At 35.0% G+C, this 57,671-nt stretch carries 58 protein-coding genes, 2 tRNA genes and 1 pseudogene (2 of these 61 cut by a window edge); 20 read left to right on the top strand and 41 right to left on the bottom strand.

The features are described 5' to 3' along the window. A protein-coding gene (terL, locus tag GM552_RS02045) for a phage terminase large subunit (protein WP_155565055.1) crosses the window boundary here: on the bottom strand, positions 1-762 show its 5' portion. It extends 672 nt beyond the left edge of the window; 762 of the gene's 1,434 nt are visible here — the first part of the coding sequence; it begins with the start codon at positions 760-762; the stop codon falls past the left edge of the window. A 146-nt stretch (positions 763-908) separates the two neighbouring features. On the opposite strand from terL, the gene GM552_RS02040 reads away from it, so the two are divergent. Further along, the gene (locus GM552_RS02040) at positions 909-1,178 is read left to right on the top strand and encodes a hypothetical protein (protein WP_155565054.1); all 270 of its coding nucleotides are present in this window, start codon (positions 909-911) and stop codon (positions 1,176-1,178) included. A 77-nt stretch (positions 1,179-1,255) separates the two neighbouring features. Here the strand turns inward: GM552_RS02040 and GM552_RS02035 are convergent, their stop codons facing one another. After that, the gene (locus GM552_RS02035) at positions 1,256-1,510 is read right to left on the bottom strand and encodes a hypothetical protein (protein WP_196424835.1); all 255 of its coding nucleotides are present in this window, start codon (positions 1,508-1,510) and stop codon (positions 1,256-1,258) included. 470 nt (positions 1,511-1,980) lie between these two features. Then, positions 1,981-2,952 (bottom strand): GlxA family transcriptional regulator, encoded by a 972-nt coding sequence (locus tag GM552_RS02030; RefSeq protein ID WP_155565052.1) that lies wholly within the window; start codon positions 2,950-2,952, stop codon positions 1,981-1,983. Positions 2,953-3,399: 447 nt separating this feature from the next. Here GM552_RS02030 and GM552_RS02025 point away from each other — a divergent pair, with 447 nt between their 5' ends. From GM552_RS02025 to GM552_RS02010, 4 genes are all read left to right on the top strand, one after another. After that, on the top strand, positions 3,400-4,188 hold the full coding sequence (locus tag GM552_RS02025) for a phosphatase PAP2 family protein (RefSeq protein ID WP_155565051.1): 789 nt from the start codon (positions 3,400-3,402) through the stop codon (positions 4,186-4,188). Between the two features lie 152 nt (positions 4,189-4,340). Then, a complete protein-coding gene (locus GM552_RS02020) occupies positions 4,341-4,700 on the top strand; it encodes a hypothetical protein (RefSeq protein WP_155565050.1) in 360 nt (119 codons plus the stop codon). Between the two features lie 210 nt (positions 4,701-4,910). Continuing rightward, on the top strand, positions 4,911-6,221 hold the full coding sequence (locus GM552_RS02015; RefSeq protein WP_155565049.1) for an HlyD family efflux transporter periplasmic adaptor subunit: 1,311 nt from the start codon (positions 4,911-4,913) through the stop codon (positions 6,219-6,221). Further along, on the top strand, positions 6,218-8,413 hold the full coding sequence (locus tag GM552_RS02010; RefSeq protein ID WP_155565048.1) for a peptidase domain-containing ABC transporter: 2,196 nt from the start codon (positions 6,218-6,220) through the stop codon (positions 8,411-8,413). The genes GM552_RS02015 and GM552_RS02010 overlap by 4 nt, the downstream gene beginning before the upstream one ends. 241 nt (positions 8,414-8,654) lie before the next feature. On the opposite strand, the gene GM552_RS02005 is transcribed toward GM552_RS02010, so the two are convergent. Further along, positions 8,655-9,176, bottom strand: a complete 522-nt coding sequence (locus GM552_RS02005) for a hypothetical protein (protein WP_196424834.1) — start codon at positions 9,174-9,176, stop codon at positions 8,655-8,657. A 99-nt stretch (positions 9,177-9,275) separates the two neighbouring features. Beyond that, the gene (locus GM552_RS02000) at positions 9,276-10,598 is read right to left on the bottom strand and encodes an ammonium transporter (protein WP_155565073.1); all 1,323 of its coding nucleotides are present in this window, start codon (positions 10,596-10,598) and stop codon (positions 9,276-9,278) included. 387 nt (positions 10,599-10,985) lie between these two features. On the opposite strand from GM552_RS02000, the gene cysE reads away from it, so the two are divergent. Continuing rightward, positions 10,986-11,822 (top strand): serine O-acetyltransferase, encoded by an 837-nt coding sequence (cysE, locus tag GM552_RS01995; protein WP_110439502.1) that lies wholly within the window; start codon positions 10,986-10,988, stop codon positions 11,820-11,822. On the opposite strand, the gene GM552_RS01990 is transcribed toward cysE, so the two are convergent. Together GM552_RS01990 and rlmB are read right to left on the bottom strand one after the other, a co-directional pair. Beyond that, a complete protein-coding gene (locus GM552_RS01990) occupies positions 11,815-12,960 on the bottom strand; it encodes a DUF563 domain-containing protein (RefSeq protein ID WP_155565047.1) in 1,146 nt (381 codons plus the stop codon). The genes cysE and GM552_RS01990 overlap by 8 nt on opposite strands. Positions 12,961-13,022: 62 nt before the next feature. Continuing rightward, the gene (rlmB, locus tag GM552_RS01985) at positions 13,023-13,775 is read right to left on the bottom strand and encodes a 23S rRNA (guanosine(2251)-2'-O)-methyltransferase RlmB (protein WP_155565046.1); all 753 of its coding nucleotides are present in this window, start codon (positions 13,773-13,775) and stop codon (positions 13,023-13,025) included. 133 nt (positions 13,776-13,908) lie between these two features. Here rlmB and GM552_RS01980 point away from each other — a divergent pair. Next, positions 13,909-13,994: transfer RNA gene (locus GM552_RS01980), tRNA-Tyr, on the top strand. Between the two features lie 218 nt (positions 13,995-14,212). Then, positions 14,213-14,599, top strand: coding sequence for a VOC family protein (locus GM552_RS01975; protein ID WP_155565045.1), 387 nt, complete (start codon positions 14,213-14,215; stop codon positions 14,597-14,599). A 58-nt stretch (positions 14,600-14,657) separates the two neighbouring features. Here the strand turns inward: GM552_RS01975 and GM552_RS01970 are convergent, their stop codons facing one another. Then, on the bottom strand, positions 14,658-15,932 hold the full coding sequence (locus tag GM552_RS01970) for an O-acetylhomoserine aminocarboxypropyltransferase (protein WP_155565044.1): 1,275 nt from the start codon (positions 15,930-15,932) through the stop codon (positions 14,658-14,660). Between the two features lie 483 nt (positions 15,933-16,415). Between GM552_RS01970 and GM552_RS01965 the strand changes: the two genes are divergently transcribed. Further along, positions 16,416-17,960: a phosphoenolpyruvate carboxykinase gene (locus GM552_RS01965; RefSeq protein ID WP_122123136.1), complete on the top strand. Its 1,545-nt coding sequence runs from the start codon at positions 16,416-16,418 to the stop codon at positions 17,958-17,960. Positions 17,961-18,049: 89 nt separating this feature from the next. Here GM552_RS01965 and GM552_RS01960 read toward each other — a convergent pair whose 3' ends face one another. The 4 genes from GM552_RS01960 to ssb form a co-directional block, all read right to left on the bottom strand. Further along, positions 18,050-19,489 carry a glycoside hydrolase family 32 protein gene (locus GM552_RS01960; RefSeq protein WP_155565043.1) on the bottom strand — a complete coding sequence of 480 codons (1,440 nt, stop codon included), beginning with the start codon at positions 19,487-19,489 and terminating at the stop codon, positions 18,050-18,052. 288 nt (positions 19,490-19,777) lie between these two features. Further along, positions 19,778-19,939: a hypothetical protein gene (locus GM552_RS01955; RefSeq protein ID WP_155565042.1), complete on the bottom strand. Its 162-nt coding sequence runs from the start codon at positions 19,937-19,939 to the stop codon at positions 19,778-19,780. Positions 19,940-20,388: 449 nt separating this feature from the next. Next, the gene (locus GM552_RS01950; protein WP_155565041.1) at positions 20,389-20,925 is read right to left on the bottom strand and encodes a hypothetical protein; all 537 of its coding nucleotides are present in this window, start codon (positions 20,923-20,925) and stop codon (positions 20,389-20,391) included. Between the two features lie 16 nt (positions 20,926-20,941). Continuing rightward, a complete protein-coding gene (ssb, locus tag GM552_RS01945) occupies positions 20,942-21,337 on the bottom strand; it encodes a single-stranded DNA-binding protein (protein WP_155565040.1) in 396 nt (131 codons plus the stop codon). Positions 21,338-21,847: 510 nt separating this feature from the next. Here ssb and GM552_RS01940 point away from each other — a divergent pair. The 3 genes from GM552_RS01940 to GM552_RS01930 all read left to right on the top strand — a co-directional run bounded on the left by GM552_RS01940 (position 21,848) and on the right by GM552_RS01930 (position 23,843). Continuing rightward, complete coding sequence (locus GM552_RS01940; RefSeq protein ID WP_155565039.1) at positions 21,848-22,366, top strand: flavin reductase; 519 nt, start codon at positions 21,848-21,850, stop codon at positions 22,364-22,366. Positions 22,367-22,616: 250 nt separating this feature from the next. Beyond that, a complete protein-coding gene (locus GM552_RS01935) occupies positions 22,617-23,357 on the top strand; it encodes a LexA family transcriptional regulator (RefSeq protein ID WP_155565038.1) in 741 nt (246 codons plus the stop codon). A 174-nt stretch (positions 23,358-23,531) separates the two neighbouring features. After that, entirely contained in the window at positions 23,532-23,843 is a 312-nt protein-coding gene (locus GM552_RS01930; RefSeq protein WP_110439455.1) for a MarR family winged helix-turn-helix transcriptional regulator, read from the top strand. A 351-nt stretch (positions 23,844-24,194) separates the two neighbouring features. Here GM552_RS01930 and GM552_RS01925 read toward each other — a convergent pair whose 3' ends face one another. Genes GM552_RS01925 through GM552_RS01905 form a run of 5 tightly spaced genes read right to left on the bottom strand, consistent with a single transcriptional unit; the run spans position 24,195 to position 27,649 of the window. Beyond that, complete coding sequence (locus GM552_RS01925) at positions 24,195-25,160, bottom strand: HesA/MoeB/ThiF family protein (RefSeq protein ID WP_155565037.1); 966 nt, start codon at positions 25,158-25,160, stop codon at positions 24,195-24,197. Continuing rightward, positions 25,160-25,762: a thiamine phosphate synthase gene (locus GM552_RS01920; RefSeq protein ID WP_155565036.1), complete on the bottom strand. Its 603-nt coding sequence runs from the start codon at positions 25,760-25,762 to the stop codon at positions 25,160-25,162. The genes GM552_RS01925 and GM552_RS01920 overlap by 1 nt, the downstream gene beginning before the upstream one ends. Further along, positions 25,762-26,526 (bottom strand): thiazole synthase, encoded by a 765-nt coding sequence (locus tag GM552_RS01915; RefSeq protein ID WP_198195128.1) that lies wholly within the window; start codon positions 26,524-26,526, stop codon positions 25,762-25,764. The genes GM552_RS01920 and GM552_RS01915 overlap by 1 nt, the downstream gene beginning before the upstream one ends. A 2-nt stretch (positions 26,527-26,528) precedes the next feature. Beyond that, complete coding sequence (gene thiS, locus GM552_RS01910; RefSeq protein WP_155565035.1) at positions 26,529-26,726, bottom strand: sulfur carrier protein ThiS; 198 nt, start codon at positions 26,724-26,726, stop codon at positions 26,529-26,531. Between the two features lie 5 nt (positions 26,727-26,731). After that, positions 26,732-27,649 carry an FAD-dependent oxidoreductase gene (locus GM552_RS01905; RefSeq protein WP_155565034.1) on the bottom strand — a complete coding sequence of 306 codons (918 nt, stop codon included), beginning with the start codon at positions 27,647-27,649 and terminating at the stop codon, positions 26,732-26,734. A gap of 328 nt (positions 27,650-27,977) precedes the next feature. Here GM552_RS01905 and cynS point away from each other — a divergent pair, with 328 nt between their 5' ends. Beyond that, entirely contained in the window at positions 27,978-28,421 is a 444-nt protein-coding gene (cynS, locus tag GM552_RS01900; protein WP_110439450.1) for a cyanase, read from the top strand. A gap of 77 nt (positions 28,422-28,498) precedes the next feature. Here the strand turns inward: cynS and nrdG are convergent, their stop codons facing one another. The 3 genes and pseudogenes from nrdG to GM552_RS01885 all read right to left on the bottom strand — a co-directional run. Next, the gene (nrdG, locus tag GM552_RS01895) at positions 28,499-29,005 is read right to left on the bottom strand and encodes an anaerobic ribonucleoside-triphosphate reductase activating protein (protein WP_155565033.1); all 507 of its coding nucleotides are present in this window, start codon (positions 29,003-29,005) and stop codon (positions 28,499-28,501) included. Continuing rightward, positions 28,992-29,159 carry an anaerobic ribonucleoside-triphosphate reductase gene (gene nrdD, locus GM552_RS01890; protein WP_122124240.1) on the bottom strand — a complete coding sequence of 56 codons (168 nt, stop codon included), beginning with the start codon at positions 29,157-29,159 and terminating at the stop codon, positions 28,992-28,994. Before nrdD ends, nrdG begins: the two co-directional genes overlap by 14 nt. 27 nt (positions 29,160-29,186) lie before the next feature. Further along, positions 29,187-31,241 (bottom strand): annotated as a pseudogene (locus GM552_RS01885) (anaerobic ribonucleoside triphosphate reductase); the annotation flags it as partial. A 446-nt stretch (positions 31,242-31,687) separates the two neighbouring features. On the opposite strand from GM552_RS01885, the gene GM552_RS01880 reads away from it, so the two are divergent. The 4 genes from GM552_RS01880 (at position 31,688) to GM552_RS01865 (ending at position 33,969) form a co-directional block, all read left to right on the top strand. Next, entirely contained in the window at positions 31,688-32,305 is a 618-nt protein-coding gene (locus GM552_RS01880) for a LysE/ArgO family amino acid transporter (RefSeq protein ID WP_155565031.1), read from the top strand. Between the two features lie 125 nt (positions 32,306-32,430). Then, positions 32,431-32,580, top strand: coding sequence for a hypothetical protein (locus GM552_RS01875; RefSeq protein ID WP_155565030.1), 150 nt, complete (start codon positions 32,431-32,433; stop codon positions 32,578-32,580). A gap of 37 nt (positions 32,581-32,617) precedes the next feature. Further along, positions 32,618-32,755 (top strand): hypothetical protein, encoded by a 138-nt coding sequence (locus GM552_RS01870; RefSeq protein ID WP_155565029.1) that lies wholly within the window; start codon positions 32,618-32,620, stop codon positions 32,753-32,755. 194 nt (positions 32,756-32,949) lie between these two features. Continuing rightward, positions 32,950-33,969, top strand: coding sequence for a hypothetical protein (locus GM552_RS01865; protein WP_155565028.1), 1,020 nt, complete (start codon positions 32,950-32,952; stop codon positions 33,967-33,969). A 15-nt stretch (positions 33,970-33,984) separates the two neighbouring features. On the opposite strand, the gene GM552_RS08855 is transcribed toward GM552_RS01865, so the two are convergent. The 16 genes from GM552_RS08855 to GM552_RS01790 all read right to left on the bottom strand — a co-directional run bounded on the left by GM552_RS08855 (position 33,985) and on the right by GM552_RS01790 (position 47,587). Next, positions 33,985-34,134, bottom strand: a complete 150-nt coding sequence (locus GM552_RS08855) for a hypothetical protein (protein WP_196424832.1) — start codon at positions 34,132-34,134, stop codon at positions 33,985-33,987. Further along, positions 34,131-34,484 (bottom strand): hypothetical protein, encoded by a 354-nt coding sequence (locus tag GM552_RS01860; RefSeq protein WP_155565027.1) that lies wholly within the window; start codon positions 34,482-34,484, stop codon positions 34,131-34,133. Before GM552_RS01860 ends, GM552_RS08855 begins: the two co-directional genes overlap by 4 nt. 18 nt (positions 34,485-34,502) lie before the next feature. After that, entirely contained in the window at positions 34,503-34,775 is a 273-nt protein-coding gene (locus GM552_RS01855; RefSeq protein WP_196424831.1) for a hypothetical protein, read from the bottom strand. A gap of 37 nt (positions 34,776-34,812) precedes the next feature. Next, positions 34,813-35,055 (bottom strand): hypothetical protein, encoded by a 243-nt coding sequence (locus GM552_RS01850; protein ID WP_155565026.1) that lies wholly within the window; start codon positions 35,053-35,055, stop codon positions 34,813-34,815. Further along, the gene (locus GM552_RS01845; protein ID WP_155565025.1) at positions 35,055-35,309 is read right to left on the bottom strand and encodes a hypothetical protein; all 255 of its coding nucleotides are present in this window, start codon (positions 35,307-35,309) and stop codon (positions 35,055-35,057) included. Before GM552_RS01845 ends, GM552_RS01850 begins: the two co-directional genes overlap by 1 nt. 61 nt (positions 35,310-35,370) lie before the next feature. After that, the gene (locus GM552_RS01840) at positions 35,371-36,567 is read right to left on the bottom strand and encodes a CotH kinase family protein (protein ID WP_196424829.1); all 1,197 of its coding nucleotides are present in this window, start codon (positions 36,565-36,567) and stop codon (positions 35,371-35,373) included. 166 nt (positions 36,568-36,733) lie between these two features. Beyond that, positions 36,734-36,949 carry a hypothetical protein gene (locus GM552_RS01835; RefSeq protein ID WP_155565023.1) on the bottom strand — a complete coding sequence of 72 codons (216 nt, stop codon included), beginning with the start codon at positions 36,947-36,949 and terminating at the stop codon, positions 36,734-36,736. A 101-nt stretch (positions 36,950-37,050) separates the two neighbouring features. Continuing rightward, on the bottom strand, positions 37,051-38,067 hold the full coding sequence (locus GM552_RS01830) for a tail fiber domain-containing protein (protein ID WP_155565022.1): 1,017 nt from the start codon (positions 38,065-38,067) through the stop codon (positions 37,051-37,053). Between the two features lie 1,050 nt (positions 38,068-39,117). Then, positions 39,118-39,209: transfer RNA gene (locus GM552_RS01825), tRNA-Ser, on the bottom strand. Positions 39,210-39,298: 89 nt separating this feature from the next. Further along, positions 39,299-40,750, bottom strand: coding sequence for an Asp-tRNA(Asn)/Glu-tRNA(Gln) amidotransferase subunit GatB (gene gatB, locus GM552_RS01820; protein WP_110439438.1), 1,452 nt, complete (start codon positions 40,748-40,750; stop codon positions 39,299-39,301). Continuing rightward, positions 40,747-42,228, bottom strand: a complete 1,482-nt coding sequence (gatA, locus tag GM552_RS01815) for an Asp-tRNA(Asn)/Glu-tRNA(Gln) amidotransferase subunit GatA (RefSeq protein WP_155565021.1) — start codon at positions 42,226-42,228, stop codon at positions 40,747-40,749. Before gatA ends, gatB begins: the two co-directional genes overlap by 4 nt. Further along, a complete protein-coding gene (gatC, locus tag GM552_RS01810) occupies positions 42,228-42,503 on the bottom strand; it encodes an Asp-tRNA(Asn)/Glu-tRNA(Gln) amidotransferase subunit GatC (protein ID WP_155565071.1) in 276 nt (91 codons plus the stop codon). Before gatC ends, gatA begins: the two co-directional genes overlap by 1 nt. Positions 42,504-43,248: 745 nt before the next feature. After that, complete coding sequence (locus GM552_RS01805) at positions 43,249-43,560, bottom strand: DUF3892 domain-containing protein (protein WP_162988538.1); 312 nt, start codon at positions 43,558-43,560, stop codon at positions 43,249-43,251. Between the two features lie 1,386 nt (positions 43,561-44,946). Next, positions 44,947-45,270, bottom strand: a complete 324-nt coding sequence (locus tag GM552_RS01800; protein ID WP_155565020.1) for a YnfA family protein — start codon at positions 45,268-45,270, stop codon at positions 44,947-44,949. Positions 45,271-45,279: 9 nt separating this feature from the next. Then, complete coding sequence (locus GM552_RS01795) at positions 45,280-45,792, bottom strand: GNAT family N-acetyltransferase (protein ID WP_155565019.1); 513 nt, start codon at positions 45,790-45,792, stop codon at positions 45,280-45,282. Positions 45,793-45,961: 169 nt separating this feature from the next. Then, the gene (locus tag GM552_RS01790; protein ID WP_155565018.1) at positions 45,962-47,587 is read right to left on the bottom strand and encodes an NAD(P)/FAD-dependent oxidoreductase; all 1,626 of its coding nucleotides are present in this window, start codon (positions 47,585-47,587) and stop codon (positions 45,962-45,964) included. Positions 47,588-49,945: 2,358 nt separating this feature from the next. Here GM552_RS01790 and GM552_RS01785 point away from each other — a divergent pair. The 3 genes from GM552_RS01785 (at position 49,946) to GM552_RS01775 (ending at position 52,202) form a co-directional block, all read left to right on the top strand. Then, entirely contained in the window at positions 49,946-50,131 is a 186-nt protein-coding gene (locus GM552_RS01785) for a hypothetical protein (RefSeq protein WP_155565017.1), read from the top strand. Positions 50,132-50,327: 196 nt separating this feature from the next. Then, positions 50,328-51,308: a cation diffusion facilitator family transporter gene (locus tag GM552_RS01780; protein WP_230882724.1), complete on the top strand. Its 981-nt coding sequence runs from the start codon at positions 50,328-50,330 to the stop codon at positions 51,306-51,308. Between the two features lie 21 nt (positions 51,309-51,329). Beyond that, positions 51,330-52,202 carry a cation diffusion facilitator family transporter gene (locus tag GM552_RS01775; RefSeq protein WP_155565016.1) on the top strand — a complete coding sequence of 291 codons (873 nt, stop codon included), beginning with the start codon at positions 51,330-51,332 and terminating at the stop codon, positions 52,200-52,202. Between the two features lie 102 nt (positions 52,203-52,304). Here the strand turns inward: GM552_RS01775 and GM552_RS01770 are convergent, their stop codons facing one another. The 5 genes from GM552_RS01770 to mnmA all read right to left on the bottom strand — a co-directional run. Next, positions 52,305-53,369, bottom strand: a complete 1,065-nt coding sequence (locus tag GM552_RS01770; RefSeq protein ID WP_155565015.1) for a WD40 repeat domain-containing protein — start codon at positions 53,367-53,369, stop codon at positions 52,305-52,307. Positions 53,370-53,394: 25 nt separating this feature from the next. Further along, on the bottom strand, positions 53,395-54,501 hold the full coding sequence (locus GM552_RS01765) for a GTP-binding protein (protein WP_155565014.1): 1,107 nt from the start codon (positions 54,499-54,501) through the stop codon (positions 53,395-53,397). Further along, positions 54,485-55,810, bottom strand: a complete 1,326-nt coding sequence (locus GM552_RS01760; RefSeq protein ID WP_155565013.1) for an O-antigen ligase — start codon at positions 55,808-55,810, stop codon at positions 54,485-54,487. Before GM552_RS01760 ends, GM552_RS01765 begins: the two co-directional genes overlap by 17 nt. 316 nt (positions 55,811-56,126) lie before the next feature. Next, a complete protein-coding gene (locus tag GM552_RS01755; protein ID WP_155565012.1) occupies positions 56,127-57,143 on the bottom strand; it encodes an ABC transporter substrate-binding protein in 1,017 nt (338 codons plus the stop codon). A gap of 118 nt (positions 57,144-57,261) precedes the next feature. Continuing rightward, positions 57,262-57,671, bottom strand: the final stretch of a protein-coding gene (gene mnmA / locus GM552_RS01750) for a tRNA 2-thiouridine(34) synthase MnmA (protein ID WP_155565069.1). Its footprint extends 652 nt past the window's final position; 410 of the gene's 1,062 nt are visible here — the last part of the coding sequence; its start codon lies beyond the right edge, outside the window; its stop codon occupies positions 57,262-57,264.

The following is a 57,671-nucleotide window of genomic DNA, read 5'->3' as shown; positions in this document are numbered from 1 at the left end:
TTCAGGCCATAAAGGCTCACCTTTTTTCCGTCCTAAAACATCATTTTCATTTGCAATAGCTGGTAAATTAATAACCTCCCATTTTTCACCTGCATCATTTTTCATCTGTGATAATAACCTTCCCGCCAAATCATCAACATGCCAACGAGTCTGAACAATAATAATGGCCCCACCGGGCATAATTCGTGTTCTCAATACAGACTTATACCAATCCCAGACATTATCACGCATTATTTGACTTTCAGCTTCATGTCTATCTTTTACAGGATCATCAATAATAGCAAGATGTCCTCCATAACCTGTCATGCTTCCACCAATACCGGCTGTTAAAAACACACCCCCATGATTGGTTTCCCATAAATCCTTTGCTTTGCTATCAATTGAAAGAGCAACATCAGAAAAAATATTTCGATAATATTTTGATGTCACTAAATTACGAACATCACGACCAAATTTATCTGCTAGTTTAGCTGAATAGCTGGCTGTAATGACTTGTTTTGTAGGATTGCGTCCTAAAAACCAGGCAGGAAAACGTTTTGAAATTAATTCACTTTTTCCATGGCGCGGTGGCATAAAAACCATCAGTCTTTTAACTTCACCACGTTCAACTGCTTCAAGTTTTTTACATAATAAATTCAGATGAAGACCGACACGATAATCCGGTTTTGTATAAATTGTAAATGCCGAAAGATAATGACGCGCATCATGACGTTTTTTTAGTTCTTCAATGACTAATTTTTTTGCTTTTTGTAGCAAAATCATAAATTATATTTTTACACCTAACAAAAATTTTATCATATAATCGTAATTATTATCTAACCGAAATTTGATTCATCAAGAAAAAAGTATTATATTAAAAAATACCTTAAGGTTTTGAAGTTATTAATTTTTTATAAAGGTATAGACAAATGAAAATTTTACAAACAAACGAATTGTCAAAAGTTGCTGGCGGTCATGGTCACAATAATAACCATCAACATCATAACAATAATCAACAGCATAATAATCACCATGATAGAGTTATTAACCCTCCTCATAATGATAAAGCTGATGGCTTGGCAAAACTCAATATCATTAAAACCGGACTAGAAAAAGGTGATAATTGGGCCACAATCGGAAAAAATATTCACAACTATTTTGCTGAGAAATATAGTTTTGTTGATCATTTTGGCAGATAAAAGCCTTTATGCAACCTTGATAGAATTGCTTCATCAAGGTTGCATCATTTATTAATTTTAATAATTTTATAATAAAACTATTTTAACGCAACCTTGCCAATAAATTTTTTTAGTTCCTCTTCAGACATATCTTCTAATGTTTTGATTTGTGTCATTTCTACTTTTGCATCATTCAATTTTGGATGACAATACGGTGCTGTCTTATAGGCAATTTCCAAAGCTGTTTCATATTTTTTTTCCTCCAAAGCTTTGTTCATTATTAAAATCATTATTTCTAATGGTAACTTATGTTTTTTTAAAAATTTAATTTTTCTAGCTCGAGGATTTTCCATAATTATTTGTTTAAAATATTATCTAATAATATCAATTAAATTTTTATAGAATAAAAAAATCATTATTTTAAAATAATGATTAATAATACTAAATCATGTAATAGAATTACAATATTACAAAATTATGAAATAGTTTTTCCAAATTAACCATTAAATTAATATTAATTTAATATTATTAATTCTTTTTTATATTCCCTTAATTATGAGTTCACATAATTAAGGGAAAACCAGTAATTAAAAGTATTATTAAAAATTATTGTAAAAATATATTAACTAAAAAAAGAATGTGCTTATTAATTTTCTAATAAAATATATTTATAATTTTTTTTAAGTTATTTCAATGATTATTTCATCACCTCATTAAAATGTTACCTATTGTTATACATCTACTTGACTTTTATTTATATTTAATAAAATTAATTGTTGTTGTACTTAAAACAATTTTACTTTCAACATAATATTAAAAATTTTTAAATGGTAAAATTCCGACGATAAAGACTGGGAGATAATCCTACTATTTTTGTAAATATCTTCCGAAACGCATTTAAATCTTTATAGCCACATTCAATTCCTATCTCATCAATCAATTTTTTTGAAAATTGTAATAAAAATTGAGCACGGCAAATTCGATGATGTTGAATATATTCTGTAACAGTCATTCCCGTAGCTTTAATAAAACGCCTCTGCAATGTCCGTATTTCCAATCCTGTTACTTTCGATAACTGTTTCAATGTAATATTCATATTCTTTTGATTAGATATCCATTTTTGTCCCTTAATTATTGGAATATCTCCATGCGTTAAATTAGGTGAAAAAATATTAAAATAACTTTGTGCACGTCTTGCCGGTTGGACCAAAAAAAATCGTGCAACTTCAGCCATAACTATGGAACCGAAAAATTTTTTCACCAATTCCAACCCAAGATCTATCCAAGATAATGAACCTGCCGTCGTAATAATATTTCTTTCCTCAATGACCATAGAATCAAAATCAGTATAGATATTTGGAAACTGGTTTTTAAATCGATGTTTTAACTGCCAATGAGTCGTTACTGTATAACCATCCAATAGTCCAGTCTCTGCCAATAAAAAAATGCCATTGCCAATAGAGGCAATTGTACAAGGTTGTTTCAAGGAATGTTTTAAAAAATTAATATGCGTATTATATTTACTTCCAGATGGAAATTCATCTGTACAAGGAGGGACAATAATAACAGAAAAATTCAAGTCATTTTTTTTAACAATAAATGAAGGCAGGTCAAAATTCACTGTTGGCTTATCAATTTTTACAATTTTAATTTGAGGTATGGGAAGATTAGTATTCCATTTCTCCTTGACCAACTGATTTGCTACAGAAAAAAAATCAATTAAACCGAAAATGGCTCCTTGTTGAACATTAGGGTACATTAAAAGACCAATATTAATAAGATCTATTTTTTTCATATATCATTATCCATACTGTTTTTATTACATAAGCAAGCGATAAAAACTGTTTAAAATTTTTTACGTAAAATGTATTTAAAGTCTTAAATTTATTAATTTAAATTAAACATCATAAACTAATTGATTATGGTGAGCTTTGAAAATTTTTTATATTAACTATTCCTTAAAAAATATACTGACTAAAATAAAAATATATTATTTATAAAAATAAGTAACGATATTCAACTCTACGAATATTTATTTTAAAAAAACGTTTCCCTTATAATCATTTCAAAACAAAAATATTAATAATATTTAATTTTTATAACAAAGCAATCCATAATTTTAAATACCATACATATTCATCAAAACTATCATGAATAATAAATATAATAAAAACATAAAACATGTGATAAATTTACTTAATCTATTACCTTTAATTTTTTTATAACAAATAAATAGAGACCAATGAATTATAAAAAAAGAATTATTCTTACATTATTAATAAATATCCTAATATCCCCCTTAACTGGACAATCCAGCAATTTACAAAAAGATGAAATTAAAAGACTATTTACTAAATCAAAAAAATTACCCTTGCATACTGATCAATTCGCAAATAGTTTGAAACTTTTACCGCCTCCACCAGATAGAAATAGTCAACTATTCACAATTGATAAAGAAATATATCTCAATACACGCAAACTTATAAACACATCTCGATGGAACCAAGCCATTGAAGAAGCCGCTATTTTTAACGGAACAATCGGAAAGAACTTTTCTAAAACCATCGGTATTGAAATATCCAAGAAAAATACCCCTATCACTCAAGATTTTTTAGAAGATCTGTTAATCATGAGCGGTAATTTTGGAACTGATAAAGCGAAAAAACACTATCAAAGAATTCGTCCCTTTATGTATTATCATACGCACAGCTGCACTCCAGAGGATGAGAAGCTACTTAGCAAAGATGGTTCATACCCCTCAGGTCACGCAGCTTTTGGATGGTCCGCCGCCTTATTTCTATCCGAAATTTTTCCAGATAAACAAGACCAGATATTGAAAGAAGGTTATGAATTCGGACAAAGTCGCGTTATTTGTGGTGCGCACTGGCAAAGCGATGTAGACGCAGGCCGATTGATCGGAGCTGAAGTCGTCGCCCGTTTACATGCAAATCAAGAATTCAGAGAAAAACTTAAACAAGTTAAACAGGAACTCCTCAAAAAGTCACGGGAAATCCATTTTAATAAAAATTAACAAACTTCTAATAAGAATGCAATTATAGTTTAACTTTTTCAAAGATTAAGTATTATTAATAAAATACAATTGTATATTTGATTTGATATGTTAATAATTTGATGATAGGTTATTGAAATAAATTATAACCCCTTCTATTCAGGAATATTAAAATGCGAGAAATTACATCACATGAAATCAATAGCGTATCAGGTGGATCTTTTTTGGATGATATTATCGGGGGCAATATTACACTTCCCGTTTCTTCCGCTTTAATAGGCTCTTTCATAGGCGCTTCAATTGGAGGAATTGTCGATAATCTTTATGGTAGCTTAACAGGAATTAAAACCAACAATGAAGCAAATGCCGGAAGTAAACTTGGAAGTGGTATTGGATCTATTGTTGACGCAGCCAAATCAAAAAATGCCGCCGATATAAGTAGCAATGTTAACAATGCAATTTCTGGGATAGGATTAGGTACAGTTGGAATTATTAATGGAATATCGCAGGGAATTGCTAATCTCTTCCATTAGTTTCAAGATACATAATGAAATTTTCCTGCAACTATTCATTATATTATTTAAAATAAGTTGTTTTTATCGTGTAAATTGATTCACCCAAATTAATATAAATATAAAAAATCTTTAGAGAATATATAATACTTCAATCATAAACATTTATGATTGAAGTAATGTTTCTCAATATTCTTACAAAATTTATTTAATCTATCAAGATTATTATCCATGAATTCTCTTTTCAGGCATGAAGTTTTAGAAGCAAAACGAGATACATGGTTAGGTCGCGTACAGGATGTACAACCTATTCCCATAAAAATCATCGCGATTATCTCATTCATTTGTGTCATTATTATCATATTATACACTATTTTTGGTGGTTATACGCGTCGTATACATGCTTCCGGCAGCATTATGCCTACAGAAGGGTTAATCACTATAGGATCAAGAACAAATGGCATTGTTATTGAAAAAAACGTTATAGAGGGCCAATTTGTTCATAAAGGCGATAAATTATTCACGATAAGTCTCGAAAACACCTCTATCAATGGACCCACACAACAATTAACTAATAACTTGTTGAAAAAACAAAAAAATATTCTTGAAAAACAGCTTGCACTCAAAGAAAAGGCCGCTCCCATTGAAAAAAACAATATTAAAGAAACACTCTCTAATCTTTACAAACAGCATGACAAAGTTACCCAGCAAATCGAAAATGACAATCAAATAATCCCCTTGGTTCAACAATCGTTACTGATGATTGAAAAAGCCAAGAAAATATCTCTGGCAACAAATCAGGAATATCAGAATCAATTATATACATATGCCCAAATTCTAGGTACTCATGCACAGTTCTTACAAAATCAAACATCGATTGAAGGCCAAATATTAGAAAATGCATCAAAATATCAACTGTACGATACCAATTACCAACATGATCTCAATGAAATTAAAAAAAACATAAATGATATTGATCAGAAAATCATACTGGGAGAACGTAATCAAACTATTTTCGTTACAGCCCCCATAAATGGAACCATAACAGCGCTTCGAGGATATATCGGTCAGCAAGTTTCACAAGATTCCGCCTTAACTAGTATAGTTCCAGAAGGTCAAGCAATCGAAGCCGAACTTTATGTTCCTAGTTCAGCCGTGGGACTTTTAAAGAAAAATAGCAATGTTATCTTACGTTATGCAGCATTTCCATATCAAAAATTTGGTCTATACAACGGGACTGTTACCGAAATTACTTATACACCAGTTACATCGGATATAATGGGTAAAGACAGCAATCCCAATTTAAAAAATGAAATAATTGGTCCAAACAGTAAGATTGATCGTAACTTTTATAGAATTCGAGTAAAACCTGAAAAAAACTTCATTGCAGCTTATCCCAATAAAAAATATTTTTTGCAGCCCGGAATGCAAGTTGAAGCTGATATTGCCGTTGATTATCGTCGCCTTTATCAATGGATGTTCCAACCCATTATTGAGGTTAACGATACTATTAAAACAAGATTAACGAAACCGAACTCATGATTAATACCTTGAAAAGACTAAATTTTGCTTTTCGCCAAACTGTTCCCGTAATTTTGCAAGTGGAAGCTTCCGAATGTGGCCTAGCATGCCTTGCCATGATTATGAGTTATTATGGAAATTATATTGATCTAACAACATTTAGACAAAGAGAATCTATTTCTATCAAAGGAATTACCCTACAGAATATTATTAATATTGCGCAACGGAATAACTTGACAACACGTCCTTTGCGTTTGGAAATGGAAGAACTAAACAAATTACGCTTACCTTGCATTCTTCATTGGAGTTTAAACCATTTTGTCGTGTTAACAGATGTAAAAACCAATGGAATTATGATTAATGATCCCGCCCGTGGAAAACGTAAGGTACTTTGGGGTGAAATCAATAATGAATTTACAGGAGTGGCGCTTGAGATTGCTCCCGACCAAAATTTTACCCGAAAAGATGAGCGCAACAATCTTCATTTACGTGATCTTTTCAGAAAAACAGACGGTCTTAAAACAACCCTGTTTTATCTTTTATTAACATCCCTTGGGTTGGAAGCTATTTCAATTGTCATGCCTATGGCCTCGCAAGTCATTATTGATGAAGTCATTGTGACTTTGGATAACGGCTTGCTAACAACAATCACAGTTGGAATTGCCATTCTTATTTTGCTGCAAATGCTTATTTCCACAGCCCGAACATGGATGGTCATGCTTTTCAGCACCCGTGTATCTGTTCAATGGAATGCCAGCCTTTTTGAACATTTATCCAAATTACCGCTGGATTATTTCTTGAAAAGACATGTTGGAGATATATTATCCCGTTTCGGTTCATTAGGTATTATTCAACAAACCATTACAACTGATATGGTACAAGCAGTCATGGATGGTTTAATGGCAATTGGTATGTTTGTAATGCTAATCATCTATGGTAAATGGCTGGCACTTGTAACATTAATTGCTGTAATCCTTGACGGTATAAGCCGTCTTGTGGCTTATCGCCCTTACAAGCAAGCCTCTGAAGAGGGTATTGTCTATAATGCTAAAAAGGATTCACATCTTATTGAAACTTTGAGAGGTATGGCAAGTATCAAGTTACTTGGATTGCGGGAGCGAAGACGTGCACGCTGGTTAAATTTATTGGTTGATGCAATCAATGTCGGATTAAAAACACAACGTTATGACCTTATTTTTGGACGTATAAATGATTCCATCTTCGCTATTGACAGGTTAATAATGTTGGTAATCGGGGCACATTACGTCATGGATAATAAAATGACAGTTGGAATGCTGGTTGCCTTTCTATCTTACAAAGACCAATTCACCGGACGCATAGGCAATCTTATAGGTGCCGCCTTCAAACTAAAAATGCTTTCTATCCAGAGTGATCGTATTTCAGATATAGTCTTAACACCTACAGAAAGTGAAGAAAATGCTGTAATATCTATATCGAATAATAACAGATTGACGGAACAACTTCATATTAATGATCAAAACCATCTTGTGTGTAAAAATTTGGGTTTTAGATACTCTCCTGCTGAACCTTGGATATTTCGTAATATAAACCTGAAAATTCCAAAGGGTAAAAGTATTGCTATTGTAGGCGCATCAGGATGTGGAAAGTCAACAATTTTAAAAACAATGATGGGTTTAACCCATCCAGAGGAAGGTGATATCTACTTTAACGGTCGAAATATATTAAAAGAATCTCTAGACAACTACCGACAAGAAATTGCTGGTGTTTTACAGGATGATGGACTGTTTTCTGGTTCAATTGCAGATAATATTTGCGGGTTTGATGATAAACCTGATCAGGAAAAAATTATTGAATGTGCCCAGAAAGCTGCAATTTTACAAGATATAATGGCAATGCCCATGAAATTTGAAACATTTGTTGGTGATATGGGAAGTTCCTTGTCAGGAGGACAAAAACAAAGGGTTATTTTAGCCAGAGCTTTATATCGCCAACCAGCAATCCTATTTTTAGATGAAGCAACCAGCAGTCTGGATGAACCAACAGAAGCCCATATTGCGACAATACTAGATGAAATGAATATAACACGCATTATTGTGGCACACCGGCCTGCAACAGTTGCGCATTGTGATTATGTTATTGTAATGGATGTTGAAAATGCACAATCTGGAAAAATTGAAATTGTTGAAAGACAAGAGCTTATTCACAGACACCAACAGCATAAAACATCATAAACCTTCAATTCAAAAGATAATTCCGGATACGGTTTTTTAAAAGAACATAATTTTATATATTAATCAGTTTGGTTATAATACAATCAGAAAATCAGGAAATTAACCCTGTTACAATTTATTTCAATAATTTAAATATTACCAGATAACCCAAAGTTTCAATTTATCAGTAGGAATATTTTTTATTTAAATATAAAAAGCCTGTTCTAATTAAAAAAACAGGCTTTTATAAACTGTGGAAAAATTATTGTGCTGAACCAGATTTAAAATGTTTCATACAATCACTATAATAACCGCCGCCTTTTTGAATCCATTTCAAATTGCCATTCTTATTATCGGCTTTGTTCGCTTTATATTGATCCAAACAGGTATGCATCCGAGCAGTACCTTCTTTCTCATTTGAATATTTACTATCAACCGCGTTTGGAAAAACTGCATCACCTGCTGCTATACTTGATGCTGTAGCATCTTGTTTAGCTGGAGATTTAGAAAAAGCATTATTCTGGGATGTATCAGATTTTTTCGCATCTTGCTGATGCATTTCATCTTTGACAGATCTTTCATCTTTACAATTAGCTGCCTTGAAATCTCTAAACGTTTTTTCTTTGACGGTTCCAGCTTTTTTAGCTGCCGTAAACTGCTGATGACATTCTTTGGATGTAACAGCATGGACAGCATTGTTTACCAGCAAAGAGGTTCCGACAAAAGAGGTAATAGCTAAACCGGCACCTATAACAGGAAAGCGCGCAACTATGGATTTTATCATTTATAATACCCTTACATAAATAAAAGGTTTAATATTCTTAAACCAATTGTATTAAAGCGCTTTTTGTTAAAAATTGTAAACAAAAATAATTGCTAATATTCAATTTATCTGTTCATTATGTAAAACCATATCCAACCCTTGCCTTTCTGAATCTGTATCTACACGCAATCCAATCAAAAAATCAATTATTTTCAATAAAACAAATGAAACAAGACTGCTCCAGATTATTGTGACAACAACTGCCTCAATCTGAGCAATAACAAGATGCAAAGATGCACTAATACCCACTGGATCTGTCTCTGTAGCGGACAATGGACCAAAGGCAAAAACACCGGTTAAAATTGCCCCGATAATTCCCCCCATTCCATGAATACCAAAAGCATCAAGAGAATCATCATATCCCAATTTTCGTTTTAAATAAGAACAACTCCAAAAACAAATCAACCCGCCTAGAAATCCCATCAATAAGGCCGGGCCAGGCATTACAAAACCAGCTGCTGGGGTAATGACTACCAAGCCAGCCACTGCTCCAGAAACAATACCAAGTACTGTTGGTTTTTTTCGAATAGTCCATTCGATCGACATCCAGCCAATACCACCAGCAGCGGCAGCAATCTGTGTTACAAGTACCGCCATGGCTGCTCGACCATTTGCACCCAAGGCAGATCCTCCATTAAAACCAAACCACCCAACCCATAATAGGGAAGCGCCCATAACAGCATAACCTACATTATGCGGTGCCAAATCACTTCGACCATACCCTAACCGTTTTCCTGCAACCAGAGCACATATTAAACCAGCAATACCGGCATTAATATGAACAACTGTTCCACCTGCAAAATCAATTGCTCCTAGATTGGCCAACCAGCCCGTCGGATTCCAAACCCAATATGCAACAGGAACATAGGAAAATAATGCCCATAATATGCAAAATATACATAGGGCAGAAAATTTTATACGTTCTGCAACCGATCCAACCAAAATTGCCACAGAAATAATGATAAATGTCATTTGAAACATAACATAAACACTTTGTGGGATAGTCATAATGACAGGATTGTTTCCATTGGCTCCTAATATGAACCCCTTATCAACACCCATGTGATAGTTGCCAAGAATTCCATTCAACATAAATTGTGATAAATTACCAATAAAAGAATTCCCTGTCGTAAATACAAGACTGTATCCCACTGTTATCCATATTAAAGTAACAAGACAACATATAGCAAAGGATTGCATCATTGTTGCAAGAACATTTTTCTTGCGAACCATCCCTGCATAAAATAAGGCCAATCCTGGAATTGTCATTAATAAAACCAATGCACTGCTGATTAACATCCATGCCGTATCACCACTATCCAAAACAGGCATCACTGGCAAAGCCCCTAATGCAGAGTCTGGAATTAATCCAACTATACACATCAGATACAGAAAAATTTTTTGAATATTCAGAAAATTTTTATTTTTACATTTCATTGGAAACTGTTCCCGTACAATCCAAGTAAAACCCACTTTATTCTATCAAATCAATAGTTTATGCTTATGATACATAGAATGAAATCTTATTGTTTTAGTCCTTATTCAACTATTAAACATTGTTAGACAAAGCACAATCCTTTGCAGAAAAAATTATATGTTTTTTTTTACATGTAAAAAAATCTGGTCATTTGAATAAAAATATAGTTTCCTTATATGTCTTGTTAACCAAAGTCACATTTCTCCCTAAGGATACTGATAAATTTGCATGAGGGCATGATGAAAAAAAAATTTGGTCAATCTCTTCATCCAATTGCACCTACTCAAAACGCAATGAATGATCCGAATAACCTATTAGCGAGCGGCCCCGACAGCCACGAAATAAACCTTCAAGCCTTGTGGGAAAAAATGGTTCAAGAAAGCAATGGATGTTGTGATCCTTTATTATCCAGTTTTTTTGATACATGCATTCACAGCCATCATGATTTCAAAACCGCCCTGACTTGTATGATAGGACGCAAATTAGAAGATGCCTCCATCCCCTATCAGGCATTAACTGATTTAATCAAACAGGTGTACAGAACCAATCCGCCTCTCATTTCCATAGCTGCAGCCGATTTGATCGCAGTTATGATGAGAGACGCAGCATGCTCCGATTTAATTACACCATTTCTATTTTTCAAGGGATTCCACTCCATTCAGGCCCACCGCATTTCCCATTGGCTATGGCATAATCAAAGACGCTATCTTGCACTTCATTTACAAAGCCGTATTTCGGAAGTGTTTGGGGTTGATATACATCCTGCCGCCCGTCTGGGACAGCGAATCATGATAGATCACGCCACTTCTGTTATTATTGGGGAAACCGCTGTTGTAGAAGATGACGTTTCAATTTTACAAGAAGTTACCCTTGGGGGAACGGGCAAAGATGAAAAAGACCGTCATCCCAAAATCCGTCGGGGAGTCTTAATTGGTGCAGGTGCAAAAGTATTGGGAAATGTGGAAATTGGAGAGGGAGCCAAGATTGGTGCAGGGTCAATTGTTTTAGAAGCAGTCAAACCTTACACAACCGTAGTTGGTAATCCTGCCCGACAAATCGGGGTACGTCATAAAGATTTACCTGGAGTATCAATGGATTTAAGTCTTCCCCCTATTGATTACGTTATTTAACAACTGCATTATCAACAGAACGCATATAAGGTTCAAGTTCATCAAGCCTTTTCATGACAAATGCTACATCAATTGGTTTTTCCCAGGCACTAAGATGATCTGGCGCCCCATGATCAACACCACTGTCAAATTGATCGGCCCAATAACGCAATCCGCTTTGTAAAGACAAGACCAGAAAACATGGATTGATATGATGACTTGGAATCAATTCATAAATCAATGTGTCTTTTTGACAGAAAACGATATTTGATAAACCTGCACCCAACAAACCAACCACAATTTTTGCATAATGAAAAAGCATGATTTGTTCATCTAGACTGTATAATTCAGGATTTAAAATAAAATATCCTCTTTTCTCCAATGCTTCAACAAGCTTTTCCTCATTAGGTAAATGCCGATTATTCTTATTTACGCGACTAATATATATCTTGTCATATTTCGCTATTGACTGAATAGATACAACAGCATTCTGTTTCATTTTGACATATGCCTGCTCAGAAAGCTTTGAACAGGAATAGCCAAATTTTTGTGAGAGATAATCAAAATAATAAAATTCTGAAAATCTATATTGTTTTTCCTTTTCAATGGGATAACACATGGATAAGTCAAGTCCCAGCAATTCCAAACTGCGTTTACGCCATAACATCAATGGGTAAGGCAAAAGAAATTTGGCTTTTATTCCTGATTGCATTGCCGCATAATAAGCTGGAATGGCATGCATCATCCAATGAAAATAATTGTTTTCCCAATGATCAGAACAACAGAATACAGCTCCCTGATCTCGCGCATCAATCAGTTTATCCGATTGAATGTGGATGGAATTGAGCAAATTTTCCGATAAGTAATAATTGCTGTTGGTAATTACCCGGTTTTGTTTGAAATATACCATATGATAAACATCGAGGGTTATATCTTTCAGATGATAACGGTAAATTGTCTCGGCTGGATGTTTCCAGTGCAAAAAAGGATATGATTGATTGTTTGTAAATTCCTGAATATTCTTCCATCGCGGGCTGCCATAACATCCAATCGTTTTTTCAATCTTAACAGTTTCAATAGAATGGTGATTTATACGATTTTGCTGATGAAAAACTAAGTCTTTTATTTTTTCACGCGTTGATACAGACAATCTAAACAAGCTGATCTTTACCTTTAATATTGCATAAAAAGAACGATTTTAAATAAACTAACATAAAATTTCTAGATTAAATTAGAATGGATTATTTCGTACAAGGCAATGGCACCCGCAACTGATACGTTTAAACTGTCAATATCCCCGGCCATATATAATGAAACAATTTCATCACAATTTTGACGGACAAGCTGTCGCAGTCCCTTACCTTCGGCACCCAACACCAATGCCACTTTTCTTTGCTTATAATTTTGACCATTTAGAACCTCACCCTGCGCATCCATTCCAAGAACCCAAAAACCTTTTTCCTTTAACTGCTTCATGATACGTGAAAGATTAACCACTTTCATTACCAATACAGAATCAAGAGCACCCGACGACGCCTTGGCCAAAACCCCGCTTTCTTCTGGGGAATGACGATCCTGCATAATAATTCCAGCTGCCCCAAATGCCATTGCCGAACGTAAAATAGCACCAACATTGCGAGGATCTGTAACTTGGTCAAGGATGAGCACGGGTCCATGCCGTTTCACTATATCCTCTAAATCTGGGTCGGGAAGTGGCGTAACCTGTAATGCAACGCCCTGATGTACAGCATCCCGACCACAAAATCTATCCAACATCATACGATCAACAATTTCATAAGATATATTTAAAGGCCGTTCCAATTTGGTCATTAAAGTGTCAAATATCTCTTGTGTAGCCAACAAACGATTTTTTTGACGTAATGGATTTTTCAAAGCCGCTTGCACAGAATGCAAACCATATAACCAATATCCACCCTCTTTTTGATGAGAATTAGAAACAGGTTTTTTACTCATATATGATTCAATCTTTTCTATATATTTAAAAATCAAATGATTATAGAGAAAATCAAAAAAATCTACAAAGAAAAGTTAAAAACTCTGTTGACATCTATCAAAAGAACCTGTTATTTGTTTTTCATCTTCCGAGGGAGGGGTGCCCGAGTGGCTAAAGGGGGCGGACTGTAAATCCGCTGACGTGCGTCTACGTTGGTTCGAATCCAACCCCCTCCACCATATTAAATAATTGAATTCTCATTTTTTATTTATTTCAAAAAAATCAATTCATCGTTAAATTTATTTTGTAGTTTTTATAAAGTTAATCCACCAAAAAACAAAAAATAATAATAAGCGTCTGCAAAACCATAACGAAAAACAATTTTTACTTGCAAAACAATCCATATCCAAATAATCTTTGTTTCGTTTTCATTATATTTTGAAAGAAATATAAATTAATGATTAATTCCATTGATCATATTGTGCTGACAACATACAGACTTGATGCGTGTATCCATTTTTACACTCAGGTTTTACAATTTTCCCTGCAACATTTTGGACAAGATCGAATAGCTTTTAAATTCGGCAATCAAAAAATCAATGTTCATGAATATGGTAAGGAAATTGAACCAAAGGCACATTTACCCGTACCAGGTTCTTTAGATATCTGTTTTGTTACTCAAGAAAAACCAGCAACAATTCTTGCTCATTTACAGAAACATGGAATTAAATCGCTTGAAGGTCCTATCAACCGAACAGGGGCACAGGGGTCCATTGAATCCATTTACCTACGTGACCCTGATCTGAATTTAATCGAGATTGCACGATATATTGAAAACCCCTGAATCAAACAAGGGGTATTTTTAAAAATCAATAACTCTTATTCTATATTTTATCTTAACTTTATGCCAAGGCCTGTTCAAGATCCTGAATAATATCATTTACATTTTCGATACCAATCGATAGACGAATCACATCGGGTCCCGCTCCTGCAGCAATTTTTTGTTCATAACTTAATTGACGATGTGTAGTCGATGCAGGATGAATGACTAAGGAACGCGTGTCTCCAATATTAGCCAATAAAGAAAACATTTTTAACGAGGAGACAAACCGGACAGCTGAATCATATCCTCCTTTTATTCCAAAGGTAAATACTGATCCAGCCCCTTTAGGCGCATATTTCTTCTGCAAATCATTATATTTATTATCAGGCAATCCAGCATACGAAACCCACGCAACCTTTTCATGATTAGCCAGATAATGAGCTACCACATTTGCATTGTCACAATGACGCTGCATACGCAAAGGTAAGGTTTCAATTCCCGTTAAGATCAAAAATGCATTAAAAGGAGAAATTGTTGGACCAAAATCACGCATACCCAATACACGCGCAGCAATTGCAAAAGCCGATGAACCTGCCGCATCCGCAATAACCAACTCTGCATAATCATGTCGTGGCTCTGTAATTTTTTTATATTTGTTATCTTTTTTCCAATCAAATTTACCACCATCAACAATAATGCCGCCCATCGAATTTCCATGTCCCCCCATAAATTTAGTCAGGGAATGAATCACGATATCGGCACCATGTGCAAAAGGGCGAACCAGATAAGGCGTCGCCATGGTGTTATCCACAATCAAAGGGATATGATTGGCATAAGCAATTTTTGCAATGGCCTCTATATCAACAATTATACCACCAGGGTTTGCAAAGCTTTCAATAAAAATCGCCTTTGTCCGACCATCAATTGCTTTTTCAAAAGTGGATAAATCGTCAATATCAGCAAAACGAACATGCCAGTCAAATGATTTGAAAGACTGGGCAAACTGGTTAATTGAACCACCATATAATTGACGGGCGGCGATGAAATTATCCCCTGCCTCCATCAGGGTATGAAAGGTTAAAAACTCTGCAGCATGTCCAGAAGCAGTTGCCAATGCTGCACTTCCTCCCTCCAGTGCTGTCACCCGTTCTTCCAATACAGCCTGGGTTGGGTTCGTAATCCGACCATAAATATTTCCCGCATCTGTCAAGGCAAAGCGATTGGCTGCCTGATCAACATCTTTAAAAACATAAGCTGTAGTCTGATAAATCGGTGTTATTCTTGCCCCTGTTACTGGATCAGGTGTTGCCCCCGCATGAATAGCCAAGGTTTCAAAATTTGTATTTTTACTCATTATTTATGATCCGATATAAAAATGAAAAATGATGCCAAATCATCATTTATGATGATTTGTTTTTCGTTAAATTATCTGTTTATCGAAAATTATGAAATAAATGTAATACAATTCAAAAATATCGACAATCATTATTAAAAATCGAATCGAATAATCGAAATTTTTTTGAAAAAAAATCGATATAATTTCGTAATTATATTCAAATTTAAGTGATAATAAAATCAGAATAATATTTTTTTAAATAAATATTGATTTAACCAGATAAAAGGATCTATTAGTATCGTTCTTCAATAACCCTTGAATACATTCATATGCTTTTTCCAAAAATAACGATCCTGATCAAGAATTTTAACAATTATAATCATGACAAACCCTTTTTGATAATTTAAATAGATAAATAATAGCATATATGTGATTAAACAACCGACTGCATATAATTCATAATTTTATCTTTAAACCTGATAATGCCGTTGGAAATATTGAATGAATCACGTTAAACATTATACAGATATTAGCATCGCAGAACTTGTTGAGTTAGCCATTCAACGCAATGAGGGAAAATTGGCCGCTAATGGTGCGTTAACAGTAAAAACGGGCAAACGAACCGGACGGTCCCCGGCTGATCGTTTTATCGTTAAAGAAGCCATAACAGAAAATGCGATTAATTGGGGTAAAATTAACCAACCTTATTCCGAAAATAAATTTGACACCTTATGGAAACATGTCGAGGATTATATCAATCGACAAGCATGTTTCATTTCTCATGTTCATGTCGGGTCTGATCAAAATTATTATCTACCCGTCAAAATGATTACCGAAACCGCCTGGCATAACGTGTTTGGAAGATGCCTTTTCATCAATCCTGATATTTATAATCCAAAACAACTTTCTGAATGGCAAATTATCAACGCTCCCGGTTTCAAGTGCAATCCTGAACGAGACGGTACCAATTCTGAGGGAACTGTCATCATTAACATTTCTCAAAAAAAAGTTTTACTTGCAGGAATGCCTTATGCCGGGGAAATGAAAAAAGCCATGTTCTCTGTGCAAAATTTTCTTTTGCCTGAACAAGACGTTTTACCCATGCATTGTGCAGCAAATGTTGGCGAAAAAGATGATGTAACTTTGTTTTTTGGATTGTCAGGAACAGGTAAAACAACACTTTCAGCCGATGAACACCGTTACCTGATTGGAGATGATGAACATGGTTGGGGTGCAGGAACAGTTTTTAATATTGAAGGAGGATGCTATGCAAAATGTATTCATCTTAGTGAAAAAAATGAGCCCGTTATCTGGCGAGCCATCCGTTTTGGAAGTGTTCTTGAAAATGTCGTATTAGATAAAGCGACACGTGAGCCTGATTACAATGATGAACAATTCACTCAGAATACAAGAGCTTGCTACCCTCGTGATTTCATTGTGAAACGGGCAAAAAATAACAAAGGGGGCGAACCTAATGCAATTATCTTTTTGACTTGTGATTTAACCGGCGTCTTGCCACCTGTTGCCATTCTAAATCATGAACAAGCTGCATACCATTTTCTTTCTGGATACACCGCATTGGTTGGATCAACGGAAATAGGATCCGGTTCAGGAATCAAATCCACATTCTCAACATGTTTTGGTGCACCTTTTTTTCCACGTCCACCACAAGTCTATGCAGAACTTTTAATCAAACGAATTAAGAATTTTCATTCGCATGTTTATTTGGTTAATACAGGATGGACAGGAGGTGGTTATGGTGTAGGTAAAAGGTTCAAAATTCCAACAACGAGAGCAATTATCCATGCGATACAAAATGGCCTTATTAACGAAACAAAAACAGAGCATCTTGAAATTATGAATCTGGATATTCCCACTGCAATACCTAATGTTGAAAATAAAATTCTAAATCCACGCAACTGTTGGAAAGATCCACAAGCTTATGATCAAGCCGCACAAAATTTAGCGCAACAATTTATTGATAATTTCAAAAAATTTAACGTCTCTGAAACTATCTATCAAGCAGGACCCAAATTAAAATATTAGATAATAGTTTTTTAACAAATTTTATTTAACATGATGATGAGAAGATAGTTTGAAAAATTATTCTCATCATCAAAATTATAACTTTCAGATTATTTAAAAATTGAATCCAATTTCCATTGTTTTATATTTTTAAAAATTGCGGTCCCTTTCTCAGCAAATAACGTTAACTTTTTTTGGTCAGAAATCGGATAAATCTTGCTAGTTAAACTATATTCACCTTCATTAACAAAAATTTCTATAGAAGAGGCATCAATAAAAATATGTAAGTCTATTCGTAACATTCCCTTTAAAGAAATACTTCGACAGGATTGTAATTCATAATCAGAACTATGTCGCTCAAATATTAACCGCTTCAAAGCTGAATCAACAATAATTCTTCCAGCACTTTCAATATTTAAACCATAACACCTACCTGAACTAGCAATCAAATCAATCGATAGCTTCAGCTCTTGATATGTTTCATCCAATGAATAAACCTCATTATTTAAAACAATCAATTCAAAATTTTTATAATCTGTTCTAAGTAATTCCAATTCTACAATTGGTTTACAATATAATTTACCAATCTCATTACATGAAACTTCTCTAGGCAAGGTTAACGCGCCGCTCCAACCCTCGGATTGATTAGGAAGAGGCGCATCCCACATCTCCATCCATCCGACCATAATTCTACGCCCATCAGCAGCTTCAAATGTCTGGGGGGCATAAAAATCATGACCATGATCAATTTCTCTAAATGAAGTTTCAATAGAAAAAGTTCCATTCTTTTCCCATTGACCTATACAATAACCACTTTGATGTAAATTACGGTAATCATATTCCTGAGCAGGCATACCTTGAGGTGAAGTAATTAACACATCTTTATTATTAACACTAAAAAAATCAGGACATTCCCACATATAACCATCTACGCTATCTTTTGCCTGATGTAGGATACATCTAAATTGCCATTCTTTTAAATTATCCGATTGATATAACCTCACTTGACCCAAATCATTTACTTTTGCCCCCACAACCATCCACCATTTTTCACGAGCCCGCCATACTTTGGGATCCCGAAAATCAACTATTCCTTCTGGAGGATATAAAACAGCTCCATGTTTGGTAAAATGAATTCCATCTATACTGGTCGCCATGCATTGAACTTGACAAATTCGTGAATCTTCACCGGTTTTCTCAAAAAATCTATGACCTGTATAAAATAAGGTTAGTATACCATTATTATTTACAGCTGAACCTGAATAACAACCATCCCGATCATATTCCTGATCAGGATATAGAGCAATTGGCATATGCTCCCAATGAACCATATCATCACTGACAACGTGCCCCCAATGCATGGGCCCCCATATAGGTTTATAAGGATAATGTTGAAAGAAAAAATGATATTTCCCGTTAATATAAATTAAACCATTTGGATCATTAATCCAACCATATTGAGCGGCAATATGAAATTTTGGGTAATAATTATCACCCCTTTTCTTCATCGCTTCTTTAACAAAATTATCAGCTGAACTTAAAGATCTCATAATGATTTCCATTCAAAATATAAATGCCAATATTATTTAATTAAATAGACGATCTAACAAGATCCATCCATAAATCGATAATTCCGTAACAGAAATTTTAAGATTATTTGTATGATATCATAATTTCATTCAAAATTTCTTTACAAAATAAATAAAATGAAATTTTTACGAATTAAATTGAAAAACTTTATTTTGAACAACCTGCGATCAATTGATCATGTGAATTATAATAAAATTCTGTATTGCCTACTTCTGTATCTTGCACCATATTTACAATCGAAATATCTATTATATTATAATACTATTGAAATATTGCACATCAGCCAAATCATTATCCTTATAAAAAAATACTTGAATAGATAAAGCTTCAGGATTGGGAATTTTCTCCTCAACTCTAGGGAATGTTTTAATGATAACCTTACCATCATAAAAAGCTCTTGAATTTTGCATTTTACGAATAGTTTTTTTAAATTTTCATTAAAAGCATCTTCCGTATTAATATCCTAACTTAAACAAGAATTTCTTCCATCCGGATACAAACTATCATTACTAACTATCAGATCCAATTGATGTCCAACCATCAATTTGAAAAAAACATTTTATTTCTGTCCATCCTTTACATAAAGGTTACATTCATCTTGGACAATATATAAACACCAGATGTTTTTCCTACATAGTCAAGATGAGCTCAATATCATTTCGAAAATATATAAAAATATACTTTGACAAGAAATTGAATTAGAGCTTATCCCACGTATGATAATTATATAAATACTTGTAACACGTATCATTATACCTGGGCATAAAAAAGCAGCCTAAAGACTGCCCAATAAAAAATTATTAAAACTTTTCCATCTGATTAAATTACTCATTATATACGTTATAATTTTATCGTAAAATTATTTTTTTTCCAAAGCTTCTTCTAATAAAATAAAAGCTGATAGAACCTGACCCATAGTATAATTCAAATTCAATTTAAGTAATTGGGATATTTCTTTACATTTCATATTTCCCAAAATAATCATATTCAAAATATCAAGATGATAACGCCCAATTTCTTGCCATATAGATAATAATTTACTGTATGCATCATGTTGTGAAGGTATTGGTTCCCAATTTCTGCCACTTATTTTTCCCTCTTTCAACCAATGACTTATACGTGCGTAAATTGAACTGCTCTGTCCGAAAGCTTTTTCACACAAAATGGCATATCGTTCAGCACAATTACGTTGGGTAACACTTATACTACCACGATTCATCATCTCATCATAAACACATTTACGTCGTAATCGTGTAACTTTTTCATTTATATTTTGAGGATCAATACCAACATCAATTATTAGTTTTCCTGAATTATATTGTGCTTCCAGATGATGTTTACGTACAATAAAGGGTAATTTTTTTTTATTAATCCGTTTTTTTATACTTTTTTTCATAAAAGGCCTTCTTTAATTATGATGAAGCCTCTTGATTAATTAATAATTCCTTTTTTATATTATTATCATTCAACAATACTAATATTCCGTTGTGAGAGAAAAGAACAATTTCTGCGCTATAATGATTATTTTTCTGTTCATCGTACCATTTCCGAACTCTTAATTGTCCTTCAATGTATAGCTGATCCCCTTTTTTAATGACAGTTTCAATTTGTTTAATCAAATTTTTACTAAAAACGACAACTTTAAAATACTCAACTTTGTTGATTTGTTGAGCTGTACGTCGATTTTCCCAGCTATCATTTACCATTAGGACTAAAGTCGCTATATTATCACCAGATTGGATCATTTTTATTTCTGGATCTTTGGCTAAAATACCAATCAAAACAACTTTATTTATAAAGCCACTCATTTCAGTTCCTATTCATATTAATTCTGCCATTAATGACATATTCTCATAAATTTTATTTAAATTGATGAATGGCTATATATTGTAATTAAACCTTTTATTAATTCTACTACTGTTCCTTTATTCTAATAATAACTAATTCAAATAAAATGTTAATTGTTATTATATATTAAAATTATTTTAGATATATAATACTAAACCATCTTTTAAGAAATAACTGCTTTTCCATATTCATAAATTTTTATTAATATTCATTATTTAAAACAGCACCTTCCTTATCTTTTCAATCAATTAACACTGTTAAAAAAAAAATCAAGCAAAAATAATATTTTGATAAATTATTAATTTTTTAATCTATTAACAATCTATTTTTTAAAATTTTTTATGCAATTATATTCATTACACTAACTAAAATTTTAAATGCATATATAATTTAATTTGCCTTTAAATAGATATTTTATTAATTTTTTATAAATGAAATAATTAATTATTATTTTATATAAAGGATATTAAATGAACTTATCTATTTTAAATCAAGAGCAGAAAAATTTCCGTGATGCTATGTCGCAATTAGCTGCAGGTGTTTGCATTATAACTACTAATGGAAATACTGGTCCACACGGGATTACCGCAACATCAGTTTGTTCCATAACCGACACCCCTCCAACAATATTAGTCTGTATCAATAAAAAAAGTAAAATAAATCAAATATTTAAAGATAATCAAAATATTTGTATCAATTTTCTTTCTTCCAAACATCTGGATGCAGCAAAACATTTTGCTGGAATTACAAAAGTTAGTATGCAAGATAGATTTTTACAAGATGAATGGCAAAAAACTGACAAAAACCCACCATATCTTAAAGATGCATTGGTTTATTTGAAAGGTCAAATAAATGAAATTAAAGAATACGGTACACATTCACTTTTTTTCACAAATATTAATATAATTAATATCAACAATAAAAACGATAATCTTGTTTATTATGATAGAAATTTTTGCTCAACTTCAAAAATATTAGATATAAAATAAATTATAATAATATCATGAAAGATCATAATTTAGCTTCTACTTGATTCATTCATTAAATATATTTAATATCAATAAGTTATGTAGATCATATCCTATAATTTGAATAATTAAATTCTCTCTATAAAAAATTGCTATCCTTCATCAATTTAAATTGCAATAATGAATAAACGTACGGTATTTTAACCTTTATAATTTATATTCCGGTTAAAATACCACATATAATTAATTAGTATGGTATTATTCTTTAAAAATGAACATAAAAAAACTGTTATTTAACATTGAAAACATAATAAAAGAAAAAAATATTAGTGAACGCAAGGCATGTATTAATGCTGGTATAAGTCCCGATTTTATTAGAGATATACGGAGAAATGGTAATTTTCCCAAAGTTGACAAGTTAATCAAGTTAGCAAATTCATTAAATGTCAGTATTGACTATTTTTTGAACGCCCTGAATCCACAATCTTCCCCTCCCTCTTTGACTTTAAAAAACCCTTTTATTTCTTTGAAAATAATCTATATCAAAGGAAACATAGAAGCCTGTCAATGGGTTCAAAAAGTAGAATGGCCACGATCCGAATGGATTATTTTTCCCGTTCCTGAGAATCCTGAATTTAAAAATACAAATAGCTTTGCCTTGAATATCAGAGATGAATCAATGAATTTGTTATATCCTAAAGGCTCTATCATCATTGCTGTCAATTTTTCTGATTTAGAAAGAGCCCCTAAAGATGGTGAATGTGTTGTTATAATTCGTTATGATAAATTAACAAATTGTTATGAGCAAACCCTTAAGATAGTTGAAATAAAAGAAAATGGTAAAATTTTTCTCTGGCCTTATAGTAACAATCCTAATTTTACACACCCTATAATTTTACCACGCTCAAATTCTTTTCATTCAAAAAATAATGTTACACCATCTGTAACAATTCAAAGTCTTGTCATTGGTTGTTATCATAATACTATACAAAGAATAAAATTACAGAATTAAAAGATTTATTTTTGTTAACGATTCGTTTCATTGCATTTGCGGGATTTTTACCAAAAATTGTTGACGACGGTTTTTTTCCCTATAAAATAAAAGCATAACACAAAAAATCATTGTTATATCAATACTTAATTGAAAAACCTTATTTATTTGTTTTCAAAAAGGATATTAATTAAAATGAATCTTTCTTTTCAAATTATTAAAAATTCTGCCAGTAGTCATTTTGCACTTACCGTTCGTCAACTTGCAATCTTATCCTTGGTTTATAACGAAGCGATTGAAGCGAGTGTCGATTATTATTCTAAAACATTAAATCTTTCTAAACCTGCTGTAACCAAGGCAATTAATCGTTTAGAAGAGTTAAAACTCGTTAAACGTAAACCAGATACACAAGATGGACGTAAAGTAATCGTTTCTTCAACATTAATTGGTCAGAATTATATTCAACAAATTCAAACTATACCCTATTCTATGTATCATGCCTGTTAATCCTTAAACATTTAACTATATAATTTTAAACGCATCTTCTTTATCTTTTATAAAAAAAATACATTACCGTAAAATATTTCTCCCTTTATACTTAAATAAAATATTTTAAAAACGCATATTTAAATCTTAATATTTAATTAATTAAATCTTATATTTAACTGAAAATGATATATTATTATTTATTATTATTAAAAACATTAGATATATTCAAGAATATCATTACAATTATATTTACAAACAATAATCGTTAAATTTGCTGAAAATTTTTGTTGATTGAATTAAAATATAACGTTTTTTGTATTATTAAATTACAATTTATTAGAATTTAATATAAATAATATTTTAAAAAAGTTAATCCGCTATGATGCCTAAATTTGTATAACCCTTAAATTGTAACTGATATGCTGCTTTAATAGCTCTTATCCCAGTCTTACAAATAAATACTATTCGTCGATCAGTCGGAAAATTACTATTTTCTATATTTTCGGGTTTCACCCGAACAACATGGGAATTAACACTGATTGGAGCTTCAATTTCATCCCGTAATTCAACCAAATAATCATCAACTTTGAGACTGTCCCTATCCAATAATGAAATAATTGTTTTTAGTTCAGGTTCTTCCGCATCATCAAAACAAATCTGACCAACTCTCCAGTTAATGCAATCTATATGGAACAAGTTTCCTAATGTCGGTTTGGAAAGCTTTAATATTATATTTATAGCCATTTCTGCCTGAATAGATCCCATAATCGCAACAACAGGTCCCATTACTCCAATATTATTACAATTATTGTTCGAAAACGAAGGTTTTGGAAAAACCGAGCGATAGCTTGGCCCACCACCACAAAAAGCCCCTACATATCCCTGAAATTCCAGAACAGAAGCACTTATAAAGGGAATATCCATTTCATAACATTTGTCAGAAAGAAGATACGTCACCATAAAATTATCAGCCGCATCTATAACCAGATCAATTTCACGCATTGCATCAGAAATATATGAAAAACTTAATTTTTGAGCATAAGCCTCGATATGACACTCTGGATTTTGACGATATAAAATATTCTGCATTACCAAAGCTTTATGTTTGCCAAGATCAGATTTAGAGTACATATATTGTCGATGTAAATTAGATTCCTCTACAATATCATGGTCATAAACCCTTATAAAACCTATCCCCGCTGCACTAAGTAATGGTAAAACCGTATTACCCAATCCACCACATCCTACAACTAATAGACGGGCCTTTCTTAATCTCTCCTGACCTTCGATACCAACCTCAGATAACATTATCTGTTTTTTAAACCGTTTTTCCATTAATTGATGACCTTTTTAATCTGTCTTTGCCAAGCATTATAACGATTGATTGGATCTGACGCAGTCTTAATATCTGTTACTACTGCCAAACTATCTGCACCCGCTTTCAGAATATAAGGAATCCGTTCAACTGTTAATCCCCCGATAGCAACCAAAGGAATATTTCTTATTCTCTGTTTCCATCTGTTCAGTTTTGATAACCCTTGCGGGTGCCATTTCATTTTCTTCAATACAGTCGGATAAATTGGTCCCAATGCAATATAGTCAGGGTAAAGCTTCAACGCAATTTCCAACTCAGATCTATCATGTGTGGAAATCCCATATTGAATTCCTGCATTTCGTATTCTGTTAAAATCTGTTTTTAATAAATCTTCTTGTCCTAAATGAACAAAATTTATACCCAATTCTAAAGCCAATTCCCAGTAATCGTTCAAAATCAATTGCGCACCATAACGTTCACAACAGATTTTTGCTTCCATAATATTTTGCCTCAAATCCGGCTGAGACATGTTTTTAATTCGTAATTGAATCAATTTAACCCCAACAGGCAATAATTTTTTAATTAATGAAACAGACTCTGTAACTAAATAAAATTTTTCCATTATAATGATAAATCCGCCAATCCATATGCTGGTGTTGAGGCATAGGCCATATTACGCTTTTCCATTAATCCCGCTTTATATGCTATCCGTCCCGCTAAAATAGCTTTGTTAAAAGCATCCGCCATTAGAATAGGATCTTTTGATTTCGCAATTGCCGTATTTAGTAAAATTGCATCAAAACCTATTTCCATCGCTTGGATTGCTTGACTTGGCGCTCCAATCCCCGCATCAATAATAAGGGGAATATTTTTAAAATATTGACGCATTGTTTTTAATCCTTCAATATTACGCAAACCTTGTCCAGATCCAATCGGTGCCCCCCATGGCATCAAAAGTTGACAACCTGCCTCTAATAACTTTTCACCAACAATTAAATCCTCGGTCGTATAAGGAAAAACCTCAAACCCTTCCTTTGACAAAATCCTGGCAGCTTCAACTGTTGCAAAAGGATCTGGTTGTAAAGTATCCGCATGACCGATAATTTCCAGCTTAATCCAGTTTGTTTCAAAAACTTCACGTGCCATCTGCGCTGTTGTCACGGCCTCTTTCACGGTATGGCATCCTGCCGTGTTTGGCAGAAACCTTTTTTTTGTTTTTGCTATTAACTGACGAAATTCAGAACCTCCCACCCCTTCCCTACGTAAACTGACAGTTATAATTTCTGCCTCTGAAGCATGAATGGCTTGTATCAAGATATCTGGCGAAGGGTAACCGGCAGTACCCAATAACAATCTTGAATGAAGATTTTGATTATAAAATTGCACAACTAACCTCCCTGCATTGGTGATACAACTTCGATTTTCATATTTTCCTGCAGCTGGGTCTCCTCATAACGTGCCCGAGGAATAAAATTTCCGTCGATCGCACTGGCAACACAAGATACATCCATATTTTTTTCCTTCAGCAAATCTGCCAAAGTCTTTACCTGTGTTGTAATGAATTCGCCATTTAAATATAACTTCATTTTCATTATCCCAAAATTTTCTTCACAAAATCTAATGCCAGAACCGGAGCAAGTAAAAAGCCATGTCGATACATGCCATTAATATAAAATTTACCATCCTGTTCAATAATCTGTGGAATATTATCAGGAAAGGAGGGTCTGCATCCTGTTCCTGTTTCTATAATCCTTGCTTCAGCAAAGGCTGGATGAATTGCATATACTGAACTCAGCATTTCTATCAGGGCCCTAGCACTTATGGGACTATCATCATTGCTTTCCACCATTGTTGCCCCTACCATAAATCGGCCATTTGCCCGAGGTACAAGATAACAGGGAAACCGCGGATGCAATAAACGAATTGGACGTAAAAAATTAACTTCGTGGCATTCAAAAATCAGCATTTCACCACGAACAGCCCGTAAATTTTTTAATGAACTGGTTGCCGCCATACCAGTGCAGTCAATGATCTTTCCTTTGGGCGAACCCGTATGAAAACTAACACCCTTATTTTTTAAATTTTCTTTTAGTTCCTGCAAGGCCAAGCGAGGATCGATAAAGGCCTCAGAAGGAAAAAACAGTCCCTCAGAAAAACGACCCTTCAAATCTTTTTCTATCTTACCTGGATCAACCCATTCATGACAAATGGTCATATTGGCAAACCGTCTTAATTCAGACATATCTCGAGGCGGCGCAATGACAATGGTTCCGGTTTTTTTTACATTGCTGACATGATTATCCCACCACTCAACAGATAATTGTCCATTTTTTACGACAATATCTGGAGCACTTTCCCCTTCACAAAATGGTGCCAACATACCGCCAGCAAAATATGATGCGGCCTGAATATTTGGATTTTCAACAACCTCTAGTTTTTCACCCTTTTCACATAAAGCTGTTGCAATACACAATCCTGTAACACCACTACCAAGAATAGACCAAGCCATTTATCCTACCTTATATAAATTGATCTCATAATCAATATTCAACTGATTATCATATGAAATGGATAAATAGAAAAGGAACAAGAAAGTGAATATGAACAATAATTAAAAAAATTTTATTATTATTAAATATTATTAAATTTTTATAAAATAATAATATTAATTATATAATTATAGATTGAAAATTATAACACATAATTATAACAAAAAACAAAATATATACTTTAAAACTATTGATAGTAAAAATAAAATATCCAAATATCACATGTCATTAGATTATCAAATTTAAGAATATTCAACTCAATGTAACATTTTTTATTTGGAAATTATCATGAACCGTCTACAAATCACAGAAAAAATAATTCAAACCAAAATTAGTAAAGACATTAAATGGTCTTTTGTTGCCGAAACCTTAGGATTAAGTAAGGAATATGTTACAGCCGCTTGTCTCGGGCAAATGCCTTTAAATAAAGAACAGGCCGTTCTGATCGCTTCTATTTTTGATCTGACAGAGGAGGAAACCAATTGGTTGACCGTTCCACCCAATAGAGGAAGTCTTCCAACTGCCATTCCTTCTGATCCAACAATATATCGTTTTTATGAACTAATTAATGTATATGGATCAGCCATCAAGGAACTTATTCACGAAGAATTTGGAGATGGTATAATGAGCGCCATTGATTTTTCAATGAATATAACCAGAGAACCTAATCCCAATGGGGATCGTGTTAATATTCAACTTAGCGGTAAATTCTTACCTTATAAAAAATACTAGATTTTTCAAAAATATCAGTATCATACTATAAATGATCCTTTATCCATCTATCGAGGATCATTTTTCATTAATTTAAATCAATATTTTAATTGATCTTTTATTCGTTGCCGATCCATTCTATATAAAATTCTTTGATTGGCACTGCCTCGAAAAGACAATTGCAAATCCCGTTGACTGATCTGAAATGGACCGTCAATCAAAATATCAGTCAATTCCAATAGATGGATAATTAAAGGATTGCATTTTCCCAGTTCCAATAATCGTTCATATGTATAACCCGTATAGGTAACCAGCGTTTTTCCTGTTTTCTTTACAATATTGGCAAGTAAAACAAGACTTTCCGCCTGCAAAAACGGTTCCCCACCCGAAAACGTCATGCCTGATAAAAGTGGATTATTCAAAAAGTCATTGATAATTTCTTGAATAGAAATTTCATAACCACTGTTTAGTGCATGTGTTTCAGGATTATGGCATCCGAAACATTGATGAGGACAACCCTGGGTAAAAACAACATACCTCAACCCAGGCCCATCCACGATAGATTCTGTTTCTATACCACTGATACGCAGTTTAGCTACAGCCATGCTTGACACGATCTTTTTCTTCGGCACGTTTGGCATTATTAAAACGGTCCAATGTACCAACCAAATATCCCGTTATACGGCGTGTCCTGGCAAAACTTATATCTTTTCCCACCATTTTGAATTTTTTTTGAACATGTTCTATAGGTTTAACCATATTGCATTTGCCCATTATTAACCCTCTCTAATTATAATCTGGAACATTCGAATAAATCTGTCTTAATTCGTTCAGTTTCGCGATACTGACCGCCTCACCATCTTTACGCCCGCAACGTGGGCATTCATTATCAATAACACCAACATACCCACAGACAGGATCTCTATCTAAAGGATGATTAATCGCCCCATAACCAATTCCAGATTGTTTCATGTAACGGATAATTATTTCAAACGCATCCAAATTTTTACATATATCACCATCAAGTTCTATATAGGTTATGTGACCACCATTGGTTAATTCATGATAGGGTGCTTCAAGTCCAATTTTTTCATGCGCTTTTACTGGATAATAAACAGGAACATGAAAAGAATTCGTATAATAATCCCGATCTGTCACTCCAGATATGACACCATATTTTTCACGATCCATAAGGACAAAACGGCCACTTAGACCCTCGGCAGGCGTGGCAATCAATGAAAAATTAAGTTTTGTTCTTTTTGCCGCCTCATCTGTTTTTTTACGCATATGACTGACAATTTTTAGCCCCAACTCCTGCGCAACCTCGCTTTCCCCGTGATGAAAACCCACCAAAGCTTTCAGGGTTTCAGCCAAACCAATAAAACCAACCGTTAAAGTGCCATGCTTTAGAACTTCAGCAACTTCATCATTTTCTGATAAATTTTCTGAATCGATCCATATCCCTTGTCCCATTAAAAAAGGGTAATTTTTCACTTTCTTACGACACTGAATTTGAAAACGATGTAAAAGTTGACGAAAAGATAGATGAATCATTTCATCGAGCAACTGAAAAAATAAATCTGTATTACCTTTTGCCTTCAGGGCTAGCCGGGGCAAATTGATTGACGTAAAGCTTAAATTTCCGCGGCCACATATTGTTTGTCTGTCCGGATCATAAACATTTCCCAAAACACGTGTACGACATCCCATATATGCAACTTCCGTTTTATAATCACCCTGTTTATAAAACACTTTATTAAAGGGAGCATCGATAAAACTGAAATTTGGAAAAAGACGTAAAGCGGACGTTTCCATCGCCAATTTGAATAGATCATAGTTTTTATCTATCGGATTAAAATTGATTCCTTCCTTTACTTTAAAAATCTGGACAGGGAAAATAGGCGTCTCACCATTACCGAGCCCCGCTTTTGTTGCCAGCAGAAGATTTCGAATAGCCATGCGACCTTCTTCAGAAGTATCCGTTCCATAATTAATTGAACTAAAGGGAACCTGTGCCCCAGCACGTGAATTCATTGTGTTCAGATTATGTATAAACGCTTCCATCGCCTGATAAGTGCGTCTCTCTGTTGTACCGAGCGCTTTTTTACATGCAAAGTTATAAGCTTTCTTTATTGTTTCTAAATCAACACCCAAATTCCCAAGTTGATATAATTTTTCTCCATAAGATTCTAAAAATTGAAGGCCAATAACACCTATCCGATGCTCAACCTGATCTTGAAAAACATCAATTTCCACACTTCCCAATTGTGTTTCAATTTGCAAAAAAATTGAAAAAACCTTCCAAAATTCTTGTCTGAATGTTTTTTTAACTCCATCCGCCATTGCATAATCAAAGTTGGGAACACTTTGCCCTCCATGCATTTCATTTTGATTGGCCTGAATGGCAATACAGGCAAGCGCTGAATAACTCTCGATTGAATTAGGTTCTCTTAAATAACCATGCCCCGTTGAAAAACCTTTTTTGAACAATTTAATCAAATCAATCTGACAACATGTTTCGGTCAACATGTAAAAATCCTTGTCATGAATATGAATGTCACCATTCTGATGGGCATGTGCAATTTCTTCAGGCAATATGTATTGATCTATAAAGAATTTTGATCCTTCGGAACCGTATTTCAACATTGTGCCCATAGCGGTATCCCCATCAATATTCGCATTTTCCCGCTTAATATCTTCATCCTGGGCCGCTGTAAAAGTCAATTTCTTGTAAATATCCATCAATCCAGTTTCATTTGAGAACACCGGATCAGGTTTCTGAATGCTTAGAACAGGCTTCATCGCAATTTTGACACCTTCATCACGTGTTAACATATTCCAAACAACTCCCTGGTATTTATTTTACTCTACAGTTAATCAATTCCTATTTTGTGGGATCGAAACTAAAAATTCAAACAGGCTTATTTTGCATATTCAAGTCTATCGAATTCACTTGAAAAATAACTCAAAAAACAATTGAACCCTTTTATATAAATATTTTCGAAACCTTTCTTTAATACTATATATTGTATGTAAAAATTTTTAAAGAACTATTTATAGATATTTTTTATTAAATTATCTATTTTTGCTTGACTGTTGAATTTCATTTTATCCTATCCATCTGATCTATTTGAAACCTCTGCCAAAGCGACTAAATATTGAAAATTTATTCATTCATTTGACCTAGACACATGGATAAAATTTTCCAAATATATATAATCCTGGCCAGATCCAACCTCATTTTATATATCTTATATCTATTGATTATTATCCTTAAGAGACCGTTCATGAATTTATCAGCTGTCATATCTGGTTTCCTTACAACCGCCAGTCTGATTATGGCAATTGGTGCGCAAAATGCCTTTATACTGCGACAGGGATTACAACAGAATTTTATTGGCTTAATCATCATTATCTGTTCCCTGTCCGATATTTTACTGATTTCATCAGGCATTGCAGGAATAGGCAAGATTGTTCAAACCTGTCCTCAACTGCTTCAATTCTTCCGTTATGGAGGGGCATTGTTTTTGGCTGCCTATGGTTTAATGGCGGCCAAAAGAGCTCTGTCAACCGTTGAAACCCTAAATCCGACAAAAGAAAAAACAGCAAGCAGAAATAAAATAATATTGACCTGTTTGGCGTTTACCTTTTTAAATCCGCATGTTTATTTAGATACAATGATTCTGATCGGCAGCATTTCAACACGTTTTGCAGGTATTGGCAAATGGTTCTTTGGCATGGGGGCCTGTATGGCAAGTGTCACCTGGTTTACATTGCTAGGATATGGCGCAAAGTTTTTACAACCCTTTTTTCAAAATCCCCTAACCTGGAAATTGCTTGAGGGATTTATTGCATTGCTTATGTTTTTCTTGAGCTATATGTTAATTTTTCATTCAACAAACTGATAAATCCAGAAATCTGATTGGTCACATTAAAAACCGTAATTCATTTGATATAAATGATAAAACACTTATTAATTTAACGAAATAGCATTATAATGTAACTGTATCATAATATAAGGAATTCAATTATGCTAAGAAAACTGGAAAAACTGATTTTATTTACTTTATTTGTTCTATTGATTTACCGACTGGGCAAGGCCACAATTACATTGTCACAAAAGGAGAATGGCTGGTCCTTTGATATTGATTTTAAAACACATCCATTAGTTCAGAAATAAACTCTTGATCTATTCATTCGTTGGGAAAGTTCAAATCATGACCAAAAATAAAACCTCTAAAGTAGATAAAATTGTCCCCTCAAAAAAAACCGACAACATGCCCAACAATAATAAAAATGATAAGCTGATTCCTGACAAACCTTTGGTTGACAAAATCAACAAAACAAATAAATAGATTTGATTAAATACAAATAAAGTTCTCTTGTTTTATTTCCTTTATTTGTATTTAAAATTGATCATTATCAATATGTTTATTAATACCTATTATATTAATATTAATTAATTTTATCTGTTTTTCATTATTTTTTAATAACAAAAATTTTATTTGAATCCATTTGTTACAAATAATATAAATTAGCTTTCAACCTCATGATTACATCTAACTCAATAATGCACAAAAAAATTGTATTTTGCGACCAAAATATATTAAGTTTTTTTACAAATTATTCAAAGCTAGAAGAGACAACAACTAATTCAAATAATGATGTATTAAATGAAATAAAAAAAAGAGACAAGAGAAATGTCATTTTTAATTTTGTATTTACTTTAACAGAATGTAATAAAAAAACTTTTCCTACCATTAAAGATAGGAATCTGTATATTTTAGATAACTTTAAAAAAATTTATTTGGCTTCTAAAAAATTACTAAATTATGCTGAAACAGATATTCGTAAACTTGAAAATGCTTTTAAAGAAAGTTCTAAAAATTACAACGAAAATGCGTATGTAAATTTACTTGAAGCCTTAGATAAAATAGAATTATATCAAGAATTCTTAAAAAATGTTGTACCTCAACTAGTTAATGAGGTAAAAGATGAGCTAACTTATGAAAAAAGTAAAAATATTGTAAAGAAAGCCGTACAATTTAATATTCGTCCTGCTCACCCTATTGTAATTATTTGTATCTTAATATTATGTAAATATGATAAAAATCTAACCAAGCATGATGCTAAAATTAGAAATATTATTAAACCTAAAAAAAATTATAATAATAGTGATGCTTACAACGCTATAAATGATATTTATTTTGCATTTTTTCCTATGATTTTTTGTAATTATATTCAACTGTGGGATAAAGTAAACACTTATGAATATGAATGTTTAACCCAAGATAAAAGTTTACAAAAATTCTGTAACGTAATTAAAGATCTATATGAAATTGTGTATACAAGGCTAACTTTAAGTGGTATAAAACTATATCTTGATAAAAAATTTTTCCCATCTTTATCAGAGGATCAATACAATGATTTGATTAAATTGATTAATTCACTTTTCAATTTTCAAAAAAATTACCTTAATATACCAATTAGAAATCTTTTAAATCTTACTTCAAGAAAAGAATTTCTTCTTTTTACAACTAATTTAAATCAACACTTTATAATTTATTAAATCTACTGTCTCTCACTAAATCCTGACAATAGCACAGATGGAGTGAATGACCATGCTTGACGGTATGCAGATCGCTATGATCGGAATGACCCATGGATCATGAATCTTGATCCATTCACAATTGTTCAGCCACCACCATTTGCAAAACTCATAGACTGTATTCATAATCCCTTATGACCCCCGCCAGTATCCTTGCCAGGGTGTAAAGGTTCACCAGCGCGAATGTTCCCCAGGCCACAATGCCAAAATGCCAGTGCCTCTCGTAGACAAGCATGTTCAGCACCCCCCACAAAAAAAGGGATGCCGCCAGAAAAGAGGCCACACCCCTCCACCTGAAACTTCCGCACATCAATGAAACAAGCTGCAGTGTCCCTGTAAGTATGAATGATCCTTCCCAAATACAGGCCGGAAGGATAGCCCTGAACCCATTGACGAATGAATAGTGAAAGATGCTGCCGGCCATGAAATATGCAAGCGCATACATTCCCGTCATGACCAGCAGTATCGAGCTCCACCACTCACCCGGGCAATGGTTACGATGTTTTTGGTGCCGCCTGTTTTCCATTGGTGTCATCCCCGTTCTTTCCATCTTTTCCGATCTGCCTGTCTGGCAGCCTGAAAGAGGCCAGCAGATGAATGATAGACCACAGCCTATGCAATCCACTTTTTGGATCAGGCTCTTTCCAGAACCGTATGACAAGGGTGCACAGGGTCACGATGAAAGTGACAACCGCGACAACATCACCCGCCACATTACTGGGCAGGACATTGATGATATATTGTAGAAGCTCGGTAAAAAAATCCATCTGTTCTCTCCTTTTCTATGGACATAAAAAAACCACCCTAGCGGTGGCTGGTATCTCTGGTGTTCTGGCAGGCCATGATCATGTCACGCTGTCTTTTGTAATCCAGCAGGTAACGGCCGATCTCGCTGTCAGGTTTTAACGCCTTGATCTCGCTGGAAAGCTTTTCCTGTGACTGGGGCGTGTAATCCCTCAACGGCGGGCATTCAATCTGGTAGACAACACGTGGCGATGACGAGCATGCCGCAAGAAAAACCGCCGCAAGTAAAATAATAGGTTTCATCAGAATTTCCCTTTCTCCAGCACATCTTCCAATTCATCCATGTTTTCAGGTGAATGATTGGCTGCCTGCTGCATTGCCTGAACAGTCCGAAGGGTCTGCCGGTCATTCCTGATGACTTCATCCTGTGTCCTGATCAGGTTGTTTCTATTCGCTGTCCTTCGTCCTGTCAGGTAAAGAAGTCCCGCCATGATCCACCCTTTCCCTTTCCATAAAAAAGAGCATACAGACTTGATAATGAGTATGATATTTGCCATCTGTCTTTCCTTTTCCAGACGAAAAAAACCACCCGTTAAGGTGGCTTCTCAATAAGAATAATCAATTATAGTACTTGAATTGCTGATCCAGCCATTGGATACGGCGTTTGGCAAAATTCATGATGAAACTGACCGACCATTTCTTTCCATCATCTGAAATAACCTTGCCATTTCCTATTCCGACATCTGCATCCATTGCCCATAATTCAAGGTCTTTCCTCATCATGTCAGGATTGATGAGATCGGTTGTATCCTTTATGATCCTGTTGAAGGTTTCAGCCGATATCTTTCCCGTGTCTCTCAGATAACGCCATCTCGCCCGTATTTCCGGTGTGAAACTGTTATGGATGGTTTCAAAGAATATCGGATCCTGCCGGTCAAACATCCTGTCCCATTTCGTCACCCAGCCCATCTTGAAAGGATCAGTATCCCTGGCACTCAGATATCGATCGACAATACCGAATGTCTGATCCTCATCGTAGGGATATATATACATGACACCCGATACCGGCGTGGCATTCCAGCTGCATAGCATGAAATTGTTCACCAGACTGTCAGGGGAAAAACAGACCTCGCAGAGCAGGATATAGTCAATGAAACATTCAAGATCGATATATTCCCGATATGTCTCCTTCATGCTCACCCTGCCCGCGATACAGTCCGAAGACCATCGCAGGAATCTTTTCAGGAAACTGACACTGTCATCCGTATTTGGATCGGGCGAGTATATCTCCCATTCTTGAGGATTGTAGTTGCCGTCTGTCCAGAACGTGCTGGCATGATCGGGCTGGGCAAGGAAATGTCTTGGGTTTGATGAATCAATCAGGTACTGGTCATTGTCATTGTCAGACCTTATTATATACATCCCAAAGAATTCCCCGTCATGATACAGTTCACAGGGAAAACCGGCCGTTGAAAACAGCACTGATGTTCTCATTCCAAGATTGTCCCTGTCATAATAGGAATAGGCGGATTCAGGGGCAAGGCAGCCTTTTTCATCCCTATGAAGATTTCTCCATATTTCCGTGGTGATTGTGTCTCTCAACAGGGTTCTGTCTGCCGCATAACCCTTCAGAACCAGACCATTCAAGGGTGTCCAGTCCCCTATTTTCACCTTTAGTTTTTTACCTGTCTCCGCATTCCTGAACTTTATCTTGAAGTTTTTCTTGGTGGCGTTCAGGCTTGTCTGTCCCTGCAGTTTCCATGTTCCTGTCGAGGAAAACAGGGGTATTGTTCCCTCGAAAACGGAAACACTCATGTCCACACCGTCCTTGCTTGTTGGAATATCCCCCCTGATAGAGACCCTCCATGGCCTGTTCGGTTTCGATATCACGATATAGTCCCAGTCACCCGCCTTGTTGTCATTTCCATACTGGACAAGGCTTCCGTTATTGACAAATCCTGTTGTGGGTTGTTTAGCTAGATCAGCCATAAATCAGTCTTCCATAAAATTGAGATGTAGCATCGAACATAATTTCCATGATGGTCATTATTAATGCCCTTGTGTCGATAAAAAATTGCCTGTCCTGCCAGTAAATGGGTGTATCAAATTCAACAACACAATTTCCGTCACCGAATTGTAGCAACACGATAGTCATACGCTGCATCTGGCTTGTTTGCTGACTTGCAAAAGAAATCACGTATATGTTCTACACCTGGACATGATAGGCAATATCATCCTAATCGGGATAATCCAGACTGATGTCTGGTTCCCTACCGAAAATATTGTAGATGGTTGTTATTATTTACCGTTCTTTACCTGTAATGATGCGACCTGTTTTTCCAGTCTGTCGATCTTCTGTTTCATGGATTGTATCAATACGCAAAGTACTTCTTCATATCGCAGGGATTGACGATATGCCTGTTTCCCATTCTCATCCAGAACAGGTTGGTACTCGCTTCTGGTTACAGCTTTCCCGCTGGCATCCTTTTTTCCGATATCGACCTCAATGTTCCTGAAAACCCTGTCCTGAATCCACATACCGTAATCAGATGGGTTCAGCCCCGCATCTGTCAGAACCCTTTCGACATCCTGGGCAATAAAACCGTTATGCAGACGCGCCTTGTCCTCACCTTTCTCATTGATGGAATCATTCAGTTTATAGGTATGGATATTCAGATTATAGATTGCATCCAGCAATTTTTGATTGTCTGCATCCCTGTCATCGCCAAGGTTGGCAAGAACCTTCTTTTCACTCGCATCAGATGTGACACTTACCGCGGTTTTTGAATAAATGTTGTTCCAGGCATGGTCATTCATGCCAAGATCACTACTTCCATCACTATCCGCATGAAATGCGTGCCCCATAAAGGCTTTATAAAATTTATCTTCAGTGGTCCATATGGCTTCTCTCCCAATAATCGTATTATTCAGAACATAATTAAAATAAATTGATTTGACTGGTGCAACAAATGTATTGCCGTTCTCGTCAATTTTATGACTAAAAAACAGATTAACGATACCATCATCCTGAATACCGAATATATTTGATTTATTTTTATCCAATATTGTAGGATTACCCGCCGTAAACGCATCTTTTTTATTAAAATAAACTTCTGTATCAATATCTTTTATTTTTTCAGCAACCTTTTCAACTGAATGCTTGGTATCAACAGATGTTTTGGAAATTCCAACAATCTGGCTAGTTATTTCATCAAGAGATTTAGCCAAAGTTGATAACTTTTGTGATGTGTTCTTTCCATCAGTACAAACAGTACATGCGGAGAGATCCAGATCCTTTGGAGAATAATTAACCATTCAAATATCCTATTAAATTAAATTTTGATCAATAAATTACAGATTCACAACAAGCTGCTGTTTTTAAATTAATTCTTACCGTCAGCGCTTCTCAAATAACTGTCTTCTGTCGTAATCTTGACGTCATATCCACCATCATTACCCACAGGATGACTACAGTTCATATCAAGTATCTTAAAATACAACTATATAAAATGAGATCAGGTTCTTTATTTAAACTTTTTCTTTAGATAAAAACACAAGTGATTGAGCAACTTAATAAGGTGTTGTTATTGTATTTGACACTATTTTTTATTTAACGGTCAAGATTTCTAAAATAATCTTATAGAAAAACCTCTAAAGAAATTTTTGCTACTTTCTTCTTAACGCCAAAACACATAAGTGTTTTTAATGATTTATCTCAAATATAGGCTTTTCTCAATATCTAGCTATATTTTTAACTTTATCCATTAAAATGGATATACCCCAAGATAGAAAAAATATACCTTAATATTAAATGCATTTAAATGTTTAATTATTATAGGTAATGAATAAATCCTATTTTATTTCTCATTACTCCGATGAATAAAAGATTTTCACATCTTCAAACAAAAGAGTTTATCTTTTTTATTAAATTATATTTTAAACACCATATTTAAGAATTGGTTTTTGTGATAACCAGATATAAACCACGTTCATAAAGTTTGTTTCTACCCTTTTCCTGATATTTGGCTGTTTTTAGGCTTTGTCCGTTAACATCGATATACCCCAGAATATACCCCAATATTAAATGCATTCAAATGTTTTATAATGTGGGATAATGTTTGGAAATTTACTTAAAAATGCTAGTTTTCTGCGGAAAATATGAGGTACTATGGGATAATGTTTTTTAACTGTCAGAATTAACCTTTGAATCTGTCAACACGATTTGTATACCCACTTTCCTTGAATTTGTACCCACTTTCTATCGCATAATCTGTCATGAACTGGCAAGAATATGATAGATAAATATGGGTTTTTTAGGAAAAACAAGGTATTTGTCAGGAATTGGCAATATTCAACATATGTAACTGGCGGAGGGGATGGGATTCGAACCCACGGTACGGCTTACACCGTACAACGGTTTAGCAAACCGTCGCCTTCAGCCACTCGGCCACCCCTCCGCAAGAAGAGCCTGCCTATAACACGACGTTTGCTTTTACCGTTTCTAATCATTTATTCGAGGACTGTCAATTTCCTTTTTTAATTTTTATCAAGATAAATGCTTTTTTAAAAGCTCATTGACTATTGCGGGATTGGCTTTACCCTTCATTTCCTTCATAACCTGTCCGACAAAGAAACCAAAAAGCTTGTCTTTACCTGATTTATATTGTTCAACCTTATCTGCATTGACTGACAGAATATCGGCAATCACTTTGTCAATTGCCGTAGTATCCGTTACCTGTCTCAAACCTTTGCGTTCCACGATATCCGCAGGCATATCACCTGTTTCAACCATATCCTCAAAAACCTCCTTGGCAATCTTACCATTGATGGTTTTATCAGCGATCAAGTCCAGCAAAACACCAATTGCCTCAGCCTTTACAGGACTTTCTTGGATTGACAGACCCTTTTTATTCAGTACGGCAAACAGTTCGCCTGTGACCCAATTAGCGGCCAAACGCCCATCCCGACCCTTTGCAACAATTTCAAAAAAATCGGCAATATCTTTTTCAGCTACCAGAACATTGGCATCATAACGGGGCAATCCATACTCATTCTGGAAACGGTCTCGTTTTGCATCCGGCAATTCAGTCAGGGTTGCCTTGAGATGGTCAACGTGAGATTGCTCAACGACCAGAGGCAGCAAGTCCGGATCTGGGAAATAACGGTAATCATGGGCGTCTTCCTTGCTGCGCATCGTACGGGTTTCCCCCCTGGCAACATCGAATAAACGGGTTTCCTGATCCACCTCTCCCCCATTTTCATAAATTTCCACATGTCTTTTGGCTTCAATTTCAATTGCCTGCATGACATACCGAATGGAGTTGATATTTTTCAATTCGCAACGCGTACGATATTCCTCACCGTGCTTACGGACAGACACATTCACATCCGCACGCATTGATCCCTCCTCCATATTTCCATCACAAGTACCCAAATAGCGCACAATCGCACGGATTTTGCGTAAGTAGGCACCTGCCTCTTCCGGTGAGCGCATATCCGGCTCACTGACAATCTCCATCAAAGCCACACCAGAGCGATTTAAATCAATACAGGTCTCTTTTGGGGCAAGGTCATGAATGGATTTTCCCGCATCCTGTTCAAGATGCAAACGGGTAATACCAATCTTCTTGACCGTACCGTCATCCAGTTCGATCTCGATTTCACCCTTGCCAACAATAGGATGCGTAAATTGAGAAATCTGGTATCCCTGTGGCAAATCGGCATAAAAATAATTCTTGCGGTCAAAACGGCTTACCAGATTAATCTGGGCATTTAACCCAAATCCTGTACGAATGGCCTGATCAACACATTCACGATTGATGACGGGCAACATACCGGGAAAAGCGGCATCAACAAGACTGACCTGCGTATTGGGTTCACCACCAAAATGCGTGGAGGCACCTGAAAACAATTTGGCCTTACTGATAACCTGGGCATGGACTTCAAGACCAATAACAACTTCCCAGGATCCTGTTGACCCTTCAATCACATAACTCATAGGGAAACTCCAGAACGAATGGCGGGTTTATATGTGAAATTGGCAGCTTTTTCCATTGCTGACCCAACAGCAATCAGGGTCTCCTCATCAAATGGACGACCCAGCAACTGCAAACCCAGGGGAAGACCCTGGTCATTTAACCCGGCCGGCAAGGCCAGACCAGGCACTCCGGCCATACTGGCGGGAACGGTGAAAATATCATTCAGATACATTTGTACGGGATCATCCTGATGTTCACCTTTGGCAAAAGCGGCTGATGGTGCCGTTGGTGTCAAGAGAACATCCACCTTTTCATAGGCATTCATGAAATCCTGATAGATAAGTTTGCGAACCTTCTGCGCCCGGAGATAATAGGCATCGTAATAACCGGCCGACAACACATAAGTACCCATCAAAATACGGCGTTTCACCTCTGTACCAAAACCCTCTCCGCGTGTATTCGCATAGAGTTCCTCAAGACTTTTTCCACTGACACGGCGACCATAGCGCACCCCGTCATAACGGGCCAGATTGGATGAGGCTTCAGCAGGGGCAATGATATAATAGGTGGCCAATCCGTATTTAGTATGAGGCAGGGAAACATCCACGATCTCGCAACCGGCCTCTTTCAACCAGTCAATTCCCTGCTGCCAGATTGCCTCTATTTCAGATGACATGCCAGGAGCGCGATATTCTTCTGGAATACCCACACGCAACCCCTTCAATGAACGGTTACAGGCCGCACGATAATCCGGAACCGCCCTGTCCACGCTTGTGCTGTCTTTTGGATCAAAACCGGCCATTGATTGCAACAAGATTGCACAATCCTCAACGGTTTTTGCCATGGGCCCAGCCTGATCAAGCGAGCTGGCAAAGGCAATAATGCCCCAACGACTGCACCGCCCATAGGTTGGCTTGATTCCGGTGATACCGCAATATGCTGCCGGCTGACGAATGGAGCCACCCGTATCCGTTCCGGTTGCCCCCAGAGCCATCCGCGCCGCCACGGCAGCCGCGGAACCACCAGAAGAGCCGCCGGGAACCAGAAACGCATCATCATTTTTGCGTTTCCATGGATTTTCAACGGCACCGAATGCCGAATTCAGGTTGCCGGATCCCATTGCGAATTCATCAAGATTGGTCTTGCCCAAAAAAACGGCTCCATTCCTCAATAAATTCGAGGTCACCGTACTTTCATAGGGTGGAACAAAATTTTCCAAGATACGGCTGGCGGCGGTTGTTGGAATATCCCTTGTACAAAAAAGATCCTTGATCGCCAAAGGAATACCGGTCAGTACCGGCGCATTCCCCGAAGCCAGTTTTTCATCTGCCACCTTGGCCTGACCAAGGGCGACCTCTTCCGTTACCGAGATATAGGCATTGATCCGGCTGTTTAACTGACCAACCGCCTTCAGATGATCCCGTGTCAATTCCTCCGCGCTGAATTTCTTTTGACGCAGGCCCTCGACCGCGTCTGTAATCGTCATTTCTGTCAGCATTATTCAACCACTTTCGGAACAGCATAAAAATCGGCAATACGTTCTGGAGCATTGGATAAAACAGCCTCACGGCAATTGCCATCGGTAACCTTATCATCACGCATTCTCAATTGTGCATTTTCTGCCCCAACCATTGGTTCAACCGCAGAAACATCCAGCTCGTTCAACTGCTCAACCCAGTGTATTATACCCCCCAAATCCCGGGCATAGGTTGCCAGTTCTTTTTCCTTGACGGCAAGTGCAGATAATTTAGCGACCCGTTGGACAATCTTCATGTCCAAGGAATCATCCTTTTTCTTATCAGTCAATTCTTCCCTCACAATAATAATAAAATTTCAAAATGAAAAAATCAATTTTAATCCATCTATATCAAAAGATCAAAACAAACCTTTTTCCCAAATATTCATATTAGCTATTTAAATTGGCCGGATGGGGTTACAATATTAAAGGGGGCAAAAGAATAACGGTTTGCGGAAACCAGACCGTGCAAAAAGGATAAAAAAAACTGAATGATTTTCACTCGATATTCCAGAATCTGATTCAGGAATAACTAATAAGCAAAATCACCCAGCCTGAAATTTATTGATAAAAATATTTCCATTAATGCTAGGAACAAATCCCTTGTATCAATGATAATATTGAATCTATAAATATAAAATTAACGTTAAATAACCTAAGAATTTAAAGTAATAAATTACAATTACATTAAAATCAAATCAAAATTCAGGTAAATTACCTAAATTATCTTTTAGTTACAAAGTTTTTATCACATTCCCAGATTTGTAATTTGACAATATGAGAATGATCAATATTGTAACATAATGCTGTAAAAATTTAGTTCGTGCATTTACTCATGATAAATACTCCTTAAATTAATGATATTAAATAATACATTATTTCACCGCAACAATATAATCACAACTGTTTAACATTATAACTAGGTAAAATTAATAAAATTTGCTTAAATGAAAATAACCGATAATGGATAAACTGGATGTATTGGACATATTTACGTGAACATTACAATTCGGGCAAATTTCCCAGATTATCACGGGTTTCCGGATTGGCATCGGTTCGCAGGAATTTTTCATTTCCAACCGTTACAATACCGACATCACCGCCCTTTTCCCATTTCCCATCCTCACCTTTATATTCGGTGATAAAAACCAGGTTCTCATTGTCAATGGCATTAATGATATCAGCCCTTGACCGTATATCCGGACCGATCAGTTCGGCCCCGATATGTCGCCAGCACTTGAATGCAACGATATGTGAACGTTCATTATTGTATCTTACTTCGGTAATTACGTAATCCACCCATTTATTCATCATAAAATACTCCATAAATATAACGATCTTTAACAATATATTAACTACGTGAAACGATCAAATCACGAAATTATCAAATTTTTGTTAGGAGAAATAACATTTGCGCCATTAAACTGAATGGACAATAATAAACAGATTTTAATATATATTTGAAATAATTCATTAAATCGAATTTCAGATATAGAATCCATTCCGATACGAATAACCTTTTTATCCGCAATAAAGGGAATGGGACAAATTTTAATTCGTTTAAAAAATTATTTGCAAAAGGGAATTTTACACGTATAGTAACAGAAGCATCCGGCGAATAACGCCTTGATGCGGTTGAATAAGATGCTACAACATCTTACCCAACCTAATCATCACAGACCAAGTTTTGAACGGAATCTGCAATGACTGATTTGAATTTATATCACACTGTTAGCCCTTTCGCTATCACCAAAAATAAATTTTATTCAGAAACCAACCCTCTCATTCTGCGGTTTACTGCACATTTGGGGAACAGGTCCGTTTGTTCGCTGGATGCCGCATTTATTTAATTTCCATTAAATTATTAAGGAGAACCAACGAATGAATTTATCCGTATATTTAGCATTTCCATCAGGATTCACGTAAGTGGCCGTTCCCTTGCTTAATTGTTTTTAAAATACAAAAATTTTATTTCCCCCGGTTTCATGACCCTGAAGAAGCCATTTTCTACCGGGGGAATATATGAGATTTTTCAATGATTTTCAGGTTATTTCCGTATTTTTATAAACAGTGTTATTTTCATTCATGCAAATGTTGTATTGACCAGAATTTTGTCTCCGGATTTTTCCCTTTTCATACAATCTCTTTTTTGGGTATTTTTTTGATAAATCCGACATGATCCTGTCACTGGATAAAATTGAAAATCTGGATATCAGTTCCCATCATTTTTCAATAAAATCTTGTGGTATAAAAGAGCCTGTTATTTTTCGATTCCGAAATATTTATTATTGTTTCAAAAACGATCAATTTTTTTTGAAATTTTGCCATTTTATAAAAAAAACCTTTGTTTTCCAAGCGTTATCTCTTTTATTTTACTAAATTTTATAGGAAAATCATAGGTATCAATATTGACGCAATCGGTCATAAATTGTATAAAAGTCATGTGATTTCATATATTAGCTCATAGTAGTTGGTATTTCATTGTTTGAGTTCAAATTTATAGGCTGATTTTTTCATCGAGAAATTTCTTATAACTGAATTCATTAATAACCTTTTGTGAAATATCTTTTATTACGTTGATATTTATTTTAAGCACTTTTTTGCCCAGGCATTTTATTATTATTTGCCTGGGATTTTTTTAAATTTCGATATTCAATCCGCTTTGTCCCAAAACCACATTCCATTGATCCCTACGGTTGATCAGCCCCTGGGCATGAACAAGATAATGGATACTCCAGCCAAACAAATCAGCATTCCCAGAATATCCCACCGATCCGGTCGTGTATTTTCAACAATCCATAACCAGAACAGGGAACATAAAATATAAATTCCACCATATACAGCATAGGCACGCCCCGCCAGATCAACCTCCACCAACGTCAGCATCAGGGCAAAAAATACCAAACTGACCATTCCAGGTACGAGCCACAAGGGCGACTTCCCCAAACGTGCCCATACCCAAAAAGAAAAGCAACCGGCAATCTCGGCAAAGGCCGCAATACAATAAAAAAACAGGGATTTCATAAAATTATCCTACTCCTGAGGAATGTCAATCAGAAGTTTTTCCATATAAATTGCATCCTGACCATAGGTCATCAATTTACTCTGCAACTTTTCGGAGGGAACAATTGCCCCAAATCCCTGTTTCTGCCAAAAACGGAAGGAATCCTGAATGGAAACAAGGGATGCATGACGGTATTTTTTCTTATGAGCAATATTCATGAATTGCCGCACCAAAATACTTCCAACTCCCAGCCCTCTTGATTCTGGATGAACGGCCAAATCATGCAGATAAAGGCAATCCGCCCCTCCTGCCAAATCGCAAGTTTCGCTATCCAGGGCGGGAGGTTCACCCGACATGACGGGAATGGCCAGCAAATACCCCCTGACCATGTCCCGCTCTTTCACCACAAAACAGGTATCAGGACTGGCAATGATTTTTGAAGCCATAGAAAGCCGTGATTCAGGCTCAATCGCATAATAACATAACATTTGAATGGCCATTATCTGATCAAGATTAGCCAATTGAGCGGCATGAATTTTCATTATGCAGATTTCTTTCCTTTATTGTCTCATCATTCCCATCATCTGACTTTAACCCAATATTCAAAAATCATCAAAGTGAACATTGAAACATTAATTATGAAGGTTGCAAAGATGAATCCGGATCACATCCCAAACCAACAGTTTGTCTGTAGGGATGTAATCCCTCGATCTACTGATGATTGTCGTGGATATTCTGGGCAACTTTTTCGGCAATCTTTATCCCGTCAATGGCCGCAGACATGATACCGCCCGCATATCCAGCCCCCTCTCCCGCAGGATAAAGTCCGGAAGTATTTACACTTTGCCCATCATCCATTCTTGGAATACGAACTGGCGAGGATGTTCGCGTTTCCACACCGGTCATTACAGCATCAGCAAAATTGAATCCGGACAATTTACGATTAAATGCAGGTAATGCCTCCCGTATTCCATTGATAACAAATGAAGGCAATATCTCCGCAAGATCATCGGGTTTCACCCCCGGTTTATAAGAGGGAACAACCGAACCCAATGTCTGGGTTACCCTTCCAAGCAAAAAATCCTCCACCCGCTGAACCGGTGCTTTGTAATTCGCACCCCCCAGCTGAAAAGCTTTCCGCTCCAGATTTCTCTGGAAGGCAATACCCGCCAGGGGATGGCCTGCATAGTCCCGTTCCGGCTGAACACCCACCACGATTGCAGCATTGGCATTTCTTTCCGCCCTGGAATACTGGCTCATTCCGTTTGTCACTATTCCCCCCTCTTCCGAGGCCGCCGCAATCACCGTCCCCCCCGGACACATACAAAAGGAATAAACCCCCCGCTTGTCTGCATCATGATGCACCAATTTATAATCGGCCGCCCCCAACAGCTGATGTCCCGCCTGTGAACCAAAACGGGCCTTATCAATCAGGATTTGTGGATGCTCAATTCTGACACCAACAGAAAAAGGTTTTGCCTGAATCTCCACGCCATCTTCATAAAGGGCATGCATCATCTCCCGCGCACTGTGTCCAGTCGCAAGAATAATATGATTTGTCTGAATTTCCTGCCCATCCGCCAATCGAACCCCGACAATCTGGCGATTTTTATTCATCAAAATATTTTGTACATAAGTATTAAACCGGTACTGACCACCAAAGGATTCAATTTCCTGACGAATTTTCTCAACCATACTGACCAACCGAAACGTACCAATATGAGGTTTGGATATGTAAAGAATTTCCTCAGGCGCACCTGCCCTGACAAATTCTGTCAACACCTTGTGACCATAATGATACGGATCACTGATCTGCGTATGAAGTTTGCCATCGGAAAAGGTTCCCGCACCTCCCTCTCCATATTGGACATTGCTGTCAGGGTTGAATTTTGACTGACGCCAAAATGCAAAAGTGTCGACCGTTCTTTCCCTGACCGGTTTCCCACGTTCAAGAATCAAAGGACGCAAACCCATCTGTGCCAGTAACAACCCCGCCATAAACCCGCAAGGCCCCGCACCAATAACGACGGGACGAACATAGCTGGCCTGACTAGCAATTTTTTCACCAGTCTGCCGGGACATCACGAACTGATACCGAACCTCTGGTGTTTTTGATAAATTGCGATCCAGGGAATGATTGCGTAAAAATTCCTCTTCATTATCAATGGAACAGTCAATGGTATACACCAGTTGAATGTCCCCCCGTCGGCGCGCATCATATCCCCGCCTTATTACCTGATACTCGCTGGGAAATTGTTTTAGACGATTATACAAGGCCTGTTTCAAATCTGCTTCATCATGATCCAAGGGCAGTTTCACTTCTGTAACTCTAACCATCTTTAAAACCAGATTTTCTTTTCATCCTAATTGTTCTTATCCTCTTAAATCCCTGATTGCAGAATATCGCTGTTTATATCCTGAACAATCCCTAAAAGACAATCATTAAAATAGGATTCAAATACCCATATTCAATATAATTTCCACAGATTGACCAAAACAGGTAAATGTCCAATCAAAGACACAAAGTCCTCATCCACACTTTACATCAAACATTATGTCATATTGTATCGAAATATTAATGCTGGCCATCATATTAATCAATTATACATATCAATAATCTTGTCATATAAATAATGATTAATTGACTTATATTAAATTGTAATTAAGTCAATAGCTATATAAACACAATAAAAATTATAGTAGTGCATTAATTTTGCAAATAATAAATCTTATTATCACTATATTTTAATTATAATTTTTCTATAAAATAGATAAATGAAAAAATAAAATTCTCATCTATTTGTAAAACAGACATCCATTTTATTTATGGAATAAAATTCGCAATATTTCTTGACTTTAATTGAGTATACATAATATGTAGTTATTATTTTATGAAAATTAATCATGAAGTTTTTATAAAAATCACTTTATCATTCTAGTTATTTAAAATTTCTTGTATATTTTTTGAAATATAACCTAGCATAAATTCACTATCATCAAGTAACATATATGTAAATAATAAATAATTAGATATATATATTAGAAAAATATAAGATAAAACCAAAATCTCGAATCGAATATTATTTTACCAATTCTTTATGTAAAAATTACATTTCAATAAAAGAATAATAAATTTGGAAAAAACCAACTTTAAAAAACCTTGATTTTAATGAATATTGTTCAAATATAATATTTTATATATGAAATTATCAATAATATGGAATCAATTTAATGATCTTATTTTTACATGGACAAAAAAAATAAGTTTCATAAATCCAATTTTCTTTGTATATTTGTAATCAGCATTCGACAGATAGTGTCGAAGCGGCCGGATCAGATGCTGCAACATACTGACCCGACCTAATCATAACAGAAGAGGAATTTCTGCAATGACTGTCTGTGATATTTATCATATTTTATATGATAAGACTATGGTTTTTATTACCATGTGGAAAAAAGTCAGCTTTGTTTTGGTAATGATTACTTGTACAAAGAGTGGAAACATTTATCTGTTGAATGCTATTTGGCAGTTAATTCGTAAATGTAGTGATTTAACCATGATAATAAAATGTAATATAAAACATTTATCTTTTAATTGATTCAACATAAATCTTCTATATAGTAAAATATTTTATTAACTTCATTTTAAATATTTTATTTTGACTGTCCAATTTTACATTTTAGTTTAAAAGGAGAATAGAAAAAATATTTTATATTAATCAATTATAATTTGCTTCTGCATTTTTAGAAATAAGGAAGCCTGAAAAGTAACATTCTTTAATTTATTTTCATATTGTTTCGGTTTGTTTTTTCTAAACTTGCATATTATTAACGTTGTCGAAGTCTTTAATTTAGAAAAAACAAACCAAACTGTATTTTCTAAATCAAATTAATGAATTGGTAAATCATACAAAATCAGTGATTTTGTTATTTCTATAAAACTTTTCGTGAGCTCAATATTATAACATAAAGAATTTTATTTTATTTAATTATCCTCGCTAATATAAACCATTATTGGCACTAAAAAATTGATATACATGATTTATTCAATATAAAACTATTAAAAAAAGACTGAAAATAAATTATTTTCAGTCTTTAATAAAGTTAGTCTTTCAGGAAGTTTACAACATTTAAGGAGAGGTATCAAAAACTTAAACGATAAAACATCATATAATTTCAAAAACAACCAATTACAAGTAACATTTTCTTAAGCTGGAACCATATCTTATATCTTTCTTTCAAAAACGTTAATAACATTATTCTAGATATACCTTCCCTCAATAATTATTTATAATTTTTATACTTTTTTTTATTTGGAGCTTATAATCTAATTTCTTTACCTACCCATGCTTCCAATGATTTTCAGATGTTCTCTATCCATTTGAAATTCACAAAAAATAAATTCAAGGAAAGCATCTCAGTCTATAATATTATTATCATTTTTTGTACCAAACCAATTTCCTGATGGTAACAGTTATATAATTCTACCAAAGAGAAAGATAATTTCTATCTATGAAAATATTGCAGCTATCAATCTTTCTTTGATATAAAAAACTAGCTGTGAGAAATATAATCGCAGTTTATAAACAACAATGTCATATAATAGCTTTTCCTAATCATAATGGTCAAATTTTTTAATGACAAGATTCCTAATACAGTTCCTTATGACCAACCTCACAAGTAATAGCCCAGACCTTGATAACCGCTCATAGAAAAGATTCTGCCATTCAACAAATTTCTGATAATAATCGATTACCTGTTCACATCGAGGCGGGTAATTGCGTTGTTCAATCTTTTATAAATAATAGTGATAAGGAATACTATCATCGTGGTTACGTTAACGAAGAAGCACAAATTTTCTTAACATTCATTCCCGATTAATATTTGGATTTTTTTATAATAAACAAAACACAGTATTTACATATAAAACCAATTTAAAACTTGATTGTCAGATTTGATATAATTTAGATAAATTTTTAAAAATAAAATTAGGCTAATCAAATTAAATTTTTTATAATAAGCGTTTAACAATATGGTTAATCTTATTTTATAACTAAAAAATTATAGGGATTTAATCTTGAGCAATTTGGATCATTCCACGCATGACATGCATCAATTCAATCATTCCCACTTGCATGATCATGCACATGAACATATCCACGGTCATCACCATCATGTTCCACAATCTTTTGGCAAGGCCTTTGCTCTAGGAATTAGCCTTAACTTAATTTATATTTGTGCCGAAACCATATGGGGCATTTTTGCCAATTCTCTAGCCTTAATTGCTGATGCCGGTCATAATCTATCAGATGTTTTTGCCTTGGCCACCGCCTGGGGGGCCTCATATTTAAGCAAAAAAAAACCCTCTCCCAATTTTACCTACGGATATCGTCGAACCTCTATCTTGGCTTCTTTAAGTAATGCAATTTTATTGCTTATTGTTACGGGAGGAATTATCTGGGAATCAATTGAACGCTTTTACAAACCTGCAACTGTTACAGGTAAAACAGTAATTTTAGTCGCCTTACTCGGTGTTGTTATAAATGGAATAACCGCATTAATGTTCCATTCCGGACAAAAAGAGGATCTTAATATTAAGGGCGCCTTTTTGCACATGGCCTATGACACCCTTTTATCGTTGAGTGTTGCCGGGGCAGGGATTATTATTTTTTTCACCCATTGGAATATGCTTGATCCCATTACCAGCTTGATTGTCGCTGCAATAATTATTTGGGGAACTTGGTCTTTATTGAAAGATTCAGTTACACTTGCCATGGACGGTGTCCCAAGCAATGTTGACGCTTTCGCCGTGGAAACCTATTTACGCTCCCTTCCCAATATCATTGATTTACATGATCTACACATCTGGGCTTTAAGTACAACAGAAACCGCCCTAACTGTTCATTTGGTCAGTAATACCAATCAACATTCTGACCAGTTTCTGAATATGGTTGCACAACGCCTCAAGGAAAAATTTAGAATTAATCATTCAACTTTCCAGATCGAACAAAAAAATGAAGCCAGTTTTTGCAATCTGGCGGACATTAATACTGTTTAACCTTAAACTTATAATTACCTTATGATCTTTAAAATAATAAAGAATAAGAAAATCCTATTCAGTCTTGGGAGTTTTCTGGTTAGTCTTGTAGTTTTTTTTCTTAAATATCTGGCATGGAAAACAACACTCAGTGTTGCTTTTTATTCTGACATGCTTGAAACAACAATCAATGTGTTAGCCGCTATTTTTGAAATATTCGCAATCACCATTTCGACCCAACCAGCCGATAAAAACCATACTTATGGACACTATAAAGCCGAATATATTTCTGCCGCCGCCGAAGGTTTATTAGTAATAGTAACATCAATTTTAATTTTTTACGAAGCCTGGCAAGGATGGAAAAATCCCCAATTTCCCATGGCGCCTTTAAAAGGAATTATTATAAATGGAACAGCTGGACTTGTTAATCTGTTCTGGGCAATAACACTTATTCGTGTAGGTAAAAAATATTTTTCTGCAGTCCTTATAGCAGGTGGACAGCATGTTCTTTCCGATGTATGGACAACTATCGGATTAATTGTAGGTTTTACACTTATTCCAATGTTTCAATGGGCTGCACTTGATGCCCTAATGGGCTTTTTCATTGCTATTAATATTTTACGTATAGGCTTTGGCATCATAAAAAATTCTATTAATGGCTTGATGGATAAAGCTCCTGACCCTCAAACCATTTCCAGTATTTATAAAATAATTCAGGCAAATGCCCCTGAAGCAAAAGAATTCCATATGGTCCGTTTTCGTCAGGTTGGCAATTTGATTTTTATTGATTTTCATTTGGTTGTGTCTGGAGACATGAGAGTGAAAGAAGCCCATAAAATATGTGATCGTATTGAACACGCTTTACAAAAAGTAATTGGAAATGTTTCAATAAACATTCATGTGGAACCAGAATAATTTTTTTAAATTCTGATCAACTACTTGTTCTGAAACATGATATCTCATCCATATAAATAAATCCTGGACAGAAAAAAGGATATGGCTGATTATTTTTTACAACTATTTTTTTTCAGATAAATCAATTAGAATAATATAGCCATCATCAGTGCCAATATTTAATAAACTGCCTTCTTTATTAAATTGTAAAGCCGTAATTTCTCCAATGGATTTTTTAGATCCTAAATTTACCGGAACAACTTTCTCGTCGCTGATTCCGATTAATAATATACTACCATCCAAAAATCCAGCAGCAACCATATCATAGGTCGGATGACATGCCACTACCATACAACAACTTCCAGGAATACCAGGCAATTCCACAGGAGGTTTTCCCATTGGACCGCCTCCAAAAAACTGCCATAAAACCACCGGTTCAGCTCCACTGGTTGCCAACCATTTTCCATCAGATGAAAAATTTAGAGATTTTACTTTGGTTGTGTATCCACTCATTCGCATATTGTGTCCGTCTGAAATACGCCAACCATGTAAATCATGATCTTGCATTGATGTTACCAACGCCTCTTCTTTAGGATGTAAAGTAATCCCTGTATGACTACCTTTCCATGTAAAATCCTTAATTTTTACAGGATTTTTATAATCAGCAGACCATAAAGTGGCACCATTATAATAAGAACTGGCTATTTTTGCACCATCCAAACTGAAAACCAAATCACTAACTCCAGAAGAATGTTCAAAAATTCTATATGGCTCTGTAAAATTATCTTTATATAAATGAATTTCTTTTCCTGTAATAAAAGCGATTTTATTTTGTTTCCTTTCCTTATCAGTCCAAGAAACGATTTTATCAATCCAACGTCTGGATTTTAATAATTGTTGAGGTTCCTTCCCGGGAATGATTCTTATTAGTTTATTATCATCACCAGAAGTAACAAAACCTGAAAAGGTCAAATCTTGTGATAAAGATAAAATCCCTCCATCATGAGGTTGAACTTTATACCAATAATCTGGATCATTATTGTGAATCAAAGGAATAATCCACAAATCTCCATCTGCCGTTGCAAAAGCACTATACTGTTCATCCCAAGATGTAGCACAGGCGATAATCGTGCCTTCCACTTTTTTAAAAGAACCCCGACTTTCGATTAATTGTAACGGCTGATTCATTCCATACTTTCCAGTCACAGATTTGTTAATCTATACATTTAAAAAATCCCTCACGTAGAGATTTCTCATCTAAATTCCGGCCAATAAAAACCAATCTGGAACAACGATCCTCTTTTGTCTTCCAAGAACGGATGAAATTTCCCTCTGCCATCATATGAACAGCTTGAAATGCAAAACATCGATCGTCATGCTTAAAATTCATAATTCCTTTGGTTCTCAATATATCCTTTCCAAATTTCTGAAGAACCATGGACATCCATAAATTAAAACGTTTTCCATCTAATGGTTTATCTTCCATAAGTGAAATACTCGTCACACCATCACCATGAGAATGTTGTACGTGGTCATGGTCATGGTCATGGTCATGGTCATGGTCATGGTCATGGTCATGGTCATGGTCATGGTCATGGTCATGGTCATGGTCATGGTCATGGTCATGGTCATGGTCATGGTCATGGTCATGGTCATGGGATGATAAGAATTTGGGCTCTAACGTCAAGGCTCTATTTAAATCAAACCCCCCAAGATCCAGAATTTTCATAAGGGAAATATTTCCTTTTTCCATTTCATATAAAGCAACCATCGGATTGATTGTACGAATTCTTTTTTTTATAGCAATTAATGATCCCCTATCAACCAGATCAACTTTATTCAACAAGATTACATCCGCAAAAGCAATTTGATTAACTGCCTCCTTACTTTCATCCAATGTCTTCATCACATGAAACGCATCAATTACGGCAATCACCGCGTCAAGACGAGTTTTGTTACGAATATCCTCATCAACAAAAAAAGTCTGTGCTACGGGCGCAGGATCAGCCAACCCTGTGGTTTCAATAATTATTCCATCAAAACTTCTTTGTCTTTGAATAAGCTTGTTGAGAATACGAACCAAATCGCCTCGAATTGTACAACAGACACATCCGTTGCTCATCTCAAATATTTCTTCATCCGCATCGACTATTAAATCATTATCAATACCTAATTCACCATATTCATTAACAATAACGGCATATTTTTTATCTTGCTGTTCCGTTAGAATACGGTTTAGTAAAGTTGTCTTCCCCGCTCCTAAATAACCCGTCAGAACAGTTACAGGTATTTTATTTTTTTCTTTATGATCCAATTCCATTATCAACCTTCAATGCTGCCTTATGATTACCATAATCCCAACTATAAGATAAACCTAGCCCCAAGAGTAGAAAAAACCATCCTCCCAAGGGTAAATTTCCGAAACTTCCTCCAGCCGCAAATGGCCATTCGTGAACTAAAACCGCAGCAAATAATCCAACACGCCAGGAATTTTTAACCGCATCTTTCAATGATAGCAATTTGGACGTTAATCCCTTTACCAAATTAACCCACCATAAAAATACCATGTAACAAAACAAGATTAATCCGGGAATTCCTGCATTTACAAACATTTCAATATAATGATTATGAGGATGGGGCAAACAAATCTCTGCCCCTTTTCCATCCCCATGTCCAATTGCAATTCCCCAAAAGGACAATCCATGAAAATAAATCGGATTGGCACAAAAATGACGATAGGCATCATATCCCAAACCCGTCCAGGGATTTGACAATCCCATAATCATCGCCCGTGTATAGATCAATCCATAATTATCAGAGGAAAAATGTGCCATTTGATGGATAAATAAAGTCACCAAATGATGATAGCTCTTAGGCGATAAAAATGATGTTGCACCCAGTATTAATGGAATACAAATTAACATTGACAAAACGATTGTCCGTAAGGGACGTAACCAATACAAGGATACAACTATTCCGAAAACAAAAAGAATAAATGGCATTCTTTGACCGGCAAAAGCCATCATCAGTATAGCAAACAAGATAATGAATAAAGCGACCAGATTTCCCCGCCATCCTTTTAAACGATAAATGCAATAAATACTCAAACTTAAAGTAATTGGCAACAGTAACCTGGCCAATGGTCCTGCCGCTCTAGGATGATGATATGGACCTGTCAGTGTACCGTCGAAATAACGTGGCGCTCCTACAATATTATATCCTGTAATAAGCTGGCATAGCATATTCAAAATAATATAAGTCGCACAGGCAATCAAAACATAAGATAGCCATCGCCTGTATTTCTCATCAGTTAAAACCCAGACCTGAAGTGCCGCAGCAAAAAAAATAAAACGAATTAATACAACAGCCTGGATCATCATTATGTTATATTGAAACAATCCAAAGGGAATAGTACACAATAAAATCCACCCCCACCAGAGAAATGCAATAATCACCCAATTTTGTTTTCCCCAGTCCCATTGTTTGTTGATAAAAGAGTAAATTACAAAACATATTGCTATATAACTGATCAACCCATCCGCTATACCCCGTAAATGCGTTAAAAAAACAGGCAAAATTAAAACAGCGAACAGTGTCGACTTATTGAGAAACTTACGGACAGATTCCATAACCCAAAGGCTCTCCGGTTTAAGAACAGGAATTAATTAGAAAACATTACGCAATGAAATAACAGCCTGGAAATCACAACGTAAATCAAATACATCAATAATAAAAGATTTCATATTATGTAAAATATTAAATCTCAACATATTCTTTTTTAAACATGAAATTCAAATTAGCAATCTATTAATTTTATTCAGATAAAAAACAAAAATAAGATGATTATTATTAAAATACTATACTTGAAACAGTTAATAAATTTTTTAATCCTACATTAATTTCTTTATATTGTTCAATTTAATGTAAAAAAAATTGTAAAATCAATTAATTATTTTTATTATTTTTTATAAAACTGTCATAAACATAAATCAGGTAATCAGGTAAAATATCAGGCATAATTTTCTGAGCCTTCATAAACAAACCAATTTCATCAAACTCCTTCGACAAATAACGTGACATTATTAAAGATTGCTGAGTTTTATCAAGATAAGTCTGCTGTTTTAACAAGCTGCAAACTACTTCCGGTGATTTATCTAATAATTGGGCAAGCTGGCCAACCTCCGGAGACTGAGGAGTGAAATAGACTATATTTTGCCTATTATCATCGATATTTTTCAATATTTTTTTTACAAAACTTTCCATCCAAAAAGGTTGATCTGAAATAATCTCATCCATCACAACCCATACCTGATATGTTGGATACCCCCATTTTGCCAACTGTGATGAATCTACTAATACATGTCCATCCTTGACAAACGGTAAAACTGTAGTTCCGTCAGCATAGGCCCCATCAATTTCATTTTTCTGCCAAGCTTGTGTAATTTCATTATAATTCATATTTACCAGATGAATTTTTTCAACAGGAATATCATTATGCTGCAAATAACGTAACAGACTATAATAACTGCTTGTCATGAAAGGTACCGCAATATTTTTACCAACCAGATCTTGAGGAGTATCTATATGTTTCTGGTTTTTTACGATTAAGGCGCTTTCTTTACCATATTGCCGATCAATTGCGATTACACGTCCCTGCAAACCAACCGTTATAACTGACAAAAAAGTAACCATATCTACTGGAACGGCATCAACCTGACCAATAGACAAATTATGCAAGGCTTTAAAATCGTCGTCATATTTTTTCCAGGCTATTGTTTCCCTGGCAACTTTTTGATGTTTTTTATCCAATTGAATAAAACTGGCGATATCAGCTTGATTTTTCCATCCAATTCGAAATTCCGCATTAGCACTTCGTAAGTTGAAAAAACATATCAAAGCAAAAATTGCTATCAGCCATACAATCAAAGAAAATCGTTTGGAACCTACATAAAAACAGTGCATCAACGGAAAATCTCGCTACGTTAAATAATTTATTAACTTACTAAAATAATATCTGATTTAATAACTGAAATTCACTTTAAAAGTAAAGTTTAACCTAAAGTAATATCAAATTAAATTTTTACAGAATAAATCCACCTCCTAAAACACGTGTCCCTTGATAAAAAACACATGCCTGACCAGGTGCTGGGTTAGCGGCCGTTTCCAATTCTACTCTTACCTTATCCTTTTTTTCAATTATAACTTTAGCAGGTCGTTCCTGATCCCGCGCACGAATCTGAACATTACAATATAAAAATTCAGTAGGCACAGGAATAAGCCAGTTCAAATCGCGTAAATAGAATGTTTGACAAATATTGTTTTGTTTTGGACCAATAACGATTCTTCTTTTTTCGGATTCAATTCGCAACACCATTTGTCGCTGCCCATCCCGCATGGCAAGATTACCCAACCGTTTTGTTTGACCAATGGTATATTTAGCAATACCTTCATGATGACCAATCACAACGCCCTGCTCGTCAACTATCTCGC

Source organism: Commensalibacter sp. ESL0382, from assembly GCF_009725775.1.
Taxonomy (GTDB): Bacteria; Pseudomonadota; Alphaproteobacteria; order Acetobacterales; family Acetobacteraceae; genus Commensalibacter; species Commensalibacter melissae.
This window is presented reverse-complemented; position numbering and strand designations above follow the sequence as displayed.

Bases quoted from the DNA above. Each gene is read 5' to 3' on its own strand.
- nrdD (WP_122124240.1), bottom strand. From the start codon at position 29,159: ATGGTTAAACCTATAGAACATGTTCAAAAAAAATTCAAAATGGTGGGA.
- GM552_RS01970 (WP_155565044.1), bottom strand. From the start codon at position 15,932: ATGAGTAAAAATACAAATTTTGAAACCTTGGCTATTCATGCGGGGGCA.
- GM552_RS01965 (WP_122123136.1), top strand. From the start codon at position 16,416: ATGAATCACGTTAAACATTATACAGATATTAGCATCGCAGAACTTGTT.
- GM552_RS01845 (WP_155565025.1), bottom strand. From the start codon at position 35,309: ATGGCAAATATCATACTCATTATCAAGTCTGTATGCTCTTTTTTATGG.
- ssb (WP_155565040.1), bottom strand. From the start codon at position 21,337: ATGAGTGGCTTTATAAATAAAGTTGTTTTGATTGGTATTTTAGCCAAA.
- GM552_RS01850 (WP_155565026.1), bottom strand. From the start codon at position 35,055: ATGAAACCTATTATTTTACTTGCGGCGGTTTTTCTTGCGGCATGCTCG.
- GM552_RS01805 (WP_162988538.1), bottom strand. From the start codon at position 43,560: ATGATGAATAAATGGGTGGATTACGTAATTACCGAAGTAAGATACAAT.
- GM552_RS01830 (WP_155565022.1), bottom strand. From the start codon at position 38,067: ATGGTTAATTATTCTCCAAAGGATCTGGATCTCTCCGCATGTACTGTT.
- GM552_RS02025 (WP_155565051.1), top strand. From the start codon at position 3,400: ATGAATTATAAAAAAAGAATTATTCTTACATTATTAATAAATATCCTA.
- GM552_RS02035 (WP_196424835.1), bottom strand. From the start codon at position 1,510: ATGGAAAATCCTCGAGCTAGAAAAATTAAATTTTTAAAAAAACATAAG.
- GM552_RS08855 (WP_196424832.1), bottom strand. From the start codon at position 34,134: ATGAATACAGTCTATGAGTTTTGCAAATGGTGGTGGCTGAACAATTGT.
- GM552_RS01840 (WP_196424829.1), bottom strand. From the start codon at position 36,567: ATGAGTGTTTCCGTTTTCGAGGGAACAATACCCCTGTTTTCCTCGACA.
- GM552_RS01770 (WP_155565015.1), bottom strand. From the start codon at position 53,369: ATGAATCAGCCGTTACAATTAATCGAAAGTCGGGGTTCTTTTAAAAAA.
- cynS (WP_110439450.1), top strand. From the start codon at position 27,978: ATGAACCGTCTACAAATCACAGAAAAAATAATTCAAACCAAAATTAGT.
- GM552_RS01930 (WP_110439455.1), top strand. From the start codon at position 23,532: ATGAATCTTTCTTTTCAAATTATTAAAAATTCTGCCAGTAGTCATTTT.
- GM552_RS01855 (WP_196424831.1), bottom strand. From the start codon at position 34,775: ATGGATTTTTTTACCGAGCTTCTACAATATATCATCAATGTCCTGCCC.
- gatB (WP_110439438.1), bottom strand. From the start codon at position 40,750: ATGAGTTATGTGATTGAAGGGTCAACAGGATCCTGGGAAGTTGTTATT.
- GM552_RS02005 (WP_196424834.1), bottom strand. From the start codon at position 9,176: ATGATAAAATCCATAGTTGCGCGCTTTCCTGTTATAGGTGCCGGTTTA.
- GM552_RS01925 (WP_155565037.1), bottom strand. From the start codon at position 25,160: ATGGAAAAACGGTTTAAAAAACAGATAATGTTATCTGAGGTTGGTATC.
- GM552_RS01975 (WP_155565045.1), top strand. From the start codon at position 14,213: ATGATTAATTCCATTGATCATATTGTGCTGACAACATACAGACTTGAT.
- GM552_RS01920 (WP_155565036.1), bottom strand. From the start codon at position 25,762: ATGGAAAAATTTTATTTAGTTACAGAGTCTGTTTCATTAATTAAAAAA.
- GM552_RS01760 (WP_155565013.1), bottom strand. From the start codon at position 55,810: ATGGAATCTGTCCGTAAGTTTCTCAATAAGTCGACACTGTTCGCTGTT.
- GM552_RS02030 (WP_155565052.1), bottom strand. From the start codon at position 2,952: ATGAAAAAAATAGATCTTATTAATATTGGTCTTTTAATGTACCCTAAT.
- GM552_RS01870 (WP_155565029.1), top strand. From the start codon at position 32,618: ATGACCAAAAATAAAACCTCTAAAGTAGATAAAATTGTCCCCTCAAAA.
- GM552_RS02020 (WP_155565050.1), top strand. From the start codon at position 4,341: ATGCGAGAAATTACATCACATGAAATCAATAGCGTATCAGGTGGATCT.
- GM552_RS01935 (WP_155565038.1), top strand. From the start codon at position 22,617: ATGAACATAAAAAAACTGTTATTTAACATTGAAAACATAATAAAAGAA.
- GM552_RS01905 (WP_155565034.1), bottom strand. From the start codon at position 27,649: ATGGCTTGGTCTATTCTTGGTAGTGGTGTTACAGGATTGTGTATTGCA.
- GM552_RS01800 (WP_155565020.1), bottom strand. From the start codon at position 45,270: ATGAAATCCCTGTTTTTTTATTGTATTGCGGCCTTTGCCGAGATTGCC.
- GM552_RS01795 (WP_155565019.1), bottom strand. From the start codon at position 45,792: ATGAAAATTCATGCCGCTCAATTGGCTAATCTTGATCAGATAATGGCC.
- GM552_RS02000 (WP_155565073.1), bottom strand. From the start codon at position 10,598: ATGTGTATAGTTGGATTAATTCCAGACTCTGCATTAGGGGCTTTGCCA.
- rlmB (WP_155565046.1), bottom strand. From the start codon at position 13,775: ATGAGTAAAAAACCTGTTTCTAATTCTCATCAAAAAGAGGGTGGATAT.
- gatA (WP_155565021.1), bottom strand. From the start codon at position 42,228: ATGCTGACAGAAATGACGATTACAGACGCGGTCGAGGGCCTGCGTCAA.
- GM552_RS01865 (WP_155565028.1), top strand. From the start codon at position 32,950: ATGATTACATCTAACTCAATAATGCACAAAAAAATTGTATTTTGCGAC.
- thiS (WP_155565035.1), bottom strand. From the start codon at position 26,726: ATGAAGTTATATTTAAATGGCGAATTCATTACAACACAGGTAAAGACT.
- GM552_RS02040 (WP_155565054.1), top strand. From the start codon at position 909: ATGAAAATTTTACAAACAAACGAATTGTCAAAAGTTGCTGGCGGTCAT.
- GM552_RS01790 (WP_155565018.1), bottom strand. From the start codon at position 47,587: ATGGTTAGAGTTACAGAAGTGAAACTGCCCTTGGATCATGATGAAGCA.
- GM552_RS02010 (WP_155565048.1), top strand. From the start codon at position 6,218: ATGATTAATACCTTGAAAAGACTAAATTTTGCTTTTCGCCAAACTGTT.
- GM552_RS01775 (WP_155565016.1), top strand. From the start codon at position 51,330: ATGATCTTTAAAATAATAAAGAATAAGAAAATCCTATTCAGTCTTGGG.
- nrdG (WP_155565033.1), bottom strand. From the start codon at position 29,005: ATGGCTGTAGCTAAACTGCGTATCAGTGGTATAGAAACAGAATCTATC.
- GM552_RS01880 (WP_155565031.1), top strand. From the start codon at position 31,688: ATGAATTTATCAGCTGTCATATCTGGTTTCCTTACAACCGCCAGTCTG.
- GM552_RS01875 (WP_155565030.1), top strand. From the start codon at position 32,431: ATGCTAAGAAAACTGGAAAAACTGATTTTATTTACTTTATTTGTTCTA.
- GM552_RS02015 (WP_155565049.1), top strand. From the start codon at position 4,911: ATGAATTCTCTTTTCAGGCATGAAGTTTTAGAAGCAAAACGAGATACA.
- gatC (WP_155565071.1), bottom strand. From the start codon at position 42,503: ATGAAGATTGTCCAACGGGTCGCTAAATTATCTGCACTTGCCGTCAAG.
- GM552_RS01955 (WP_155565042.1), bottom strand. From the start codon at position 19,939: ATGCAAAATTCAAGAGCTTTTTATGATGGTAAGGTTATCATTAAAACA.
- GM552_RS01755 (WP_155565012.1), bottom strand. From the start codon at position 57,143: ATGCACTGTTTTTATGTAGGTTCCAAACGATTTTCTTTGATTGTATGG.
- GM552_RS01950 (WP_155565041.1), bottom strand. From the start codon at position 20,925: ATGAAAAAAAGTATAAAAAAACGGATTAATAAAAAAAAATTACCCTTT.
- cysE (WP_110439502.1), top strand. From the start codon at position 10,986: ATGAATGATCCGAATAACCTATTAGCGAGCGGCCCCGACAGCCACGAA.
- GM552_RS01960 (WP_155565043.1), bottom strand. From the start codon at position 19,489: ATGAGATCTTTAAGTTCAGCTGATAATTTTGTTAAAGAAGCGATGAAG.
- GM552_RS01765 (WP_155565014.1), bottom strand. From the start codon at position 54,501: ATGGAATTGGATCATAAAGAAAAAAATAAAATACCTGTAACTGTTCTG.
- GM552_RS01940 (WP_155565039.1), top strand. From the start codon at position 21,848: ATGAACTTATCTATTTTAAATCAAGAGCAGAAAAATTTCCGTGATGCT.